At 69.5% G+C, this 54,417-nt stretch carries 65 protein-coding genes and 1 pseudogene (1 of these 66 only partly in view); 12 read left to right on the top strand and 54 right to left on the bottom strand.

Annotated features, from left to right (window positions below; all coding sequences use genetic code 11):
• The 3 genes in view from tsaD to tsaB are tightly spaced (at most 5 nt apart) and all read right to left on the bottom strand, a layout consistent with a single transcriptional unit that may run on beyond the window.
• On the bottom strand, positions 1–641 hold the 5' portion of the coding sequence (gene tsaD, locus E0497_RS14090; RefSeq protein WP_137725429.1) for a tRNA (adenosine(37)-N6)-threonylcarbamoyltransferase complex transferase subunit TsaD. Its footprint begins 400 nt before the window's first position; 641 of the gene's 1,041 nt are visible here — the first part of the coding sequence; the start codon lies at positions 639–641; the stop codon falls past the left edge of the window.
• Between the two features lie 5 nt (positions 642–646).
• Positions 647–1,117, bottom strand: a complete 471-nt coding sequence (rimI, locus tag E0497_RS14085) for a ribosomal protein S18-alanine N-acetyltransferase (protein ID WP_137725428.1) — start codon at positions 1,115–1,117, stop codon at positions 647–649.
• Positions 1,114–1,776 (bottom strand): tRNA (adenosine(37)-N6)-threonylcarbamoyltransferase complex dimerization subunit type 1 TsaB, encoded by a 663-nt coding sequence (tsaB, locus tag E0497_RS14080; RefSeq protein ID WP_137725427.1) that lies wholly within the window; start codon positions 1,774–1,776, stop codon positions 1,114–1,116. The genes rimI and tsaB overlap by 4 nt, the downstream gene beginning before the upstream one ends.
• A gap of 147 nt (positions 1,777–1,923) precedes the next feature.
• Here tsaB and E0497_RS14075 point away from each other — a divergent pair, with 147 nt between their 5' ends.
• Entirely contained in the window at positions 1,924–2,802 is an 879-nt protein-coding gene (locus E0497_RS14075; protein ID WP_137725426.1) for an oxygenase MpaB family protein, read from the top strand.
• Between the two features lie 9 nt (positions 2,803–2,811).
• Here E0497_RS14075 and tsaE read toward each other — a convergent pair whose 3' ends face one another.
• From tsaE to E0497_RS14055, 4 genes are read right to left on the bottom strand one after another with little or no spacing between them, the layout of a single operon-like run.
• Positions 2,812–3,321: a tRNA (adenosine(37)-N6)-threonylcarbamoyltransferase complex ATPase subunit type 1 TsaE gene (gene tsaE, locus E0497_RS14070; protein WP_137725425.1), complete on the bottom strand. Its 510-nt coding sequence runs from the start codon at positions 3,319–3,321 to the stop codon at positions 2,812–2,814.
• Positions 3,311–4,396, bottom strand: a complete 1,086-nt coding sequence (locus tag E0497_RS14065; protein WP_137725424.1) for an alpha/beta fold hydrolase — start codon at positions 4,394–4,396, stop codon at positions 3,311–3,313. The genes tsaE and E0497_RS14065 overlap by 11 nt, the downstream gene beginning before the upstream one ends.
• The gene (alr, locus tag E0497_RS14060) at positions 4,393–5,604 is read right to left on the bottom strand and encodes an alanine racemase (RefSeq protein WP_421958349.1); all 1,212 of its coding nucleotides are present in this window, start codon (positions 5,602–5,604) and stop codon (positions 4,393–4,395) included. Before alr ends, E0497_RS14065 begins: the two co-directional genes overlap by 4 nt.
• 59 nt (positions 5,605–5,663) lie before the next feature.
• Positions 5,664–7,112: an NAD(P)H-hydrate dehydratase gene (locus E0497_RS14055; RefSeq protein ID WP_137725422.1), complete on the bottom strand. Its 1,449-nt coding sequence runs from the start codon at positions 7,110–7,112 to the stop codon at positions 5,664–5,666.
• Positions 7,113–7,136: 24 nt separating this feature from the next.
• Between E0497_RS14055 and E0497_RS14050 the strand changes: the two genes are divergently transcribed.
• The gene (locus E0497_RS14050; RefSeq protein WP_137725421.1) at positions 7,137–7,496 is read left to right on the top strand and encodes a plastocyanin/azurin family copper-binding protein; all 360 of its coding nucleotides are present in this window, start codon (positions 7,137–7,139) and stop codon (positions 7,494–7,496) included.
• 27 nt (positions 7,497–7,523) lie between these two features.
• Here the strand turns inward: E0497_RS14050 and glmS are convergent, their stop codons facing one another.
• Positions 7,524–9,389 (bottom strand): glutamine--fructose-6-phosphate transaminase (isomerizing), encoded by a 1,866-nt coding sequence (gene glmS / locus E0497_RS14045; RefSeq protein WP_137725420.1) that lies wholly within the window; start codon positions 9,387–9,389, stop codon positions 7,524–7,526.
• A gap of 67 nt (positions 9,390–9,456) precedes the next feature.
• Between glmS and E0497_RS14040 the strand changes: the two genes are divergently transcribed.
• A complete protein-coding gene (locus E0497_RS14040; protein WP_137725419.1) occupies positions 9,457–10,329 on the top strand; it encodes a dienelactone hydrolase family protein in 873 nt (290 codons plus the stop codon).
• 80 nt (positions 10,330–10,409) lie between these two features.
• Here E0497_RS14040 and E0497_RS20540 read toward each other — a convergent pair whose 3' ends face one another.
• The 10 genes from E0497_RS20540 to eccCa form a co-directional block, all read right to left on the bottom strand.
• A complete protein-coding gene (locus E0497_RS20540) occupies positions 10,410–11,828 on the bottom strand; it encodes a hypothetical protein (protein WP_137725418.1) in 1,419 nt (472 codons plus the stop codon).
• Positions 11,828–12,139, bottom strand: a complete 312-nt coding sequence (locus E0497_RS14030; RefSeq protein ID WP_137725417.1) for an N-acyl-D-amino-acid deacylase — start codon at positions 12,137–12,139, stop codon at positions 11,828–11,830. Before E0497_RS14030 ends, E0497_RS20540 begins: the two co-directional genes overlap by 1 nt.
• A gap of 68 nt (positions 12,140–12,207) precedes the next feature.
• Positions 12,208–13,566: a phosphoglucosamine mutase gene (gene glmM, locus E0497_RS14025; protein WP_137725416.1), complete on the bottom strand. Its 1,359-nt coding sequence runs from the start codon at positions 13,564–13,566 to the stop codon at positions 12,208–12,210.
• Positions 13,567–13,690: 124 nt separating this feature from the next.
• Positions 13,691–14,197, bottom strand: coding sequence for a 30S ribosomal protein S9 (gene rpsI, locus E0497_RS14020; protein WP_137725415.1), 507 nt, complete (start codon positions 14,195–14,197; stop codon positions 13,691–13,693).
• A complete protein-coding gene (gene rplM, locus E0497_RS14015; protein WP_114718879.1) occupies positions 14,194–14,637 on the bottom strand; it encodes a 50S ribosomal protein L13 in 444 nt (147 codons plus the stop codon). The genes rpsI and rplM overlap by 4 nt, the downstream gene beginning before the upstream one ends.
• 204 nt (positions 14,638–14,841) lie before the next feature.
• Complete coding sequence (gene rocD, locus E0497_RS14010) at positions 14,842–16,110, bottom strand: ornithine--oxo-acid transaminase (RefSeq protein WP_137725414.1); 1,269 nt, start codon at positions 16,108–16,110, stop codon at positions 14,842–14,844.
• A 148-nt stretch (positions 16,111–16,258) separates the two neighbouring features.
• Positions 16,259–16,543 carry a WXG100 family type VII secretion target gene (locus tag E0497_RS14005; protein WP_338325470.1) on the bottom strand — a complete coding sequence of 95 codons (285 nt, stop codon included), beginning with the start codon at positions 16,541–16,543 and terminating at the stop codon, positions 16,259–16,261.
• Between the two features lie 38 nt (positions 16,544–16,581).
• Positions 16,582–16,896, bottom strand: coding sequence for a WXG100 family type VII secretion target (locus tag E0497_RS14000; protein WP_137725413.1), 315 nt, complete (start codon positions 16,894–16,896; stop codon positions 16,582–16,584).
• A 140-nt stretch (positions 16,897–17,036) separates the two neighbouring features.
• Positions 17,037–18,293, bottom strand: coding sequence for a type VII secretion-associated protein (locus E0497_RS13995; protein WP_137725412.1), 1,257 nt, complete (start codon positions 18,291–18,293; stop codon positions 17,037–17,039).
• Positions 18,290–22,291 carry a type VII secretion protein EccCa gene (eccCa, locus tag E0497_RS13990; protein ID WP_137725411.1) on the bottom strand — a complete coding sequence of 1,334 codons (4,002 nt, stop codon included), beginning with the start codon at positions 22,289–22,291 and terminating at the stop codon, positions 18,290–18,292. The genes E0497_RS13995 and eccCa overlap by 4 nt, the downstream gene beginning before the upstream one ends.
• A gap of 187 nt (positions 22,292–22,478) precedes the next feature.
• Here eccCa and eccD point away from each other — a divergent pair, with 187 nt between their 5' ends.
• Both eccD and mycP read left to right on the top strand, forming a co-directional pair.
• Entirely contained in the window at positions 22,479–23,951 is a 1,473-nt protein-coding gene (gene eccD / locus E0497_RS13985) for a type VII secretion integral membrane protein EccD (protein WP_241665877.1), read from the top strand.
• 8 nt (positions 23,952–23,959) lie between these two features.
• Positions 23,960–25,348: a type VII secretion-associated serine protease mycosin gene (gene mycP / locus E0497_RS13980; protein WP_137725409.1), complete on the top strand. Its 1,389-nt coding sequence runs from the start codon at positions 23,960–23,962 to the stop codon at positions 25,346–25,348.
• Between the two features lie 38 nt (positions 25,349–25,386).
• On the opposite strand, the gene eccB is transcribed toward mycP, so the two are convergent.
• A complete protein-coding gene (eccB, locus tag E0497_RS13975; protein ID WP_137725408.1) occupies positions 25,387–26,859 on the bottom strand; it encodes a type VII secretion protein EccB in 1,473 nt (490 codons plus the stop codon).
• Positions 26,860–26,997: 138 nt separating this feature from the next.
• Between eccB and eccE the strand changes: the two genes are divergently transcribed.
• Positions 26,998–28,629, top strand: coding sequence for a type VII secretion protein EccE (eccE, locus tag E0497_RS13970; RefSeq protein ID WP_137725407.1), 1,632 nt, complete (start codon positions 26,998–27,000; stop codon positions 28,627–28,629).
• Between the two features lie 3 nt (positions 28,630–28,632).
• Here the strand turns inward: eccE and E0497_RS13965 are convergent, their stop codons facing one another.
• Together E0497_RS13965 and E0497_RS13960 are read right to left on the bottom strand one after the other, a co-directional pair.
• Complete coding sequence (locus tag E0497_RS13965; RefSeq protein WP_137725406.1) at positions 28,633–29,187, bottom strand: NADPH-dependent FMN reductase; 555 nt, start codon at positions 29,185–29,187, stop codon at positions 28,633–28,635.
• Positions 29,188–29,210: 23 nt separating this feature from the next.
• Positions 29,211–29,780, bottom strand: coding sequence for a TetR/AcrR family transcriptional regulator (locus tag E0497_RS13960; RefSeq protein WP_137725405.1), 570 nt, complete (start codon positions 29,778–29,780; stop codon positions 29,211–29,213).
• Positions 29,781–29,842: 62 nt separating this feature from the next.
• Here E0497_RS13960 and E0497_RS13955 point away from each other — a divergent pair, with 62 nt between their 5' ends.
• Positions 29,843–30,985, top strand: a complete 1,143-nt coding sequence (locus E0497_RS13955; RefSeq protein WP_137725404.1) for an acyl-CoA dehydrogenase family protein — start codon at positions 29,843–29,845, stop codon at positions 30,983–30,985.
• A 27-nt stretch (positions 30,986–31,012) separates the two neighbouring features.
• Here E0497_RS13955 and E0497_RS13950 read toward each other — a convergent pair whose 3' ends face one another.
• The 9 genes from E0497_RS13950 to infA form a co-directional block, all read right to left on the bottom strand.
• Positions 31,013–31,972, bottom strand: coding sequence for a lipase family alpha/beta hydrolase (locus E0497_RS13950; protein WP_137725403.1), 960 nt, complete (start codon positions 31,970–31,972; stop codon positions 31,013–31,015).
• A gap of 63 nt (positions 31,973–32,035) precedes the next feature.
• The gene (truA, locus tag E0497_RS13945; protein WP_137725402.1) at positions 32,036–32,935 is read right to left on the bottom strand and encodes a tRNA pseudouridine(38-40) synthase TruA; all 900 of its coding nucleotides are present in this window, start codon (positions 32,933–32,935) and stop codon (positions 32,036–32,038) included.
• A 12-nt stretch (positions 32,936–32,947) separates the two neighbouring features.
• On the bottom strand, positions 32,948–33,436 hold the full coding sequence (gene rplQ / locus E0497_RS13940; protein WP_137725401.1) for a 50S ribosomal protein L17: 489 nt from the start codon (positions 33,434–33,436) through the stop codon (positions 32,948–32,950).
• 55 nt (positions 33,437–33,491) lie between these two features.
• Entirely contained in the window at positions 33,492–34,556 is a 1,065-nt protein-coding gene (locus E0497_RS13935) for a DNA-directed RNA polymerase subunit alpha (protein ID WP_137725400.1), read from the bottom strand.
• A 117-nt stretch (positions 34,557–34,673) separates the two neighbouring features.
• On the bottom strand, positions 34,674–35,279 hold the full coding sequence (gene rpsD, locus E0497_RS13930) for a 30S ribosomal protein S4 (protein ID WP_137725399.1): 606 nt from the start codon (positions 35,277–35,279) through the stop codon (positions 34,674–34,676).
• Between the two features lie 21 nt (positions 35,280–35,300).
• Positions 35,301–35,714, bottom strand: coding sequence for a 30S ribosomal protein S11 (gene rpsK, locus E0497_RS13925; protein ID WP_137725398.1), 414 nt, complete (start codon positions 35,712–35,714; stop codon positions 35,301–35,303).
• Positions 35,714–36,082, bottom strand: coding sequence for a 30S ribosomal protein S13 (gene rpsM, locus E0497_RS13920; protein WP_137725397.1), 369 nt, complete (start codon positions 36,080–36,082; stop codon positions 35,714–35,716). Before rpsM ends, rpsK begins: the two co-directional genes overlap by 1 nt.
• A gap of 232 nt (positions 36,083–36,314) precedes the next feature.
• The gene (gene rpmJ / locus E0497_RS13915; RefSeq protein WP_003938068.1) at positions 36,315–36,428 is read right to left on the bottom strand and encodes a 50S ribosomal protein L36; all 114 of its coding nucleotides are present in this window, start codon (positions 36,426–36,428) and stop codon (positions 36,315–36,317) included.
• Between the two features lie 78 nt (positions 36,429–36,506).
• Positions 36,507–36,728 carry a translation initiation factor IF-1 gene (infA, locus tag E0497_RS13910; protein WP_003418601.1) on the bottom strand — a complete coding sequence of 74 codons (222 nt, stop codon included), beginning with the start codon at positions 36,726–36,728 and terminating at the stop codon, positions 36,507–36,509.
• A gap of 225 nt (positions 36,729–36,953) precedes the next feature.
• Here infA and dtd point away from each other — a divergent pair, with 225 nt between their 5' ends.
• Positions 36,954–37,391 carry a D-aminoacyl-tRNA deacylase gene (dtd, locus tag E0497_RS13905; RefSeq protein WP_137725395.1) on the top strand — a complete coding sequence of 146 codons (438 nt, stop codon included), beginning with the start codon at positions 36,954–36,956 and terminating at the stop codon, positions 37,389–37,391.
• Between the two features lie 84 nt (positions 37,392–37,475).
• On the opposite strand, the gene map is transcribed toward dtd, so the two are convergent.
• The 24 genes from map to rpsJ all read right to left on the bottom strand — a co-directional run bounded on the left by map (position 37,476) and on the right by rpsJ (position 50,073).
• Positions 37,476–38,279, bottom strand: coding sequence for a type I methionyl aminopeptidase (gene map / locus E0497_RS13900; protein ID WP_137725394.1), 804 nt, complete (start codon positions 38,277–38,279; stop codon positions 37,476–37,478).
• A 5-nt stretch (positions 38,280–38,284) separates the two neighbouring features.
• Positions 38,285–38,830: an adenylate kinase gene (locus E0497_RS13895; RefSeq protein WP_137725393.1), complete on the bottom strand. Its 546-nt coding sequence runs from the start codon at positions 38,828–38,830 to the stop codon at positions 38,285–38,287.
• Positions 38,827–40,140, bottom strand: a complete 1,314-nt coding sequence (gene secY, locus E0497_RS13890; protein WP_137725392.1) for a preprotein translocase subunit SecY — start codon at positions 40,138–40,140, stop codon at positions 38,827–38,829. Before secY ends, E0497_RS13895 begins: the two co-directional genes overlap by 4 nt.
• A gap of 221 nt (positions 40,141–40,361) precedes the next feature.
• Positions 40,362–40,802, bottom strand: coding sequence for a 50S ribosomal protein L15 (rplO, locus tag E0497_RS13885; protein ID WP_137725391.1), 441 nt, complete (start codon positions 40,800–40,802; stop codon positions 40,362–40,364).
• 2 nt (positions 40,803–40,804) lie between these two features.
• Positions 40,805–40,984, bottom strand: a complete 180-nt coding sequence (rpmD, locus tag E0497_RS13880) for a 50S ribosomal protein L30 (protein ID WP_137725390.1) — start codon at positions 40,982–40,984, stop codon at positions 40,805–40,807.
• A complete protein-coding gene (gene rpsE / locus E0497_RS13875) occupies positions 40,984–41,625 on the bottom strand; it encodes a 30S ribosomal protein S5 (protein WP_137725389.1) in 642 nt (213 codons plus the stop codon). Before rpsE ends, rpmD begins: the two co-directional genes overlap by 1 nt.
• A 31-nt stretch (positions 41,626–41,656) precedes the next feature.
• On the bottom strand, positions 41,657–42,064 hold the full coding sequence (gene rplR / locus E0497_RS13870) for a 50S ribosomal protein L18 (RefSeq protein ID WP_137725388.1): 408 nt from the start codon (positions 42,062–42,064) through the stop codon (positions 41,657–41,659).
• A 2-nt stretch (positions 42,065–42,066) separates the two neighbouring features.
• The gene (gene rplF, locus E0497_RS13865; protein WP_137725387.1) at positions 42,067–42,606 is read right to left on the bottom strand and encodes a 50S ribosomal protein L6; all 540 of its coding nucleotides are present in this window, start codon (positions 42,604–42,606) and stop codon (positions 42,067–42,069) included.
• A 14-nt stretch (positions 42,607–42,620) separates the two neighbouring features.
• Positions 42,621–43,019 (bottom strand): 30S ribosomal protein S8, encoded by a 399-nt coding sequence (gene rpsH, locus E0497_RS13860; protein ID WP_031937772.1) that lies wholly within the window; start codon positions 43,017–43,019, stop codon positions 42,621–42,623.
• A gap of 166 nt (positions 43,020–43,185) precedes the next feature.
• Positions 43,186–43,371 (bottom strand): type Z 30S ribosomal protein S14, encoded by a 186-nt coding sequence (locus E0497_RS13855; RefSeq protein WP_107982812.1) that lies wholly within the window; start codon positions 43,369–43,371, stop codon positions 43,186–43,188.
• Positions 43,372–43,375: 4 nt separating this feature from the next.
• Positions 43,376–43,942: a 50S ribosomal protein L5 gene (gene rplE, locus E0497_RS13850; RefSeq protein ID WP_137725386.1), complete on the bottom strand. Its 567-nt coding sequence runs from the start codon at positions 43,940–43,942 to the stop codon at positions 43,376–43,378.
• A 1-nt stretch (position 43,943) separates the two neighbouring features.
• Positions 43,944–44,261 (bottom strand): 50S ribosomal protein L24, encoded by a 318-nt coding sequence (gene rplX / locus E0497_RS13845; RefSeq protein ID WP_137725385.1) that lies wholly within the window; start codon positions 44,259–44,261, stop codon positions 43,944–43,946.
• Positions 44,261–44,629 carry a 50S ribosomal protein L14 gene (gene rplN / locus E0497_RS13840; protein WP_137725384.1) on the bottom strand — a complete coding sequence of 123 codons (369 nt, stop codon included), beginning with the start codon at positions 44,627–44,629 and terminating at the stop codon, positions 44,261–44,263. Before rplN ends, rplX begins: the two co-directional genes overlap by 1 nt.
• A 171-nt stretch (positions 44,630–44,800) precedes the next feature.
• The gene (gene rpsQ / locus E0497_RS13835) at positions 44,801–45,091 is read right to left on the bottom strand and encodes a 30S ribosomal protein S17 (protein WP_137725383.1); all 291 of its coding nucleotides are present in this window, start codon (positions 45,089–45,091) and stop codon (positions 44,801–44,803) included.
• Complete coding sequence (gene rpmC / locus E0497_RS13830; protein ID WP_137725382.1) at positions 45,088–45,324, bottom strand: 50S ribosomal protein L29; 237 nt, start codon at positions 45,322–45,324, stop codon at positions 45,088–45,090. Before rpmC ends, rpsQ begins: the two co-directional genes overlap by 4 nt.
• Entirely contained in the window at positions 45,324–45,740 is a 417-nt protein-coding gene (rplP, locus tag E0497_RS13825; protein ID WP_137725381.1) for a 50S ribosomal protein L16, read from the bottom strand. Before rplP ends, rpmC begins: the two co-directional genes overlap by 1 nt.
• Before the next feature lie 3 nt (positions 45,741–45,743).
• Entirely contained in the window at positions 45,744–46,544 is an 801-nt protein-coding gene (gene rpsC / locus E0497_RS13820; protein WP_137725380.1) for a 30S ribosomal protein S3, read from the bottom strand.
• Positions 46,544–46,948 carry a 50S ribosomal protein L22 gene (gene rplV, locus E0497_RS13815; RefSeq protein ID WP_137725379.1) on the bottom strand — a complete coding sequence of 135 codons (405 nt, stop codon included), beginning with the start codon at positions 46,946–46,948 and terminating at the stop codon, positions 46,544–46,546. The genes rpsC and rplV overlap by 1 nt, the downstream gene beginning before the upstream one ends.
• The gene (rpsS, locus tag E0497_RS13810) at positions 46,945–47,226 is read right to left on the bottom strand and encodes a 30S ribosomal protein S19 (protein ID WP_005518370.1); all 282 of its coding nucleotides are present in this window, start codon (positions 47,224–47,226) and stop codon (positions 46,945–46,947) included. Before rpsS ends, rplV begins: the two co-directional genes overlap by 4 nt.
• 18 nt (positions 47,227–47,244) lie before the next feature.
• On the bottom strand, positions 47,245–48,081 hold the full coding sequence (gene rplB / locus E0497_RS13805) for a 50S ribosomal protein L2 (protein WP_137725378.1): 837 nt from the start codon (positions 48,079–48,081) through the stop codon (positions 47,245–47,247).
• 40 nt (positions 48,082–48,121) lie between these two features.
• Positions 48,122–48,427: a 50S ribosomal protein L23 gene (gene rplW, locus E0497_RS13800; protein WP_003940990.1), complete on the bottom strand. Its 306-nt coding sequence runs from the start codon at positions 48,425–48,427 to the stop codon at positions 48,122–48,124.
• Entirely contained in the window at positions 48,424–49,089 is a 666-nt protein-coding gene (gene rplD / locus E0497_RS13795) for a 50S ribosomal protein L4 (RefSeq protein WP_137725377.1), read from the bottom strand. Before rplD ends, rplW begins: the two co-directional genes overlap by 4 nt.
• Positions 49,086–49,739 carry a 50S ribosomal protein L3 gene (rplC, locus tag E0497_RS13790; RefSeq protein ID WP_137725376.1) on the bottom strand — a complete coding sequence of 218 codons (654 nt, stop codon included), beginning with the start codon at positions 49,737–49,739 and terminating at the stop codon, positions 49,086–49,088. Before rplC ends, rplD begins: the two co-directional genes overlap by 4 nt.
• A 28-nt stretch (positions 49,740–49,767) precedes the next feature.
• The gene (gene rpsJ, locus E0497_RS13785) at positions 49,768–50,073 is read right to left on the bottom strand and encodes a 30S ribosomal protein S10 (RefSeq protein ID WP_003938093.1); all 306 of its coding nucleotides are present in this window, start codon (positions 50,071–50,073) and stop codon (positions 49,768–49,770) included.
• A 495-nt stretch (positions 50,074–50,568) separates the two neighbouring features.
• Here rpsJ and E0497_RS13780 point away from each other — a divergent pair, with 495 nt between their 5' ends.
• The 4 genes and pseudogenes from E0497_RS13780 (at position 50,569) to E0497_RS13765 (ending at position 54,279) form a co-directional block, all read left to right on the top strand.
• The gene (locus E0497_RS13780) at positions 50,569–51,099 is read left to right on the top strand and encodes a hotdog fold domain-containing protein (RefSeq protein WP_137725375.1); all 531 of its coding nucleotides are present in this window, start codon (positions 50,569–50,571) and stop codon (positions 51,097–51,099) included.
• Positions 51,100–51,278: 179 nt separating this feature from the next.
• Positions 51,279–52,244 (top strand): annotated as a pseudogene (locus tag E0497_RS13775) (ATP-binding cassette domain-containing protein); the annotation flags it as partial.
• Between the two features lie 281 nt (positions 52,245–52,525).
• A complete protein-coding gene (locus E0497_RS20840) occupies positions 52,526–53,398 on the top strand; it encodes an ABC transporter permease (RefSeq protein WP_137725374.1) in 873 nt (290 codons plus the stop codon).
• A gap of 8 nt (positions 53,399–53,406) precedes the next feature.
• Complete coding sequence (locus E0497_RS13765; protein WP_421958348.1) at positions 53,407–54,279, top strand: ABC transporter permease; 873 nt, start codon at positions 53,407–53,409, stop codon at positions 54,277–54,279.
• The last annotated feature ends 138 nt before the right edge of the window (positions 54,280–54,417 follow it).

Genomic DNA, 54,417 nt, shown 5'->3' with positions numbered 1-54,417 from the left:
AAGTCGTGGCGGGCGTCGCGCGGACCGGTCATGCCGCGCGGGAACACGATCGCGTCCCGATCACCCTGCTGCGCAAGCTTGTCCAACGCGGGACCGCCGGGGAAGCCGAGACCGAGCAGGCGGGCGACCTTGTCGAACGCTTCTCCGGCCGCGTCGTCGACGGTGGTGCCCAGTTCGACGATCGGCTTGCGGCCCAGTTCCTCGACGTGCAGCAGGTGGGTGTGCCCGCCGGAGACGAGGAGGGCGACGCACGCCGGCATCGGGCCGTGCTCGATGGTGTCGACGGCGACGTGACCACCGAGGTGGTTGATCGCGTAGAACGGGATGCCCCACGCGGCCGCGTACGCCTTCGCGGCGGCCACCCCGACGAGCAGCGCACCCGCCAGTCCGGGGCCGATCGTCACGCAGAGCGCGTCCGGACGCTCGATGCCGGCGGCGGCGAGGGCCCGCCGCATGGTCGGCACGATCGCCTCGAGATGCGCGCGGGACGCCACCTCGGGGACCACCCCGCCGTAGCGGGCGTGCTGGTCGACGCTCGACGCCACCTCGTCGGCGAGCAACTCGCAGCTGCCGTCGTCGCGGAGGCGGACGATGCCGACGCCGGTCTCGTCGCACGAACTCTCGATGCCCATCACGATCATGGCCGTCACTCCTTGCCTGGTGCCGGGCGACGCATCGTGAATGCGTCCGCGCCGCTCGGCTGGTAGTACCGCTTCCTGGTACCGACGATCTCGAAACCCTCGCGCTCGTACAGTGCGATCGCCGGCGCGTTGTCGGTGCGCACCTCGAGGAACACCGGCCCGCCCCAGCTGTCCGCGACCTGCAGCAGCGCGTCGAGGAGGGCGCCGCCGATGCCGCCGCGCTGCGCCACCGGATCGACACCGATCGTGTGGACCTCGGCCTCGGGGGTGATGCTGGTGCCGAGCAGCGACACCCCCGCGTACCCGATCAGCGTGTCGGCGTCGTCCCGCGCGGTGAAGTAGCGGTTGTGGCCCCCGGCGAGTTCCGACCGGAACGCCTGCGCGCTCCACGGGTCGTCACCGGGGAAGAGCACCTGCTCGAGTTCGGCGCACCGGTCGGCGTCGTCGCCGGTCATCGCGACGATCCGTGCACTCATGCGCGACGGTCCGCCAACTCCACCGCATCGGGGCGGCGAAGATACAGCGGCACCAGCGGTTCCGGCCGGGTCCCGGCCCGCAGCGCCGCCGCGGCGACGGTCACCAGACCGGCCGGTGACGGCGTCTCCACCGGACGGACCGGCAGATCGAACATGTCCACGTGGGATGCGGATCCCGCGATCATCTCGGACGGCTCCGCGTCGAGCTCGTTCGGTGCGATCACGCCCGGCCCGTCGACCCGCTCGGCGCCCGCGTACCGCGCCCAGTACACCTCGCGGCGACGGGCATCGGTGACCACCAACAGGTTGTGGTCGCCGGCCACCGCGGTGACATCGGCGGCGATGGCGTCGAGGCTGCACACTCCGTACACGGGCACGTCGAGGGCGTCACCGAACGCGGCACCGGTGGCCATGCCGACCCGCAGACCGGTGAACGGTCCCGGCCCGACTCCGACCACGACGGCGTCGAGGTCGGCGGGGATGTGCCCGGACTCGGTGAGGCATTCGAGGATCTGAGGGGTGAGAACCTCCGCGTGTGCGCGGGCGTCGACGGTGATCCGGGTCGCGAGCGTGCGCGGGGCGCCGTCGCTCTCCGGATCGACGTGCACGACACCCGCGGTGACCGCGGGAGTGGAGGTGTCGATGGCAAGCACAAGCACGATGTACCAGGCTACCCGCCCACCGGCGACATCACCGGACCGGCCGATCACCGCACGGACATGCACGTAATTTGGTACAAATGCCGCAGCGGGGGCCGCCGTGTCAGGTCGGCACCGGACGCATCAGCGAGCGATAAGGACCCGATCATGAGTGGAGCCGTCGAGAACACCGGGCGCGACGTCCCGGCAACCCGGCAGGACGACGGGCTGTTCGGCCCGGACAGCATCAGCTGGCGGCTGTTCGCCGACCCGGCCTCCGCGCTCGGCGCGGTGTGCGGGGTGCTGCTCCAGGCCCTCGAACCGGGCATGATGACACTGTTCAGCAAGGTGTCCGTGAACTATGCCGACTCGGTGGGCCGGGCCGCCCGCACCGCCAAGTACCTCGACACCACCGTGTTCGGCGACACCGTCCACGCCCACGCGGCCGGCGAGTCGGTGCGCCGCATGCACGCACACGCCCAGTGGACGGACGAGCGCACCGGACACACCCTCCGGGCGGACGATCCGGCGTGGCTCGAATGGACACACCACACTCTCGTGTGGGGCATCCTGCGCAGCTCCGAGATGTACGGTCCGCGGCTCACCCCGGCCGAGCGTGACCGGTTCGTCGTCGAACAGCATCGGGCGGCGGAGTTGGTGGGCCTCGACCCGTCCGGGTTGCCGCGCACCCACGCCGAACTCGACACCTACATCCACGCGCAGGTCGACCGGCTGGCGGTGACACTGCCCGCGGCCGAAGCGACCGCCGGCCTGCGGAAGCCGTCGCTGCGCGGCAACCCGATCACGGTGGCGTCGTCGGTGGTGATCCAGGACGGCATCATCGCGCTGCTCCCGGACTGGGCGCGCACCATGTACGGGATCGCGGGCCGCCCGATGAGCCTGGGCGGTGCGGCGCGGGTGACCGGCTGGCTCATGGCCGCGGCCCGCCGCAACAAGCCCTACGAGAAGCTGATCGCCGACATGCTCACCGACGTCGACGCCCACCCCTACCGGAAGGTGCGCGCCGCCGACGGCCGCCGCCGCTGACCGGCAGGTTCAGCGGGTACCGGGGCCGGACACCCACTCCCACGTCGCGGTACGCACATCGGATTCGGGTTCACGGCGCAGCCGCACCCGCAGGTGCCGGTCCGCGAGATGCTCGACGACACCCTCCCCCCACTCGACGACCACGACCGCACTCTCGAGGTCGGTGTCGAGGTCGAGGGCGTCGAGCTGATCGTGCAGGTCCACCGCACCGCCGCCCCCGGCCTCCCCCAGCCGGTACGCGTCGACGTGCACCAGGGCGACGGGGTCGCCGCCGTCCGGGCGGGTGCCGGGCCGGTGCTCGCGGGCGATGATGAACGTCGGTGACGTGACCCGGCCCTCGACACCGAGACCGGCAGCGATACCGCGGGTCAGGGCCGTCTTCCCGGCCCCGAGCGGGCCGTCGAGAACGACGAGGTCACCGGCGTCCAGGGTCTCCGCCAGCGCCCGGCCGAGGGCCTCGGTGTCCGCGGTGGTGGGCAGCGTCGCGCTGCCGCGCCCGGTACGTGTGTCAGCCGGCATCGGTCTGCTCCAGTTCGTCGACCGGCGCTGCACTCTCACGGCTCGACACGGCGCGCCGGACCAACCGGTCGATCGCATCGGAGGTTACCTGCGGGAACTCGAGCTCCACGAGATGGCCCGCGTCGCGCACCCGCACCAGCTCGGAACGGTGCAGCCCCGTCGCGAGCGCCTTCGAGCTGGGAAACGGGATGATCATGTCGGCGTCGCCGCACAACACCAGCGCCGGCGTGTCCGCGAGCACCGGCAGCGCCTCGGATTCGTCGTGCAACTCCAGCGTCTCGAGGAAGTGGACGATCGTCACCACCGAGATGTCGCCGAGCATGCCGTCGGAGAACTCGACGAGCCGCGGGCTCACCTCGGTGCCGTACGACGCGGCCCGCAGGATCGGCGCGATGATCGCGCGGGCCGCACCACGCGCCTGCTGCACCACCCCGGGCGCGGTGCGCACCGCGAGCCGGAACGCGTCGATCACCGGATTGTTCAGGTTGCGGCCGAGTCCCGACTGGTTCAGGCCGGCCGCCGTCGTCGAGAGCAGGCCGACGCCGATCACCCGCTCCTCGACCAGCTCCGGGAACTGGCGGGCCGCCGCGAGAATCGTCATGCCGCCCATCGAATGCCCGACGAGCACCACCGGACCGGACGGGGCGACCGCGTCGATCACCGTGGCCAGGTCGCGTCCGAGCTGGGCGATGGTGCTGCCCTCCACCGTCGACATGCCGGACCCGCCGTGGCCGCGCTGGTCGTAGAACACCAGGCGGGCCTCGTCACCCCACCGCTGCGCGAGCTGCGTGCGCTGGAAATGCCACGACTCCATGCGCAGGCAGTACCCGTGCACGAAGATCACCGTCAGCGGGGCGTCGCCGTCGCCCGCCTCCCGCACCAGCAGCGGCACCCCGTCCTCGGCGACGACGGTGCGGCTGCGGTCGCGGCTCATCAGCGTGAAGTCCTCGGACCCGTAGATCTCCGGGCCGCGCCGCGTCGTCGCGGCCTTGACGACGTTCAGTCCCGCGAGCGCACCGATCGCGGCGACCCCGGCGACCCCACCGAGCAGGCCGAGCCGGTTCAGCAGGTTCACGAGCGCCCGCCCGGGCCTCCGACGTACGTCCGGACCGTCCGGCCCCGCACCGATGTCACCACCTCGTAGTGGATGGTGTCGAGCATGTCCGCCCACTCCTGCACGTGCGGCACGCCGCGGCCGGGCTGCCCGTCACCGAAGAACACGGCGACGTCGCCCTCGCGGACGCCGGCACCGTCCGGGCCGAGGTCGACGACGACCTGGTCCATGCAGACCCGGCCGATCCCCGGACGCCGGTCGTCGCCGAGCCACACGTCGAACCGGCCGCTCAGGGCCCGCGGCAGGCCGTCCGCGTATCCGACGGGCAGCAACGCGACGGTGGTGTCGTGCGGCGCCACCCACGTGTGCCCGTACGAGACGCCGTCACCGGCGGCGACCTTCTTCACCAGCGCGACCCGCGACCGGAACGTCATCACCGGGCGCAGCCCGAACGTGCCCGCCTCCGGCACCGGAGACAGCCCGTACAGCGCGATACCGGGACGGACCATGTCGAACCGCAGGTCCGGGCGGGTGAGGGTGGCCGCCGAGTTCGACAGGTGGACGGCCTGCGGGACGAGGCCGAGACGCCTGGCGTCGGAGACCGCTTCCACCAGCCGGTCCCGCTGCGTGTCGATCACCGGATGATGCGGTTCGTCGGCGTGCGCGAGATGCGAGAACACGCCCTTGAACCGGACCGCACCCTCCGCCTCGGCGCGCGCGATGTCCTTCAGGAAGTCGGGCCACTCGTCACGGGAGACACCGTTGCGGTTCAGGCCCGTGTCGACCTTGATCGTGACGGTCGCCGGGACGCCCACCTGCCGGGCGGCGTCGACGACGGCCCGCAGATGCCGCGGCGACGACAACCCCAGTTCGACGCCCGCCGCGAGCGCCGGGACGTAGTCGGAGTCGGCGGTGTGCAGCCACGACAGGACCGGCGCCGTGATACCCGCCTGCTTCAGTTCCACACCCTCGCCGAGCGTCGTGACACCGAGCTCCCGCGCCCCGGCCGCGAGCGCGGCCCGACCGACCGGGACCGCACCGTGGTTGTAGGCGTCGGCCTTGACGACCGCCATGACCGCCGCGGCACCGGCATGCTCGCGCAGGATCGCGACATTGTGCGCGACGGCGTCGAGGTCGATCACCGCTTCGGCCTGCGGTTCGACGGCCGGCGGCGCGAGATCGCCGGAAGTGTGCGGTTCGGTGTCGGGCTCCTGTGCAGTGGTGGTCACGGTCTTCGATCCTGCCACTCATCGCGGCGAAACGGTCCCGTGGGTGGAATCCCGACCCGTCACGATTCGGGCACGTGCGCCCGGAGAATCCGGATCGCCGCGCGCAGGTGCGTCAGCAGCGGCGACGCCGAAATCGGGGCGAGACCGGCCGAGTCCTCCCGTGCCGCCAGGTTCGCGGCCAGCGCATGGGCGCGCGCGCCCATCGCCGCCGCGAGCGCGGGCTCGAGCCCGGTCGCCAGCAGCGCCCCGACGATCCCCGACAGCACGTCCCCCGACCCGGCGGTCGCCGCCCACGACGAGCCCGCATCGTTGACGAACACCCGCCCGGCCGGGTCGGCGATCACCGTGGCCCGCCCCTTGAGCAGCACCGTCACCCCCCAGTCCGCGGCCAGCGCCCGCGTCGCCGCGACCCGGTCCGGTGCCGGCGACACCCCGGCGAGGCGTTCGAACTCCCCTGCGTGCGGGGTGAGCAGGGTGGGGGCCGTCCGCCCGCACACCAGACCCGGATTCCGGGCGAGCAGCGTGAGACCGTCGGCGTCGACGAGCACCGGCAGCTCCGACGCCAGCACCGTGCGCAGCTCGTCGAGACCGGCGTCGTCGAGACCGATGCCGGGTCCGACGATCCACGCCTGCACCCGACCGGCGTCGGCGGGCGACGACGCCGCGACCACCTCCGGCCAGCGGCTCAGCACCTCCGCGGCCGCCCGGCCCGCGTACCGGACCATGCCCGCGGTCGCGGTCACCGCCGCACCCGCCGTCAGCACCGCGGCCCCCGGATAGCGTCGGCTTCCGGCGACCACACCGACCACACCCTGCGAGTACTTGTCGTCGGCGGCACCCGGCACCGGCCACGCCCGGCCCACCTCCGACGGTTCGAACGCCACCAGATCGGGCTCCGGAAGATCGAGTCCGATGGGCACCGGTTCGATCCGGCCGCAGCGGTCGGCGGCCAGCACGTGGACGGGTTTGAGCGCACCGAACGCGACCGTGACGGCCGCCGACACCGCAGGCCCGTCGACGGCACCGGTGTCCGGGTCGACGCCGGACGGCAGATCCACCGCGACGATCGGGGCGCCGACCCGCGCGACGAGGTCGGCCGCGGCGGGCCGCAGCGCCCCCCGCCCGGAGATGCCGACGATGCCGTCGAGCACCAGGTCCGGGTTCCCGGGATCGGCGGCCGGGTCGGCGTGGACGCGTCCGCCCGCGGCCCGCAGCGCCGCGAGACCGGCCGGGTGCGCCCGCTCCGGATTCAGCAGGATCGCGGTGACCTCCACCCCGCGGCGGCGCAGCAGCGCCCCCGCCCACAGTGCGTCGCCGCCGTTGTTGCCCGACCCCACCAGCAGCGTCACCCGACGGCCGGCGACCCCACCGGTGCGGGCCCGCAGTTCCGCGGCCGTGATCCGGGCTAGCCCGTACGCGGCCCGACGCATCAGCGTGCCGTCGGGCAGGGCCGCGAGCAGCGGCGCCTCGGCGGCCTCGACCTGCGTCGTCGTGTGGTAGTTGCGCATCGCCGTCAGATTACGCTGGATCGCATGAAGACACGGGTTACCGCACTGATCGCCGGAATCGCCTTGGCGGCAAGCCTTTCCGGATGCAGCTCCGACACCGGACGTGACGTACCGGCCGATCCGGGCGACGGACTCACCGTGACGGTGAAGAACATGACGTATTCGCCGGCCTCGCTCACCGTGTCCGTCGGCGACACCGTGACGTGGGTGTTCGACGACCGCGGCACACCGCACGACGTCGTCGGGCTCGGGGACGCGAAATCGGTGCTGCGCAGCCCGCTGCTGCAGACCGGCACGTGGACGTACACGTTCACGCAGCCGGGCACCTACGACTACACGTGCTCACTGCACCCGGACATGCTCGGAGCGGTCGTGGTGGTGTGAGCACCACGACCGCTCCGAGTGGTCGACCTATTCGACGGTGACGGACTTCGCCAGGTTCCGCGGCTTGTCGACATCCAGACCGCGGGCCTGCGCGACCTCGGCCGCGAACACCTGCAGCGGCACCGTGGACAGCAGCGGCTGCAGCAGCGTCGGGGCCGCCGGGATCTCGATGAGATGGTCGGCGTGCGCCCGCACCGCCTCGTCACCCTCCTCGGCGATCACGATCGTCGTCGCCCCACGCGCCTTGATCTCCTGAATGTTCGAGACCAGCTTCGAGTGCAGCACCGCACGGCCCTTCGGCGACGGCATCACCACGATGACCGGCAGACCCTCCTGGATCAGCGCGATCGGACCGTGCTTGAGCTCGCCGGCCGCGAACCCCTCGGCGTGCATGTACGCGAGCTCCTTGAGCTTGAGCGCACCCTCGAGCGCCACCGGGTAGCCCACGTGCCGTCCCAGGAACAGCACCGCCGACGACTGCGCGTACGTGCGCGCCAGCTCCCGCACCGACTCGACCTTCTCGAGCACCCGCGACACCAGCTCGGGCATCGCGGCCAGGTCCGCGTACTCCCGCGCGACCTCGTCGGGGTACTTGGTCCCCCGCGCCTGCGCCAACGCCAGACCCACCAGGTAGTTCGCGGTCACCTGGGCGAGGAAGGCCTTGGTCGAGGCGACGGCGATCTCCGGACCGGCCCGCGTGTAGAGGACGGCGTCGGCCTCACGCGGAATCTGCGCACCGTTGGTGTTGCAGATCGCCAGGACCCGCGCCTTCTGATCCTTGGCATGCTTGACGGCCTCGAGCGTGTCCGCCGTCTCCCCGGACTGCGAGATCGCGACGACGAGCGTCGACCGGTCCAGCACCGGGTCGCGGTACCGGAACTCGCTGGCCAGCTCCACCTCGACAGGCAGCCGCGTCCAGTGCTCGATCGCGTACTTGGCGAGCAGGCCCGAATGGTAGGCGCTGCCGCACGCGACGACGAACACCTTGTCGACGTCCCGCAGCTCCTGATCGGACAGGCGCTGCTCGTCGAGGACGATGCGCTGGTCGACGAAATGGCCGCGCAGGGTGTCCGCGACCGCGTCCGGCTGCTCGTCGATCTCCTTGAGCATGAAGTAGTCGTGACCGCCCTTCTCGGCGGCCTGCAGATCCCAGTCGATGGTGAAGGGCCGGGTCTCGACGTCCGTGTTCCCGAAGAAGTCGGTCACCGTGTAGCTGTCGGCGGTGAGGACGACGACCTGGTCCTGGCCGAGTTCGACCGCGTTCCGGGTGTGCTCGATGAACGCCGCGACATCCGAGCCGACGAACATCTCGCCGTCACCGACACCGACGACCAGCGGCGTCGACCGGCGGGCCGCGATGATCACGTCCGGATTGTCGGCGTGCGTGAACACCAGCGTGAACGCACCCTCGAGGCGGCGCAGTACCGAGCGCACACTCTCGACGAAGTCGCCCTTCGTGGAACCCTCGGCGTAGGCGCGGGCCACCAGATGGACCGTGACCTCGGAGTCGGTGTCGCTCGCCAGTTCCACGTCGGCGGCCTCGAGCTCGGCACGCAACGGCGCGAAGTTCTCGATGATGCCGTTGTGTACGACCGCGAACATCCCGCTCGCATCCCGGTGCGGGTGCGCGTTGCGGTCGGTCGGCTTGCCGTGCGTCGCCCACCGGGTGTGCCCCATGCCGGTGGTGCCGACGAAGCCGTCCCGGCCGACCTCGTCGAGCCGCGCCTGCAGGTTCGACAACCGGCCGGCCTTCTTCTCGGTTTCGAGCTTGCCCGCGCCGTCGACGATCGCGATTCCTGCGGAGTCGTAGCCGCGGTATTCCATTCGCTGCAACGCCTCGACCACGACCCCCAGAGCCTGGCGGTGGCCTACGTAACCCACGATTCCGCACATGGTTCACCAGCGTACTGGGAGCACCGGGCGGAGCGAACTCGGTCACCCATCGGATAACGTCACCGGCGTGGCGCAGACACCCGAATCCCTGGTTTCCAAGCTGTCCAAGCGCGGCCCGCACCGGGTGCTGCGGGGAGACCTGGCGCTCGCCGGCCAGCCCGGCGCCGTCTACACCCCGGCGGAGGGCTTCAACCTGCCGGCGGTCGCGTTCGCGCACGACTGGATGGCCGGTGCCGCCAACTATGCGGGCACCCTCGAACATCTCGCGTCGTGGGGCATCGTCGCCGCCGCCCCCGGCACCGAACGCGGACCGGTCCCGTCGCATCTGGGTCTGGCCGCCGACCTGGGCACCACCCTCGACATCTGCACCGGGGTCCGGCTCGGCACCGGCCGGATCAGCGTCCACCCCGACCGGCTCGCGTTCGCCGGACACGGCATGGGCGGCGGGGTCGCCGTCCTCGCCGCCGCGCAGCAGCGCCGGGTGAAAGCCGTCGCCGCACTGTTCCCCGCACCGACCGCACCGTCCGCCGTCGACGCCGCCGCCCGCGTCGGCGTGCCCGGACTGATCCTCACCGGCGCCCAGGACGTCGACTCCCTGAACAGTGACGCGGTCGCCCTCGACGACGCCTGGCCGGACCGCAGTGTGCTCCGCGTCGTCGACAAGGCGTCGAGCGCCGGTCTCGTCGAGGGCCGGCGGGTCCTGTCGTTCCTCGGGGCCGGTGGTTCCGAACGCCGCACGCAGCGCGTCACCCGCGCACTGCTCACCGGATTCCTGCTGCACCAGCTCACCGGGGACAAGACCTACGCGGACTTCTCCGACGCCGACACCCACTTCCCCGGCAGTGGCCCCGCGGTCCGCGAGGACGACCCGGACGGCCTCGGCACCCCGGACGCCGCCGACCGCGCCGGACTGCGGGCGGGTCGGCTGCTGAGCCGGTGACCACGTCGCCGCGGGCGGTTGCTGCGCGCACCTCCCGGGCGATGGTGCAGTAACCGCCCGCGACCGGCAGTATCCGACGGTCACAGCGGCCCCGCCTCCGGCAGCACCACCGGCCCCTGCGGGCCGCTCTCCGCAAGCACCGGCCCGGCCCCCGCACCGTCGCCCCGACGCCGAACCCCACCACCCGACGACGGCGCGAACGCCGACGGGACAGCCGGAGCCGGCACACACGTCTCCGGGGCCGGAGTGGCAGCGGGCACGGGTTCGGGAACAGGCGTCGGCTCCGGCATCGGTTCGGACTCGGGGTCTGGTACGGGTTCGGGGTCCGGCACCGGGTCGGAAACAGGCGTCGGCTCGGGCTCCGGTTCCGGTTGAGGTTCAGGCACCGGTTCGGGCTGAGGTTCGGGTTCGGGTTCGGGGCAGTCGCCGACCGGTTCGGCCGTCGGGGGTGGCTGCGGCTCGTCGGGCACGTGGTCGTCGCAGTCGCAGCATGTGCCGGTGTCCAGGTTCAGGCTGCTTCCGGATGCGGCCGCCTCCTGCACGATCTCGCCGACGGCAGTGGCGATGCCGAGTGCGACGGTCCCGACCGCTTCCACGATCACCCCGACGGCCCGCGCGGCAGCCACGACCGCCGTACCGTCGACCGCTGCACCGCCGGTGAACGGGCCGGGCGTGAACGGGTCGGGTGCGGCCGCCGTCGACCGGGTGTCGGCCGGGAGCAGACCGCGCAGGCGCACCTCCCCGGCAGCAGACACCGGCAGCACTGGGGACGGTGCCTGCACCGAAACAGTCTGCGCGGGAACATCTCCCGCGCACTCGGACACCGGCGGTGCGATCTCGGGCCCGCAGTCCGGTACGGGGAAGGCGCTGTCGTCGATCTGTGCGAGGACGCAGGCGAGGTTCCGGTACGCGTCGTCGATCGCGGTCGCGGTCGCGTCGCACAGCGCGTCGAATTGGGCGACGGTGTCGCGGACGTGCGGCAGGAACATCCTGCCCAGCCGATCGTCACACCCGACGCCGACGAACGCGCGGTCGATGTCGTCCGGGGTGAGGCCACCGGCGGTGGCGGCGTCGAGAGCGCCCACCCAGTCCGTCTTCCGGGTCACCGCGTCGCGCACCACCCGCGACGTCTCGGTCAGCGCCCGATGCGCGGCGTGCATGCTGCGGCGCACCCCGTCCGCGTGGTCGAGGTGCGCGGTCAGTTGCTCGCGGGCCCGGTCTGCGGCGGCGCCGCTCCACTCGAACCTCAGGTGTCCGGCGGCACTCGATTCGTCGCCGTACCGGCGGTCGAGGTCGAGCGCGATACGGGCGAAACACTCGATGTCCGCGTCGAGCACGTCCAGGTCGATGCCGCGCTGCTCGACGTACCGCGCCTCGAGGTCGGCGGGCACCGGAAACCGGTCGCCCGTGCCGAGACGTTCGGCGACGGCCGCGGCGCGGGGCAGGTACACCACGAAATAGCGCAGTCCGGCCGCCCCGGCCGCGAGGATCGTCTCCACTACCGCCCGCCCAGTGCCACGACGGTGCCGGCGGCCGCGACGTCCTGCTGCCGGTAGGTGTCGGCGGTGGCCGCCAGGGCCCGGCCGGTGGTGTCCGACGCCGCCGCCCATCCGCCGATCGCGCGCGCCAACCGCAGGTAGCCGTCCCGGATCGCGTGTTCGCGGGCGGGATCGACCGCCCCGGACGGGGTGACCGCGAATCCGCACGACGCGACCGCGCGGGCCGACGCGTCGAGCAGTTCGACACTCCCCCGCAGTGCATGTCCCGCGGCCCGCACCCGCGGGACGTCGATCGTGACCTGGTCCGTCATCGCTGCCGCCTGTCGTCGAATCGGCTCCTACGTCCTCTTCGACGCAGCCGGCGGCGTCACGGTTCCCGTCAGGCGGACGCGACCTTCTCCGCGAGGGTCTCGGCGATGCGCTGCGCGGTCGCGGTGTCGGCGGCCTCGACCATCACCCGCACCAACTGTTCGGTGCCCGACGGGCGCAGCAGCACCCGCCCGGTGTCGCCGAGTTCGGTCTCCGCGGCGGCGATCGCCGCGACGACCTTCGGGGCGGTGGCAACAGCAGTCTTGTCGGTGACCTTCACGTTGATCAGTACCTGCGGCAGTGCCGTCATCGCCGCCGCCAGGTCGGCGAGCGAGCGCCCGGTCCCGGCCATGCGTGCCATGAGGCGCAGGCCGGTGAGGACACCGTCGCCGGTGGTGCCGTGGGCCGGGAGGACGACGTGCCCGGACTGCTCGCCGCCGAGAGCGAAACCGCCGGCCCGCAGTTCCTCGAGCACGTACCGGTCGCCGACCGCGGTGGTCCGCATCGTGATTCCGGCGTCCCGCATCGCCAGGTGCAGTCCGAGGTTGCTCATGACGGTCGCGACGAGGGTGTTCCGGGCGAGTTCCCCGGCGTCGCGCATGGCGATCGCGAGGACGGCCATGATCGCGTCACCGTCGACGACGGACCCGGTCGCGTCCACCGCGAGGCAGCGGTCGGCGTCGCCGTCGTGGCCGAGACCGAGGTCGGCGCCGTGTTCGACGACCGCGCGCTGCAGCCCCTCGAGGTGCGTCGACCCGCAGCCGTCGTTGATGTTGTAGCCGTCCGGGTCGGCGTGGATGGCGATCACGGTCGCGCCGGCCGCCCGGTACGCGTCGGGGGCGACGGTCGACGACGCACCGTGCGCGCAGTCGACGACGACGGTGAGCCCGTCGAGTCGGGTGCCCTGGGCCCCGGCGAGGTGGGCGAGGTAGCGGGAGGTGGCATCGAAGGCGACGTCGACGCGGCCGATCCCGGCACCGGTGGGGCGCCGCGTCGGACCGGCAGCGATCGCGGCCTCGATACGGTTCTCGACGTCGTCGTCGAGTTTGTGCCCGCCCGCCGCGAAGATCTTGATGCCGTTGTCGGGCATCGGGTTGTGCGACGCGGAGATCATCACACCGAGAGCGGCGTCGTAGGCGCCGGTCAGGTACGCGACCGCGGGGGTCGGGAGGATGCCGACGAGGATCACGTCGACGCCGGCGGCGGTCAGTCCGGCGGTGACGGCGGCCTCGAGCATCTCGCCGCTGGCGCGCGGATCCCGGCCGACGACCGCGGCGGGCCGCGCAGACTCCTCAGCGGCGGGCCGCTGCGGCCCGGACTCCGGGGCGAGTACCTCGGCCGCGGCCGCGGCCACCTGCAACGCGAGTTCCGCGGTCAGTTCGGCGTTCGCCAAACCACGCACGCCGTCCGTGCCGAACATACGACCCATGTGAATCCGATTCCTCCCGGTAAAGCACGAGAGCAGGCGTCCCGTAGTGAAGAACTCTACGAACGCCTGCTCTCGTGGTCGAACAGGTGCCGGGGTCGGTGCACGCACCGACCCCGGCGACACATCAGCGCTTGGAGTACTGAGATGCCTTGCGGGCCTTCTTCAGGCCGTACTTCTTGCGCTCGACGGCGCGGGCGTCACGCGTGAGGAAGCCGGCACGCTTGAGCGCGGGGCGATCCTCGGCGGTGACCTCGATCAGCGCGCGGGAGATGGCGAGACGCAGTGCGCCGGCCTGGCCCGACGGGCCGCCACCGGTGAGGATGGCGGTGATGTCGAACGACTCGGTGCGCTCGACCATGACCAGCGGAGCCTTGATCAGCTGCTGGTGCACCTTGTTCGGGAAGTAGTTCTCGAGGGTGCGGCCGTTGAGCTTGAACTCACCGGTGCCGGGGGTCAGGCGGACGCGGACGACCGCCTCCTTGCGACGGCCGACGGTCTGGACCGGGCGATCGATGACGATCGGAGCCTGCGGGGCAGCCTCGTACGCCTCGACGGCATCCGACTCGGACGTGTACTCGGTCAGCTCGTCCGCTGCGACCTCGACGGCCTCGTTGAAGTCTTCGTTGCTCACTGGGCGACCTGCTTGATCTCGAACGGAACCGGCTGCTGCGCGGTGTGGGGGTGGGTCGGGCCTGCGTAGACCTTCAGCTTGCCCGCGATGGCGCGGCCCAGCTTGTTCTTCGGGAGCATGCCGGTGACGGCCTTCTCCACCAGACGATCCGGGTTCTTCTCGAGAACCTCGCCGACCGAACGGGACTTCAGGCCACCCGGATGTCCGGAGTGGTGGTACAGGAACTTGTCCGTACGCTTGTTGCCGCTGATGGCAACCTTGTCGGCGTTGATGATGACGACGAAGTCGCCGCCGTCAACGTGCGGTGCAAAGGTGGGCTTGTGCTTGCCGCGGAGCAGGTTCGCTGCCTGGACGGCAAGGCGACCGAGCACCACGTCAGTGGCGTCGATGACGTGCCAGGTGCGGGTCACGTCTCCGGCCTTCGGGGAATACGTAGGCACAGAACTTCCTCGTCTGTTCGTTTCTGCTGCTGACCGAGCATGTCGTGCGAACGATCCTCGGCGGCCAGTTGAGACCCGAGAACCATCATTCGCGACACCGCTACACCACAGTGAAACCACATTGCGCTGCAGGGCACCCGCGAAAGACGACACGCCGACTGTGAACGATACCGGCCCGACCGGAGCCGGGTCAAAACCGCCCGGCTACCCGGTGAGGGCGTCCGCGAACCGTTCGACCGCCCACGTCAGATCGTCACGGTCGATCACCAGCGGCGGCGCGATCCGGATCGTGCCCTCGTGCGCGTCCTTCGCGAGGACCCGGCGGGCCAGCAGGCGTTCGCAGATCACCCGCGCCGACGGCTGCCCGGGCGCCAGGTCGATCCCGGCCCACAGTCCCCGGCCACGCACCTCCCCGACCCGGTCCGCGGGCAGCTGCGCCAGCAACTCGTGCAGGTGCCGTCCGAGGTCGCGGCTGCGCTGCTGGTAGACGCCCGTCTCGAGTAGTCGGACGACGGCGCTGCCGACCGCACACGCCAGCGGGTTGCCGCCGAACGTGCTGCCGTGCTGCCCGGGACCGATTACGTCCATCACGTCCCGGTTCGCGGCCACCGCCGACACCGGTAGGAGGCCGCCGCCGAGCGCCTTGCCGAGGATGTAGACGTCCGGGACCACGTTCTCGTGGTCGCACGCGAACGTCTCCCCCGTGCGGCCCAGGCCGCTCTGGATCTCGTCGGCGAGCATCAGGATGCCGTACTCGTCGCACAGCCGGCGGACCCCGGCGAGATAGCCGTCCGGCGGCACCCGCACCCCCGCCTCCCCCTGGATCGGTTCGACGAGGACCGCGACGGTGTGCTCGGTGATCGCGTCGGCCAGCGCGTCGAGGCTGCCGTAGGCGACGGTCGGGAACCCGGGTGGGAACGGCCCGAAACCACCGCGGGCGTCCGGGTCGGTGGAGAACCCGACGATGCCGATGGTGCGGCCGTGGAAATTGTCGGCGCACGTGACGATCTCGGCACGACCGTCCGGGACACTCTTGACGTCGTACCCCCACTTGCGGGCGAGTTTGAGGGCGGTTTCGACGGCTTCGGCGCCGGTGTTCATCGGCAGCACCGCGTCCTTGCCGCACAGTCGGGCGACGTCCGTGCAGAACTCGGCGAACCGGTCGTGCTGGAAGGCCCGGCCGGTCAGGGTGAGCGTGCCGAGCTGATCGCGGGCGACGGCGACCAGCTCCGGGTGGGCGTGCCCGAAGTTCAACGCCGAGTAGCCGGCCAGCACATCGAGGTAGTCGACGCCGTCGATACCGCGCACCCACGCCCCCGCACCGGAGGCGATCACCACCTGCAGCGGACTGTAGTTGTGGGCGCTGTGCCGGTCGGCCCGGTCGAGTTCGGCCGCGGTCCCGGCCGTCACCGGCACGAGCGCGGTACCGGATCGGATATCGGAGCCGGTGTCGTGTCGGGGTCCGGTCGTCATGCGGTCACCTCCCGGTTCGGCGCTGCACGCCATGCCATTCGGTCCCGTCAGTATCCGCCCGCCGCGACCGGTCGGCAATCGGTTCCCGGACAGACGTGTGCCCCGACGGCTCTCCCCCGTCGGGGCACACGGTCTCGGGTCGCGGCGGTTACGCCCAGCTGTTGGCGGCGGCGGTGTTCACCTGCTGCATGTCGGCGTTGCCCTGGCCGACGACCCGGCCGACCGCGTCGAGGATCTGGTTGAGTTCGAGCGCGGCGGCATCCCACTTGGCCTGCTGTGCCTGGTAGGCCTCCGACGCCGACCCCTCCCACTCGCCGACCATCGGCGCGATGTGCGTCTTCAGGTCGTCGAGCTTGCCGTTCATCTGGGCCTGGATGGAATCGATCCGAAGCTTGAGCGCTTCGATCTGCCCGAACGAGTAACGCATGGTCATGACTGCTCCTGTGTGTGCGGTGGTGCGGTTCGGGTGACTCAGACGTTCAGGCTGCTCGCCACGTTGTTCAGCGAACTCGTGTGATCCTGCTGCGCCCCGTCGAACGAGACGCTGTTCGACCTGATGTTCTCGCCGATCGCCTCGAGGGCCTGGTTCAACTTGACGGCATTGGCATCCCACCGCTCCATGAGGCTCTGGAACGCGAGCGCGGCGGAACCCTCCCAGCCGCCGCGGATCCCGTCCACCTCACCCTTGAGGGTGCTCAGCAGACCCTGGATCTCGGTTCGCACGTCACCGACACGACGCGCGGTGGCGTCCATCGTTTCGACGGTGGTCCTCATCTGATCGCTCACTTCGACTCCTTCGGTGTCCTCTGCGTCCGTCCCATCGATCCCCCCCGGGGAGTCGTCTCGGTCGGTTCGCGCCTACATGTGGTTGGACGCGGCCACCGGCCGATTCGGTTCCGTCCGTTCCGAAATTTCTTTTCCGCCGCTCATGTCGGGGTGACGGCGATGCTGCGCACCGCCTGCGCGCAGTCACCGGCGAGCAGCTCCCACCCGTCCCCGGTGTACTGGCAGCCGACGCTCACCTGCACCCCGTCCTCGACGAGCACGTGCCAGCGCACCCGCGAATCGTCCTGTGGCGATTCGACGTACGTGACGCCCGGTCGGCCGCCGACGTCCGCCGCCGGATCGAAGTCGCCGAACGGCCCGTCCGGACCGCGTTCGGCGATCTTCCGCTCCAGGGCCGCGGCCACCGTGTCCCGGTCGGTGCCGTCGTCCACGTCGGTGGCGACCACGGTGATGCGGCGGCCCGCCGCACCCCGCGGAACGAGGTCGAGACGGTTCCCGGTGGACTGTTGCACCTCCCACGGCGGCGGCAGCGTGACGCTCGCGCCGCCGACCGTGAAGTTCCGCAGCGGGTCCGCGGCCTGCCCGGCCGTGACCGGCGCGCTCGAAGGCCCGGCCGGCTCCCGGAACGAGACGACGGCGGCCACACCCGCACCGCCCGCCACGACGGCCCCGGCCGTGACCGCGGCGAGCAGGACACGGCGGGTCGTCCGGGGTGCCGGACGGGGCACCGGGTCGGTCCACGGCGCCGGGCGCTCCACCGGCAGCGTCCGCGGCCGGGTCGGCGCCAGGAGCGCCGGCGGGGGCACGGTGACGATCGTGGAACCGAGTGCACCGGTGAGGATCCCGAGTGTGCCGTCGTCGACCTCACCGGCGACGACGACGTCGAACCGCCGATCTCCCGCGACCGCCCGGACCAGCTCCGCGAGGGTGGGCACCGTGGCCGGGTCGTCGCGCAGGTCGAGAGCGCCGACGTCCGAGGCGAGTTCGCACGCGAGCAGGCGCGGGCCGTGCTCGCCGCCGTCCTCGACGAGGGTCGCGGTGGTCGACAGTTCGCGGCATTCGAGGATCACCCGGCAGGCGCCCGGTGCCGGCGGCGGCGCCGCGAGCGCGACCGGGGTCGAGGTCACGTGCTGGGTGCAGTGCCGGGCGGCCGCCTCGAGCACTCCGCGGCGCGGCGCACCCCAGTGCGACGGGTGCAGCACCGTCAACTCGGGCACGAATCCGGTTCCGCCGAGCGCCTGCCCGAGTGTGCGGTGCAGGACCGCGGCGAGCAGATCCCCGGTGGACGCGTCGTCGATGCCGTCCAGGCAGTCCCGGACCGCCGGATCCGGGACCCGCACCACTCCCGTCGGCCCGGCCACCCAGACCGCGCCGGCACCGAGGTACACACGGGTCACAGCGGCGGCAGCCAGGCCGTCTGCACCAGCGACGTGCCGTTCCTCGTCACGAATGTTCCCCGCCCGGGCGGCATCTCGGACGGGCGGACCGTGCCGACGAGGTTGCCCTCGTCGCGGCTGCCGCTCATGACGAGGCCGGCCGGCACCAGATCGCGCAGGCGCGCGATCACCGGTTCGTACAGTGCCCGTGACGCACCGCCTGAGCGGCGGGCGATGATCAGGTGCAGTCCGAGGTCCTTGGCGTGCGCGAGGTAGTCGAGCAGCGGGGTGAGCGGGTTACCGTTCGACGTCGCGACCAGGTCGTAGTCGTCGACGACGACGTAGATCTCCGGTCCGGACCACCACGACCGCTCCCGCAACTGCTGCTGGGTGGTGTCGGGTCCGGGCATGCGGCTCGCGAGGATCCCCGCCAGATCGGTCATCATCGTCGACAGGGTCGTCGCCGACGCCGCATATCCGGCGAGGTGGTCGCCTTCGACGGCACCGAGCATGGTGCGCCGGTAGTCGCCGACGATGATCTTCGCCTGCTTCGACGTGTTCGTCTCCATGATGCCGAGGCAGATGCCGCGCAGCAGGGTGGTCTTGCCGCACGCGCCGTCACCGAACACCAGGAAATGCGGCTGGTCCGCGAAATCGAGGGACACCGGGGCCAGTTCCGCCTCGTCGAGTCCGATCGGGACGGTCAGGCACGGGCCGGTCGTCGTCTCGCGTGGTGGTGCGGCGGCGAGCAGGTCCTCGCGCGGCACCCGGTCGGGCAGCATCCGTACCCGCGGCGCCGCCGGGCCCGCGGACCGTCCGCCGATCCGGGTGACCGCGTCCAGCACCCCGGCCCCGAGGTCCGTGGTGCGGGCCTGCCCGTCCAGTCGCGGCAGCGCGATCTGCAGGTGCAGGCCGTCGCGGGTGATGCCGCGTCCCGGTCGCCCGGCCGGGACCAGCATCGCCTTCGCCCGCCCCACGTCCGAGTCGGTCGGATCACCCAGGCGCAGTTCGATTCTGGTGCCGAGCTGATCCTTGAGTGCGGGCCGGATGTCGGCCCAGCGCGGCGCCGTGACCACGACGTGCACCCCGAACGACAGACCCTGTCCGGCGAGCGCGCCGATCTGGGCTTCGAGGGCCTCGAAGTCCGACCGGATGCTCGGCCAGCCGTCGACGACGAGGAACACGTCCCCGAACGGGTCCTCGGCGACCTCCGAGGCACCCGGTTCGGCGGCACTGCTCGCCCGCAGGCTCCGGAACTGCGCCATCGATTCGACGCCGAGTTCCCGGAAGCGGCGTTCACGCCGCCGGACCAGGGCCGTCATCTCGGCGACGGTGCGCCGCACCAGGTCGACGTCGAGTCGGTTCGCGACCGAGCCCACGTGTGGCAGCCCGGACAGTCCGGCGAGGGTGCCGCCACCGAAGTCGAGGCAGTAGAACTGGGCCTGCCGCGGCGTGTGGGTCGCGGCGGTCGCCAGGATCAGGGTGCGCAGCAGCGTCGATTTGCCGGACTGCGGTCCACCGACGATCGCGACGTTGCCGGTGGCCCCGGCCAGGTCGACGACGAGCAGGTCCCGGCGCTGGTCGTAGGGCCGGTCGATCACGCCGATCGGCGCTCGCAGAGTGGCTCCCGCCGCAGGTTCCGGTACCGGCGGCAGGATCTCTTCCAGTGTCGGGGCGATGTCGAGCGGCGGCAGCCACACCTCGTGGGCGGCCGGACCGCGCCCGCGGATCCGGCCGACGAGCACCTCGAGCAGCGACCGCGGATCAGGGTCGACGTCCGCTGCCGGTTCCGGGTCGGGTTCCGGGTCGACCGGCAGCACCGCCGGCGGGGCCGCGGGCAGCGCGACGGGGGCCGCGGTGAACGGCAACAGACGGAGGTCGGTGTCACCGGCGGTCTCGGCGACGGTACGTCGGGTGCGTTCGGGTTCGTAGGGGCCGGACACGTACGACGCCTGGAACCGGACGATCTCCGCGGAGTCGCACTTGAGGTAGCCGGCCCCCGGCGACGCCGGCAGATGGTAGGCGTCGGGGACGCCGAGGACGGTGCGGGATTCGTTGGCCGAGAACGTCTTCAACCCGATCCGGTACGACAGGTGGGAGTCCAGGCCGCGGAGCTTGCCCTCCTCGAGGCGCTGACTCGCGAGCAGCAGGTGCATGTGCAGTGACCGTCCGAGGCGGCCGATCGCGACGAACAGTTCCGCGAATTCCGGCTGCTGGCTGAGGAGTTCGGAGAATTCGTCGACGACGACGAACAGTGCGGGCAGCGGCGCCAGGTCGGCCCCGGCGCTGCGCGCCTTCTCGTAGTCGGTGACGTTCGCGAAGTTACCGGCGGCGCGCAGGAGTTCCTGCCGGCGGTTCATCTCGCCGGCGAGTGCGTCCTTCATCCGGTCGACCATCGCGAGTTCGTCGGCCAGGTTGGTGATGACGGCCGCGACGTGCGGCGCCGATTCGAGGCCGAGGAACGTCGCCCCGCCCTTGAAGTCGACCAGCACGAGGTTGAGTGCGTCCGGGGAATGCGTCGCGATCAGCCCGAGGACGAGGGTGCGCAGGAATTCGGACTTGCCGGAGCCGGTGGCGCCGATGCACAGCCCGTGCGGGCCCATGCCGTTCTGGGCCGCCTCCTTCAGGTCGAGTTCGACGGGGTTGCCGTCGACGCCGATGCCGATCGGCACCCGCAGTCGGTCCCGTCCGGAGCGGGGTACCCACGCGACGGCCGGGTCGAACCGGTCGACGTCCCCGACACCCAGCAGGCGGGTCCAGCCGGCCGCGACCGGGACCCCGTCGTCTGCGGCGACGTCGGCGGGGCCGGACGAGACCCGGTACGGCGCGAGCCGTCTCGACGCGGCCAGCGCCTGCGCGACGGTGAGCGTGTCCGCGGTCGCGAACGTCTCCACCCCGACCCCGCTGCGGGCGCCGAGCGATCCGTTCTCGGTCACCAGTTGCAGCCCGCGGGTGGCGGCCAGTCGCGGACAGTACCCGCTCAGGTCGACGACGGTCACCGAATCCAGGCCGCCGTCGGTGACGACGCCGCTGTCCCCGTCGAGGATGCCGCCGTCCACGACGACGACGATCTGCGGCACCCCCGCCGTGGGCGGTGCACTGCGGGAGAACCGTCCCCGCATCGCGAACTGCTGCCCCAGCGCGGTTTCCAGTTCGAGAACCGACCCGTACACCATGCGTGCCGGGCCCACCCCGTCGACGACGTCCGGATGCTGCGTGTGCGGCAGCCACTTCACCCAGTCCCACTCGGCCGCGGTGTCGGGGCCGCACACGACCGCGACCTGAACCTGGTCGGGGCCGTGGAACGTGCACAGTTGGATCAGCACGGACCGGAGCAGCGCGCGGGCCGCGTCGCGGTCGCCGTCGACGGAGAGCGCCGCGAATCCGCGCAGCGACACCGCCGTCGGCAGGTCCGGGACCACCGAGTGGGCGCGCACGAACCGGCGCAGCGACACCGCGGACACCGGTTCGAGGTCCTCGACCGGCCCGGTCTCGGGCGGCACCAGCCGGGTCGCCAGCCGCTGGCTGCCCAGCCCCACCCGCACGTGGCAGTAGTCCGCGTCGGTGCTGCGGCGCTCCCACATCCGGACGGTGCCGGCGAGTGTCCACACCGTGTCGGGGTCGGGGTGGCTCCAGTCGAGGGCGCGGCGCTGCTGCCGTCCGGTGTCGATCGCGTCGCGGCGCAACTGGTCGAGATACCGCAGATAGTCCTTGCGGTCCGCGTTCGTCTCCGCGGCCTTCGCCCCACCGCCGCGCCCCGATCCGGCCATCATGCCGACCATCGAGACCAGCATCATCACCGGGAACATCAGCGCCATCGGGTTGCGCGCCATCCCGGACGTGAACATCAACGCGACCATGCCGATCATCGCCGCGACCATCACGACGGGCAGCAGCTTGGTCACCAGGCTGCCCGGCGTGATCCGCGGGATCTCGGGTGGAGTCTGCAGACTCACCTCACCGCCCGGCGTCCGCGGCGCCTCACGACGTGCGCGGCGCACGAAATGCACCGTCCCCATGCTTCCACCCCCAGAAGACTGCGAGCCGCCCCCCACGGGCTTGCATGACTCGCGACACGAGAAGCTACCGCACGCCGCCGACAATGCACACGGTGGAGGGGGACCTCGGGTAACAGGTACAGTGCCGGGAGTTCGAGACGAGCGACACGGATGGGGGATCCGGTCGCCGGAATCCGGGGGGATCATCGTGACAATTGTCGACACCACGCACAGCGGTACCGGTAGCGGCGGGACGCGGGAGCGATCCGATCTCGTCCGGTTGACGGTGCTTGCGCCGCACACCCAGATCGATCTGGCCCTGCCGGGGTCGGTGCCCGTCGAGCTCCTCGTGCCCGGGATCGCGGATCTGGTGCGGAAACACAGCGACGCCAACGACTTCGACGCCGGGCAGGAATGCACCGAACCGGCCCGGTGGGTGCTGTCCCGGCTCGGGACGCCGCCGTTGTCCCCGGCGCTGAGCCTGCACGAGCACGGGGTCCTCGACGGTGAGGTGCTCGTGTTCGGCGGCCTCGCGACGGCACCGCCGCCGCCACTGTTCGACGACGTCATGTACAACGTCGCGGTCGCCGACACCGATCACACGCACCCGTGGACGCCGCGGACGGCACGGTTGACCGGGTGTGCGCTGGCGGTCGTGGCCGCCGCCGCGGGGGCACTCGCGCTGCTGCAGGTCGACGGGGCCGCCGCGACGATCGTCGGTGCGGTCGCGGCGCTGCTCGTCGCGGTGCTGCTCGTGGTCGCGGGGGTCGTCGTCGGACGCGTCTACCGCGATTCCGGGGCGGCGGTCACCCTCGGTGCCGCCGCACTGCCGGTCGCGTTCGCGGCCGGGGTGCTGGCGGTGCCGGGCGATCGGGGTGCACCGCACCTCCTGCTGGGGTGTGTCGCGGCCGGGACCGCCGCGGTCCTGGCGCTGCGGGCGTCCGGGGTCGGGCACACGGTGTTCACCGCGGCGGCGACGGTATCCCTGTTCGGGGCGGTGGCCGCCCTCGGCGGCACCCTCACCGGGCAGACGCCCCGCACGATCGGTGCGCTCCTCGCGTGCGCCGCACTGCTCGGGTTGGCCGCGTCGCCGCGGGTCGCGATGCTGGTCGCGAAGCTGCCGTTGCCGCCGGTTCCGGCGCCGGGCACCGCGATCGACCCGGGCGAGGACGTCACCGACGGCCCCGACAGCGCGCTGCCGTCGTTCGCGTCCGTCGAGGCGCGGGCCGAGCGGGCCCGACGGGTCCTCACCGGCCTGGTGTGCGCGACGGCGCTGCTGACCGGTATCGGCGCGCTCACCGCCGCCGCCCCGTCCAACGATCGCGGGATCTCTTGGCCCGCAGTCGCTCTCGCGGTCGCGTCGGCCGCGGTGCTGATGTTCCGCGGCCGCACGTATACGGCCGCCCAGCAGGCGGTGCCACTGGTCGCCGGGGGTGCGACGATCCTCGTGCTGCTGGGTGTCGGGGCCGCGGTCACCGTCCCCGGGGCGGCGCTCGGCGTGTTCGCGGTGGCGGCGGTGGCCGTCGTCGCGGGACTGGTGCTCGGCATCGTCACCCCGAATCGATCGTTCTCCCCCGTGCAGCGCCGGGCCGCCGAACTGGTGGACTACGCCGCGATCGCGGCGATCGTCCCCCTGGCGTGCTGGGCGTCGGGACTGTTCGCCGCCGTCCGCGGTCTGTGAGGTCCGCCGTGACCGCACGCCTCGTCCGGCCCGCTCTGGCCGCCGTCGCCGCCGTGCTCGTCGCCGCCGCCACCCCGTTCGGGGTTTCCGGCGCAGTGACCCCGCCCCCGATCGATCCGTCCCGGCTGCCGCCGCCGTCAGCACCCGCACCGCTCGCCCCGACCGAACAGCGGGCGGCGTGCACACTCGTCGTGCCGATGGCCGACGAGTCGGACGTGCCGCTGCCGCAACGGTCCCTCGACTTCACGTCGGTGTGGCCGCTGACGCGGGGGCAGGGCCAGGTGGTGGCTGTCATCGACACCGGTGTCGCCGCGCATCCGCGGCTGCCGGGGCTCACCGGCGGTGGCGACTACGTCGGGACCGGCGACGGGGTCGGCGACTGCGACGCGCACGGCACGATCGTCGCCGGGTTGATCGCGGCGGCGCCGGTGGCCTCGTCCGGGTTCACCGGCGGCGCCCCGGACGCACGGATCGTCTCGATCCGGCAGTCGAGTGCCGCATTCACCGAGGTCTCGCGCCGGGTCGACCCGGCGGATTCCGCCAACTCGAGCGGCTACGGCAACACGCAGACCATGGCGATGGCGATCCGACGAGCCGCCGACCTGGGCGCGACGGTCGTCAACATCTCGGAGGTGGCGTGCCGGCCCGCCTCGGACGGGGTCTCCGACCAGGCACTCGGCGCCGCCGTCCAGTACGCGGCCACGGTGAAGAACGTGGTGATCGTGGCGGCCGCCGGCAACTACCGGTCCGGCGGGTGCGCGGCCCAGAATCCGCCGCCCGATCCGCTGCACCCGTCCGCCGACCCGTGGGATGCGGTCACGACGATCGCGACCCCCGCCTGGTACGACGACTACGTGCTCACCGTCGGCTCGGTGGACCCGGACGGGTCGCCGTCGGAGTTCAGTCTCGGTGGGCCGTGGGTGGATGTCGCGGCCCCCGGTACCGGCATGGTCTCACTCAGCCCGGGTGGGCGCGGCCAGACCCGGCAGTGGCTCACCGGCCAGGGTGAGGCACGGTCGTTCGACGGGACCAGTTTCGCGGCGCCGCTGGTCGCCGCGACGGCGGCGCTGGTGCGGGCCCGGTATCCGCAGCTGTCCGCGCAGCAGGTGATCGCACGGATCGAGGCGACCGCGCACGCGCCGGCCGAGGGCTGGAATCCGTACGTCGGGCACGGTGTGATCGATCCGCTCGCGGCGGTGACCGCCGACCTTCCCGCCGAGGCTGCCGCGGCGGGCACGTACCCGGCCCGGTCGACGACGATCGCGGCCCCGCCGGAGCCGCCCCGGCCGGACACCCGGCCCCGGACCGTGGCGCTGGCCGCGACGGGGGCTGTGGCGGTGGTGGCGGTGCTGGGTGTGCTCGCCTCGTTTCCGCTGCGGCGGCGCCGCAACATGTAACTGTCGGCGGCGCCGCAACATGTAGCAACATGTAACTGTCAGTTCCCGGCGGCGATCGGGGCGGGTGCCGTGTCGGGCGCGATCCCGTCGTGTGCGACGAGTGCCTGCGCGCGGCCGAGGGACGGTCCGGGGGCGAGGAGGTCGACGATCCGCCACGGTGCGGGCGCCCCGGGGGTCTCGAAGCCGAGGGCTGTCGCGGCGTCGGTGTCGGTGATGCCGTAGCGGACGCCGGTGTCGGCGACGAAGAACAGTCCGCCTTGACGTGCGCTGCCGGATTCGAGTCCGGTCGTCTGCACGAATCCGCCGCTGCCGGGCCGCACGTAGGCGGCGTCGGCGTTGTCGCCGGATCCGTCGGCCTGTGCGAGCCGGACCGGGCGGGCATCGTCGGGCACGGGCAGGGTCCGTCCCGCCGACAGGGTCAGGTCGGCGTCGACGCGGCCGGAGCCGTCCCCGGCGGCGGCCGCGCGGGGTGTCCACGTCAGGCAGCCGACGGATCGGTCGGCGGTGACGAGGCGGGGTGGGACGTCCGGGAACGAGTCGACGTCGAGGTCGTGCACGGTGGGCGCGCCGGACAGTGCGTCGGGGGCGACGGTGGGCACCTCCGAATGTCCCTGCGAGTCGGTGAAGTGAAGCAGCAGCGCCGTCGCCTCTCCCACTTCCTGGATGCCGTCGCGGAGGACCACGTAGTGGTGGGGTTCGTTGCCGCGCATGACCTTCACGACGGAACCGATTGTCCGGCCTGCTGTTTCGTAGGTGGGTCGGCCTCCGATGCCGGGGACAGTGGGGGCGGTGATCGCCGATGCCTCCGGGATCGCGTTGAGCAGGCCCCGGCTGATCGGACGCGGCCGCGCCCCCTCGAGTCCGAGCGCCCGGGTGACGCCGCGGTCGGTGAGGTCGACGGCGGCGCGGCGGCCGTCGTACACGAGATACGTGCGGTCGTCGTGTTCGACGAGCAGCGCGGCCCCGGCCGGGAGCGGCCCGACACGGTCGTTCCATTCGGGTTCACCGACGACGACGGTCGTTGCGGCGGTGGATGTCCCGCTGTCGGAGACGGTGTCGCACACGGTCCACGGCTCGCCGTCGGGGCCGGCGCCGGCCGGCAGCGCCGACGGCGCCCCGGGGATCCCGACGAGCGCACCCCGTGGACGGTCCCCGATCTCGGTTTCGGCGACGACGGCCGGTGTCGCGGCCTCCCCCACGATCAGCCGCGCCGACGCCAGGTTGAGCACCGGGTGCAGTGCGCCGTCCATCGCGACGAACATTGCGCCCGAATCCTTTCCGACGACGATCGCCGCGTCACCGATCTTGTCCTGCGGGCGGATCAGGGCCAGTGCCGCGCACCCGGCCAGCCCGAGGCACGCGATCACGGCCCCCACCGCGAGCGCCCGCGACTGGGACCGCATCGGGTCGTGCAGCATGCGCACGTCGCGGCGGACGAGCGCATGTTCCATGCGGCGCACGAGGAATCGGTATCCGCTGATCTGCCATCGCGTCGTCGGCTGCGCAGCCATGTTCCCTCCCCAGGAATCCCCCGAAGCGCGCTCCGACCCCCACGGTGGCACGCGCTTCGATCCCACACAGTACAGTTCGCGGATACTCACTCTTCGGCGGACGAGTTGTCCGTCTGGTTCAGGTACTGGGGAGGAACCGTGGACCATTTCCGTACCGGACGCCGTCCGTACACGTTTCCGGCCACCGTGGTGGTGGCGCAGTTGCTCGCGGTCGCGGCCGGTCTGCTCGGTGTGTGGGCCGGGTTGCCGTGGTGGGCGGCGCTCACCGTCGCCGCGGTGCTCGGTGCGGGCCTGTTCGTCCGGGTCGGGGGCCGATGGCCGCTGACCTGGGCGGTGTCGGCGTGGCGTCACCTGTGCGGGCGCCGGGCCGGGATCGGTGTCGGCGACGACTTCACCGCCGCCGGGGAGACGGTGGGCCTGCATCGGGTGGGCGGCCAGGTGCTGGCGGTCCTCGAGGTACTGCCGCCGGGCCCCGGGCCGAGCCGTCTCACCCGCGATGCCTGCATCACCGTCCCGTATCTGCCGCTGTCGTCGCTCGCGGACTGTCTCGAGCAGAACGATGTCACGCTCGCCGGGATCGATGTCGTCTCCCACGGTTCCCGGACGGCGGAGGGGACGGCGGTCGCCGACGTGTACGACGCGCTGATCGGCCCGCTGCCGGCGTCGGGGCGGCGGTCGGTGTGGGTCACGCTCCGGTTCGACGTCGCCGCGAGTGCCGCGGCGGCGGCCCGTCGTGGGGGCGGCGCCGACGGCCTGTCCCGGACGGTGGCGGTCGCGGCCCGGCGGGTGATCCGCACGCTCGCCGACGCGGGTTGTCCGGCGCGGATCCTGTCGGCGTCCGAGATCGAGTCGGTGTGCGCCCGGATCTGCCGGGGCGTCCACCCGGATGCGATGGCGCGGCGCTGGGATCATGTTCCGCTCACCGGGGCCCGCCACGTCGGTGCCGTGGTCGATCCGCGCCGGTTGTCGGCGCAGTTCCTGGCGCGGGCGGTGGCGGTGCCGAGCCTCGGCACCACGCTGGCGGTGCGGATCCGGCCGGGACGGTCCGGGGCGGTGCGGGTGGGTGCGTCGGTCGGGTGGACGGTGCGGGACGGTGTCGCCCGCCCGCGCCTGCCGGGTCTGATCGTCGTGCACGGACGGCATCGGGACGCGCTGTCGGCGCTTCTGCCGGTGTCGGCACCGGAGCTCGACGGTCTCGTCCCGCTGCGCGACGTCGACCGCGGCCGGCTCGATGCCCTGCAGCTGCCCGCGACCGGATGCGGGCAGCTCGTCGGCGCGGACGTCCACGGCGATGCGGTGGCCGCGCGGCTCACCGGCCCCGGTGTCACCGACGTGTACGTGGCCGGCGAGTTGCACGTCGCGCAGCAGGTGGTGTTCCGGGCCGTCGCGACGGGTGCGCGGGTGCTGGTGCGCACCGATCGCCCGCACACGTGGGCCACGCTGGTCGGTGCGGTCGCGAACCCGATCCTGTTGCGGCTGTCCGACGACGTGCCCGGGACCGACGGGGCCGGTAGTGCCGTCGATACCGTCGTCGTCGACGGGGTGCCCGCGCCGCCGGCCCGTCCGGGGGTGACGCTCGTCCACGTCCACCCGGATCCGCGGTTGTGCCCGCCGGCTCGTCCGGACGTGGCGATCGTGCAGCCCGGCGGGTGCGGGGACCGGGTCGTGCTGACCGTCGGGGCCGTGCACCTCGAGCTGGCGGTGGTGACGATTCCGTCGGAGGTCGCGTTCGTCGGCCGGCCGACCACGGCGCTGCCGGCGCCCGTCTGACCCTCAGCCCGGGTACGGCTCCCGGTTCCGTCGTTCGCGGAGCGTGTCGGCCCACCAGGCGAGCTGGCCGAGCATCCGGTCGGCCGCATCGGCGGCGGCGCCGTCGGCGGGGTCGAAGTGCCGGCGCGCCTGGTGGAAACTGACGGCGTCCCGCACGGAGACCATGTGCAGTTCGGCGACCACCTGCCGGAGTTGTTCGACGGCGCGCAGCCCGCCGGACATGCCGCCGTATGCGACGAACCCGATCGGCTTGGCCCGCCACTGGTGTTTGACGGTGTCGAACGCGGTCTTGAGTGCCGCCGGGTAGCCGTGGTTGTACTCGCTGGTGACGACGACGAATGCGTCGGCGGCCCCGATCCGCTCGGTGAATGCGTCCACCACGGGGGACTGTGAAAGGTCCTGCGGCAGTGCATACTCCGCCAGGTCGAGGACCGCGGCCTCGAACTCGTCGTGGGCTGTCAGCCGGTCGACGAACCAGTCGGCGACCACCGGCGCGAACCGTCCGGCCCGCACGCTGCCGACGATCACCTCGAGTCGCAGGGGCACAGTCGTCGGCATGCCCCCGATCCTAGGGTCCGCGTTCAGAGCCCGCTGGTCAGCAGGACCGCGAGTTCCTGGTACGCCTCGGCGTCGTCGAGGCCGGTGGCGGCGGCGACCTGACGCTGCTGGATCCGCACCATCGCGGCGGCGGCGACGTCCCCGACGAACGCGGCGTGCGCGTCCCGCAACTCCCCGGCGGCGACACCCTCGGTGATGAGTTCCTGGACGCGGCGGGCCGCGAACCGGGTGTTGCGTTCGTAGACCTCCCGGACCGCGGAGTCGGCGGCCAGGTCCTCCATGAACCGTGCCGATGCGGGACGCAGTTGCTCCCCGACGGCCTCGAGGTAGGTGCGGATGCGTTCCCGGGCACCGGCGGCGTCGGCCAGCCGGGCCTCGACCCGGTCGGTGGCGCCGCGGAAGAAGTACACCGTCGCGGCCCGCACCAGTTGTTCCTTGCTGTCGGCGAGCCGGTAGAGCGTGGACTTCGAGCAGTGCAGGCGGGCGGCGAGTTCGTCGAGGGTGAGGTGCGCGAATCCCTCGTCGAGGATCAGTGTGACCAGGGCGTCGAACAGGGCGATGCGTCGCGCGGTCATCTTCACCGGGGTTGCCATACCCGAAACAGTACTGGAGTATCGTTGTCAGTACTACTTTCCCGATCCGCGAGGAGCGCCCCGTGCCCGTCGAACGCCTGCTGCCCACCCAGGAAGCCCACGACCTCATCGACCTCACCCGCGACGTCGCGGACAAGGTGCTCGCCCCGATCGTCGACGACTGCGAGAAGCACGAGACGTTCCCCGACGGCGTCTTCCCCGCTCTGGGCCGCGCCGGGCTGCTGAGCCTGCCGTACCCGGAGGAGTTCGGTGGCGGCGACCAGCCGTACGAGGTCTACCTGCAGGTACTCGAGGAGATCGCGGCCCGCTGGGCGGCCGTCGCCGTCGCCACCAGCGTCCACAGCCTGTCCTGCTACTCGCTGGCCACCCACGGCACCGACGAGCAGAAGGCGAAGTGGCTGCCCGACATGCTCGGCGGCGAGACCATCGGCGCCTACAGCCTGTCCGAGCCGCAGGCCGGTTCCGACGCGGCCGCGCTGGCCTGCAAGGCCACCGAGGTCGAGGGCGGCTACCGCATCAACGGCGCCAAGGCGTGGATCACCAACGGCGGTCGCGCCGACTTCTACACGCTGTTCGCCCGTACCAGCGACGAGGGCTCCCGCGGCGTCTCGTGCTTCCTCGTCCCCAAGGGCACCGAGGGTCTGAGCTTCGGCAAGCCCGAGGAGAAGATGGGCCTGCGCGCGGTCCCGACCACGTCCGCGCACTACGACGACGCCTTCGTCCCGGCCGAGCGGATGATCGGCAAGCCCGGTCAGGGTCTGCCGATCGCGTTCAGTGCACTCGACTCCGGACGTCTGGGCATCGCGGCCTGCGCGGTCGGTATCGCGCAGGGTGCGCTCGACGACGCCGTCGCCTACGCCAAGGAGCGCAAGGCGTTCGGCAAGCGGATCATCGACCACCAGGGTCTCGGCTTCGTGCTCGCCGACATGGCGGCCGCCGTCGACTCGGCCCGCGCCACCTACCTGGACGCGGCCCGCCGCCGCGACGCCGGCATGCCGTACTCGCGTCAGGCCTCGGTCGCCAAGCTCATCGCCACCGACGCGGCCATGAAGGTCACCACCGACGCCGTGCAGGTGTTCGGCGGCTACGGCTACACGCAGGACTTCCCGGTGGAGCGCTACATGCGTGAAGCGAAGATCACCCAGATCTTCGAGGGCACCAACCAGATTCAGCGTCTGGTCATCGCCCGCCAGCTCGCGAACTGAACCGGCCGCCGCGCGCCGCTCACCGGTTCACCCGAGAGGGGTGCCGGTCAGCGGCGCGATCGGCAGGCACGGCACCGGACGCGGATGCTCCGGATCGAGCGCGTTGAGCACATACCCCGCCGCGACCGGTGACGCGGCGATCGCGAGATGCTCGGACAGGTCCTGCGGGCACCCGTCCTGGACGACGACGTTGACGGTGTCCGGTCCGGGCACCAGCCCGTTGGTGTAGGGCACGACCAGTTCGTCGTAGCGGGTCGCGATGTTCGTGTAGTGCACGCCCGGCGCGTACGGTCCGCCGGCGGCGTTCATGGCGTCGACGAAGTCGGTGCCGGGCGCCATGTCCAGGCAGGCGGCGCACAGCTGCCCGAACGTCTGCTCCTGCAGCGGACGCAACCCGAACTGTCGTGCGAATTCGGTGATCTCGCCGGACCGGAATGCGCCCGCCCCCAGCCACAGCGGGGCCAGCGACACATAGTTCTCGACCTTGTCGGCGCCGCCGAGGAACCGCACGTAGTAGCCCGGCATCAGGGTGCCCTGCGAATGTCCGACGATGTCGACCTTCTCCGCGCCCGTCGCGGCGAGCACCTGGTCGACGAACGCCGACAGTTCGTGCGCGCTGTCGGCCGGCGGCGTCAGCCCGCCGAACGCGCTACGCGGCCACTGACTTCCGGGAACCACCCCGTACGTGGGCGCGAAGACGCAGTAGCCCTCGTTCTTCAGCAGCGGGACGTACGTGGCCCAGTTGGTCTGCCGGTTGGCGCCGGTGCCGTGCACCAGGATCACCGGACGCGGATGCTCCGCGGTGGGCGTGCACGACCAGTCGTTCGAACCCGGCAGCGACCCACCGGGATCCGCGGTCTCGGCCGCGGCCCCGGCGAAGAAGTTGTGCGGCACCGGCAGCGGGTCGGCGGCCGCACCGCCGGGTGCGGCCAGTGCGACCGCCGTCAGGACCGCCGACACCATCACCACGACCACCGACCGACGCATCCGCGTCCCCCTCCCCTGATGTGGGAGCGACGGTAGCAGCACCGCGTCGGCCGGAGAGCGGTTTCAGCCGCCGCAGCAGCCGCCGGCCGGGTCGATCGGGGACCGGGTCTCCCGGGTCGCGATGTTGCGGGCCGCGAGATCCGCGTCCGCCGGGTAGTCGACGCGCACCAGCGACAGCCCGTGCGCCGGGGCGACCGCGACCGCGCTGGCCCGTTCCCGCTCCGACAACAGGGCGCCCATCCACTCGACGGTGCGCCGGCCCTCACCGACCGCGAGTGCCGCCCCGACGAGGCTGCGCACCATCGACCAGCAGAACGCGTCGGCGGTGACGAAGGCCGTCAATTCGTCGCCGTTGCGGTCCCAGTCGAAGCGCTGCAACTCACGGACCGTCGTCGCACCCTCGCGACGTTTGCAGAATGCCGCGAAGTCGTGCAGACCGATCAGCCGGGACGACGCCTCCCGCATCGCGTCCACGTCGACGGTCTTGGGCCATGCGACGGTGTCGCGGGCCCGCAGCGGATCCGCACCGTGTGGGGCGGTCGTCAACCGGTACTCGTAGTGCCGGCGGACCGCGGAGAAGCGGGCGTCGAAATGCTCGGGTGCGAACGAGACGCCGGTGACCCGCACATCCTTCGGGAGGAAACGGGCGAGTCGCCGCACCAGCCGGGACGGATCCTCCGGAATCGTGTCGGCCGGGACGTCGACGTGCGCGACCTGACCACTCGCGTGGACACCGGCGTCGGTGCGTCCGGCGACCGTCAACAGGACCGGGGTACGGACGATCGCGCTCAGCTTCTCCTCGATCTCACCGCACACGGTGCGGCGGCCGGGCTGCCGCGCCCACCCGGAGAAGTCGGTGCCGTCGTAGGAAATATCGAGCCGCAAGCGAACGAGCCCGCCGTCCCCGAGGGGGGCGGCGGGCTCGTTCGATTCGGCATTGCTCGCGCTGTGTGCCGAAACCAAGTGGACTAGTCCTTACTTGGCCTCGTCGGCGGACTCGGCCTCGGCAGCGGGTGCCTCGGCAGCGTCCTCAGCCTTGGTCTCCTCGACCACGGCTTCCTGCGAAGCAGCGACGCGACGTGCGCGGTCCGCCTCGGAGGTGACCGTCTTCTCCCGGACGAGCTCGATGATCGCCATCGGAGCGTTGTCGCCCTTGCGGGGAATGGTCTTGATGATGCGGGTGTAGCCGCCGTCGCGATCCTCGTAGAACGGGCCGATCTCCGCGAACAGGGCGTGCACGACGTCCTTGTTGCGGATGACCTTGAGAACCTCACGACGGTCGGCCAGGGTTCCACCCTTGGCCTTGGTCACGAGCTTCTCGGCGTACGGACGCAGGGCCTTGGCCTTGGCCTCCGTGGTGGTGATACGGCCGTGTTCGAAGAGGGCGGTCGCCAGGTTGGCGAAGATCGCCTTCTGGTGCGACGCCGACCCGCCGAAGCGGGCACCCTTCTTGGGCTTGGGCATTGGAGCTCCTCTTGGGCTCGCCCAGCACATTTGCCCATGTGCCGGGGGCTACGGGTTAAAGCTGTTCGGTCTCGGCGTAGTCCTGGTCGGTGCCGTCAGCATCGCTGAAGGTACCGGCGTCGGTGTCGCTCCACGTTCCGGTGGCGGCGTCGTAGCCGGCAACGGTCGTCGGATCGAAGGACGCAGGGCTGTCCTTGAGGGCGAGGCCGAGCGAATGCAGCTTGACCTTGACCTCGTCGATGGACTTCTGTCCGAAGTTGCGGATGTCGAGCAGATCGGACTCCGTGCGTGCCACGAGCTCACCGACGGTGTGAACACCCTCGCGCTTGAGGCAGTTGTAGGAGCGGACCGTCAGGTCCAGATCCTCGATGGGGAGCCCGAAGGACGCGATGTGGTCGGCCTCGGCGGGCGAGGGTCCGATCTCGATGCCTTCTGCTTCGACGTTCAGCTCACGGGCCAGGCCGAAGAGCTCAACCAGGGTCTTGCCCGCCGAAGCGAGCGCGTCCCGAGCGGTGATGGAGTTCTTGGTCTCCACGTCGAGAATCAACCGATCGAAGTCGGTGCGCTGCTCGACGCGGGTCGCTTCCACCTTGTAGGTGACCTTGAGCACCGGCGAGTAGATCGAGTCGACCGGGATCCGGCCGATCTCTGCGCCGGCCGCCTTGTTCTGAACGGCGGGGACGTAGCCGCGACCGCGCTCGACGATGAGCTCGATCTCCAGCTTGCCCTTGTCGTTCAGGGTGGCGATGTGCAGATCCGGGTTGTTCACCGTGACGCCGGCCGGCGGAACGATGTCACCCGCAGTCACGGCCCCGGGGCCCTGCTTGCGGACGTACATCGTGACCGGCTCGTCCTCTTCGGAGCTCACGACCAGGCCCTTGAGGTTCAGGATGATGTCGGTGACATCTTCCTTCACACCGGGGACGGTGGTGAACTCGTGCAGGACGCCGTCGATACGGATGCTGGTGACAGCAGCGCCGGGGATCGACGACAGCAGGGTGCGGCGCAGCGAATTGCCGAGGGTGTACCCGAAGCCAGGCTCGAGGGGCTCGATGACGAACTTCGAGCGGTTGTCAGCGATGACCTCTTCGGACAGCGTGGGTCGCTGAGAAATGAGCATTGGATTTCCTCCTGTACGGGCGTCCACTATTTGACGCCCACGATGGGAACAGGCCTGCGGCCTGTGAGCGGTTGGCGAACCCGAAGACTCGCCGACCACTCACAGGCACGAAGTGCCTTACTTCGAGTAGAACTCGACGATCAGCTGTTCCTGCAGCGGAACCTCGATCTGTGCACGCTCGGGGAGCTGGTGCACCAGGATGCGCAGACGGCCGCCGACGACCTGGAGCCAACCCGGGATCGGGCGATCGCCCTGGGTCTCACGGGCAACCTGGAACGGCAGGGTCGCCAGCGACTTCTCCTTGACATCGATGATGTCGTACTGCGAGACGCGGTAGCTGGGGATGTCGACCTTCTTGTTGTTCACGAGAAGGTGACCGTGCGTGACCAGCTGACGCGCCTGACGGCGGGTGCGAGCCAGGCCGGCGCGGTACACGACGTTGTCGAGACGCGACTCCAGGATGCGGAGCAGGTTCTCGCCGGTCTTGCCCGGGCGAGCGTTCGCCTCTTCGTAGTAGCGGCGGAACTGCTTCTCCATGACGCCGTAGGTGAAGCGAGCCTTCTGCTTCTCCTGCAGCTGGAGCAGGTACTCGCTCTCCTTGATCCGCGCGCGGCCGTGCTGGCCCGGCGGGTAGGGGCGACGCTCGAACGCCTGGTCGCCTCCGACGAGGTCGACGCGCAGACGACGCGACTTGCGGGTGATGGGGCCGGTATAACGTGCCATTTTCTAAACCTTTCCTTCCCGCTAGACCCGACGCCGCTTGGGCGGACGGCAGCCGTTGTGCGGCTGGGGAGTGACATCGGAGATGGTGCCGACCTCGAGGCCTGCAGCCTGCAGCGAACGGATCGCCGTCTCGCGGCCCGAGCCCGGACCCTTGACGAAGACGTCGACCTTCTTGACGCCGTGCTCCTGCGCCTTGCGGGCAGCGCTCTCGGCGGCCAGCTGGGCAGCGAACGGAGTCGACTTACGCGAGCCCTTGAAGCCCACGTGGCCCGACGACGCCCAGGAGATGACGTTGCCGGCCGGGTCGGTGATCGACACGATCGTGTTGTTGAAGGTGCTCTTGATGTGAGCGGCACCGAGCGGGATGTTCTTCTTTTCCCTACGACGCGCCTTCTGGGTCTTCTTCGGACCGGTGCTACGTGACTTCGGAGGCATTACTTCTTCTTTCCTGCGACGGTGCGCTTCGGACCCTTGCGGGTACGGGCGTTGGTCTTGGTGCGCTGGCCACGCACGGGCAGACCACGACGGTGGCGCAGGCCCTGGTAGCAGCCGATCTCGATCTTGCGACGGATATCCGCCTGCACCTCGCGACGCAGGTCACCCTCGACCTTGACCGACTCCTCGATGTACTCGCGGAGCTTGCCCAGGTCCTCGTCGGTCAGGTCCTTGCTGCGCAGGTCCGGGTTGACACCCGTGGCAGCCAGGATTTCCTTGGAAGTCGTGCGACCGATTCCGAAGATGTAAGTCAGTGCGATCTCCATGCGCTTTTCGCGAGGAAGATCGACACCTGCGAGACGTGCCATGTGGCATTCCTTTTCGGTGTGCGGAGGTCTGCTCCCAGTCCGTCCCCTGCGTCGAAAAACTCTGCGGTCGAACTTCGCAGTGGGGCCCCGGCCTCCGTGCCGAGGGTGAACCGCTACCTGCCTTCGGGAGGTCCCTGCGGGATCCCTGAGCCGATGGTGGCGGCTGGTGCTGAGAGGTCTTCTTTGTGCTCGTTGCCAAGCAGATCTCGAAGAAGGTGTGAACTACTGGGGACTAGCCCTGACGCTGCTTGTGACGCAGGTTCTCGCAGATCACCATGACGCGCCCGTTACGGCGGATCACCTTGCACTTCTCGCAGATCTTCTTGACGCTAGGCTGAACCTTCACGTAAGTCTGATCTCCTGTTGTCTGTCCACCCGGCGGGCGGACATAGTTTTCCCCGGCCGGGAGCGACCGGGGAAGCTCTTACTTGTAGCGGTAAACGATGCGCCCACGCGACAGGTCGTAGGGCGACAGCTCCACGACGACGCGGTCCTCGGGCAGAATGCGAATGTAGTGCTGACGCATCTTGCCGCTGATGTGTGCGAGGACCTTGTGGCCGTTCTCCAACTCGATGCGGAACATCGCATTGGGCAGCGGCTCGACAACTCGTCCCTCGACCTCGATGGCCCCGTCCTTCTTAGCCATGTCCTCCGCGATCCGTTGATTGGCGTATGAGTGCATCGGCTACCGTCACCGGTATCCGCTACAACGATGGTCCCGTACACGTCCGGCCGAGAACGACTCCGACACCAGGGCCGGACACGCAAACAACCGATACGCAGGACGCACCGTTGTTCCATCCTACCGACAATTGCCGACCAGGCCAAATGCGGGCCGGAGTGCCGGCGGCTCACCGAAAGGAATCGATACATGCGTGCGCTCGTCCAGCGGGTCACGTCGGCGGCCGTCACCGTCGACGGCGAGGAGGTCGGCCGGATCGACCCGGCCGACGGCGGCCAGGGCCTGCTCGTACTCCTCGGCGTCGGCCACGACGACGACCCGGTCGCGGCGTCGAACCTGGCCCGCCGGGTGTGGCGGCTGCGGATCCTCGACGACGAGTTGTCCGCGTCCGACGTCGGCGCCCCGATCCTCGTCGTCAGCCAGTTCACGCTCCTGGCCGACACCCGGAAGAGCCGGCGGCCGTCGTGGTCGGCGGCGGCGCCGCGCGCGGTGGCCGAACCGGTGGTCGACGCGTTCGCCGACGCCCTGCGTGAACTCGGGGCCACCGTCGCCGCGGGCCGGTTCGGCGCCGACATGCAGGTCGCGCTCGTCAACGACGGACCGGTGACCGTCCTGCTCGAGGGCTGAATCTCACATCCCACGAAAAACGCCGCGCCGGTCGGTGCTTCGTGCACTGTGACCGGCGCGGCGTCGTCGTGACGCGGGGCGTCCTCAGTTGTCGCCGGGACGCAGCGTGAGGATGCGCGGACCGTCCTCGGTGACGGCGACCGTGTGCTCCCAGTGGGCGGCACGGGTGCCGTCGGTGGTCACCACCGTCCAGTCGTCGCCGAGTACCTCGGTCTCGTAGGTGCCGAGGGTGAGCATCGGCTCGATCGCCAGCACCGACCCGACCACCAGGTGCGGACCCTTGCCGGGCGCGCCCTCGTTGGGCAGGAACGGATCCATGTGCATCTCGCGGCCGATCGCGTGCCCGCCGTAGCCGTCGACGATCCCGTAGGAGCGGCCGTGCAACTTCTCGGCGGCCTTCGTCCCCAACTCGATCGCATGGGAGACGTCGGTGAGCCGGTTGCCGTCGATCATCGCGGCGATGCCGGCTTCCATCGACAGCCGGGTGGCCTCGCTCAGCTGGGCGTCGGCCTCGCTGAGCTCGCCGACACCGAACGTCCACGCCGAGTCGCCGTGCCAGCCGTCGAGGATGGCGCCGCAGTCGATCGACACCAGGTCGCCTTCGGCGAGGATGTCGTCGGCCGACGGGATGCCGTGCACGACACGGTCGTTGACCGACGAGCAGATCGACCCGGTGAACCCGTGGTAGCCGAGGAACGACGGCACCGCACCGGCGTCCCGGATCACCGCGTCGGCGACCCGGTCCAGCTCGAGCGTGCTCACACCCGGCTTGGCCGCGTCCCGCACCGCCACGAGGGCGGCACCGACGATCGCACCCGCAGCCGCCATGGCGTCGAGCTCACCTGCCGTGCGGAACGGAACGACCTTGCGCTTGCGGCCGAATGCCATTGCTACTACTTCCCCAGCGCCGCGAGTGCGCGAGCGTTGACCTCTTCGACGGCACCGACGGCGCCGACGGTGACGAGCTGGTCCGCGTAGTGGTCGAGCAGCGGGGCGGTCTCCTCGCGGTAGACGCGCATCCGGTTGCGGATGACGTCCTCGGTGTCGTCGGCGCGGCCGCGGGCCAGCATCCGCTCGACGACGACCTCGTCGTCGACCTCGAATGCGAGGACACCGTCGAGCTTCGCGCCCAGGCCGGCGAGGATCTCCTCGAGCGCCTTCGCCTGATCGACCGTGCGGGGGAAACCGTCGAGCAGGAAACCGTTCGCGGCGTCCGGCTCGGCGACACGTGCCTTCACCATGTTGTTGGTGATCTCGGTGGGCACGAGCTCACCGGCATCCATGTACTTCTTCGCCTCGAGACCGAGTGCCGTCTGCTGACCGATGTTGGCGCGGAACAGGTCGCCCGTCGAGATGTGCGGAACGCCGAGCTTCTCCGACAGGATGGCGGCCTGGGTGCCCTTCCCGGCACCGGGGGGACCAACGAGGACGAGTCTCACTTGAGGAACCCTTCATAGTTGCGCTGCATGAGTTGACTCTCGATCTGCTTGACGGTGTCGAGACCGACACTGACCAGAATCAGGATGGCTGCGCCACCGAAGATGCTGCTGCCGGCGCTCCCCTGGGAGAGGAAGAAGTTGGGCAGAACAGCGATCAGACCGAGATAGATGGCGCCCGGCAGCGTGATGCGGCTGAGCACGTACTGGAGGTAATCCGCCGTCGGGCGGCCCGGACGGATACCCGGAACGAAGCCACCGAACTTCTTCATCTCGTCGGCGCGTTCCTCCGTGTCGAAGGTGATCGCGACGTAGAAGTACGTGAAGAAGACGATGAGCAGGAAGTAGATGAGGATGTAGACCGGGTTCGACGGGTTCACCAGGTACTGGTTGACCATACGCTGCCACCAACTCGGGTCCGGGTTCGTGGTGGCCCCGGTGAGCTGTGCGATCAGGTTGGGCAGGTACAGCAGCGACGACGCGAAGATCACGGGGATGACGCCGGCCTGGTTGACCTTGAGCGGCAGGTACGTCGACGAACCGCCGTACATCCGGCGTCCGACCATCCGCTTGGCGTACTGCACCGGAATGCGGCGCTGGCCCTGCTCGACGAACACGACACCGGCGATCAGCACGAGTGCCGCGACACACACGGCCGCGAAGATGAGGCCGCCCCGCGAGTCCAGGATCGCCTTGCCCTCGGACGGGATGCGCGACGCGATGCCGGCGAAGATCAGCAGCGACATGCCGTTGCCGACGCCACGTTCGGTGATCAGCTCACCGAACCACATGACGAGGGCCGCACCGGCGGTCATGACGAGGACGATGACGATCAGGCCGAAGACACTCTCGTCGGCGAGGATCGATTGGGTACATCCCTGCAGCAACTGTCCCCGGGCCGCGAGCGCGACGATGCCGGTGGACTGCAGCACGGCCAGCGCGATCGACAGATAGCGCGTGTACTGCGTCATCTTCGTCTGCCCGGCCTGGCCCTCCTTGCGGAGTTCCTCGAACTTCGGGATGACGACGGTGAGCAGCTGCACGATGATACTGGCGGTGATGTACGGCATGATGCCGATCGCGAACACCGACAGCTGCAGTAGCGCACCACCGGAGAACAGGTTGATCAGCGAGTAGATGCCGGCCGAATCGCCACCGGACACCTGGTCGATACACGCACGCACGTTGACGTAGTCGACACCGGGCGAGGGCAGCGTGGCACCCAGCCGATACAGGGCAACCAGACCGAGGGTGAAGAGGATCTTCCGCCTCAGGTCAGGAGTCCTGAGGGCCGAGACAAAGGCGGAAAGCAAAGATCCTCCTGGCGCACGACATACGGGGAGCCGACCTGATTGACCCGCCCTGTGGATTGCAGAACTCTAGAACTCTAACAGTGACACATGAAAACACAGCCCTGTTACGGGGCTGTCGGCCTCCCCAGTATGCCTGCCCGGGAAGCCCGTGAAGCGACGAACGGCCGCAACTCCCCCTACTGGGATGAGTTGCGGCCGTTCGTCAGCTGACGCGAGCTAGATCACAGCTCGGTGGTGGTACCACCGGCAGCGACGATCTTCTCCTTGGCAGCGCCCGAGAACTTGTCCGCGGTGACCTGAACGGCAACCGTGATCTCGCCCTCGGCGAGCACCTTCACGAGCTGGTTCTTGCGAACCGCCCCGGCGGCGACGAGCTCGGCAACGCCGATCTGTCCACCCTCGGGGAACAGGCGAGCGATGTCGCCGACGTTCACGACCTGGTACTCGGTCCGGAACCGGTTCTTGAAGCCCTTGAGCTTGGGCAGACGCATGTGCAGCGGCATCTGTCCACCCTCGAAGGCGGCCGACACGTTCTTACGTGCCTTGGTGCCCTTGGTGCCGCGACCGGCGGTCTTACCCTTCGAGCCCTCACCGCGACCGACGCGAGTCTTGTCGGTCTTGGCGCCGGGCGCGGGGCGCAGGTGGTGCAACTTGATGGTCATGGTTAGACCTCCTCAACCGTGACGAGGTGGCGAACCACGTTGATCAGCCCGCGGTTCTGCGCGTTGTCCTCACGGACGACGCTCTTGCGGATGCCCTTGAGCCCCAGCGTCCGCAGGCTGTCCTTCTGGTTCTGCTTGGTCCCGATGGTGCTCTTGACCTGGGTGACCTTCAGATCTGCCATTACTTCACGCTCCCAGCCTGTGCGCGTGCGCGCAGCATGCCGGCGGGGGCCACGTCCTCGATCGGCAGACCGCGACGAGCGGCAACCTCTTCGGGACGCTGCAGGCCCTTGAGCGCGGCAACCGTCGCGTGCACGACGTTGATCGCGTTGTCACTGCCCAGCGACTTGGCGAGGATGTCGGAGACACCCGCGCACTCGAGCACGGCACGCACCGCGCCACCGGCGATCACACCGGTACCCGGGCTGGCCGGACGCAGCATGACGACACCGGCCGCCGCTTCGCCCTGGACCGGGTGGGTGACGGTGCTGCCGATGAGCGGCACACGGAAGAAGCTCTTGCGAGCCTCCTCGACGCCCTTCTGGATGGCCGCGGGAACTTCCTTGGCCTTTCCGTAGCCGACGCCGACGAGTCCGTTGCCGTCGCCCACGATCACGAGAGCGGTGAAGCTGAAGCGACGACCGCCCTTGACGACCTTCGACACGCGGTTGATGGAGACGACGCGCTCGATGTAGTTCGACTTCTCGGCAGCGTTGTCGCGACGGTTGTCACGACGATCGCGTCCGCCGCGGTTGTCGCCCTGGTTCGGCCCATTCTGTCCGGCGGGTCCGCTTCCGCCGTCACGCCTTTGACGTCCCGGCATCAGGCATTCCTTCCGTTGATAATGTTGGTCATCAGAACTTCAACCCGCCTTCGCGAGCAGCATCGGCCAGAGCGGCGATGCGGCCGCTGTAGGTGTGGCCACCGCGGTCGAAGACCACGGCCTCGATGCCGGCAGCCTTGGCGCGCTCGGCGATCAGCTGACCGACCTTGGCGCCACGGGCCTTCTTGTCTCCGTCCAGCACACGCACGTCCGCCTCGATGGTCGACGCGGCGGCAAGGGTCTTGCCGGCCAGGTCGTCCACCAGCTGCACGTGGATGTGACGCGAGGAGCGGTTCACGACGAGGCGCGGACGCTCGGGGGTGCCGGAGATCTTCTTGCGCAGACGGAAGTGACGACGCGCCTTCGACAGACGACGCGCGGTGGACACGTCCTTGCCCAGCGGAATCCGCTTGGCTTTCTGGTTTGCAGTCTGGCTCATAATCACTTACCCGTCTTTCCGACCTTGCGACGGACCTGCTCACCCTCGTAGCGGATGCCCTTGCCCTTGTAGGGGTCGGACTTGCGCAGGCGGCGGATGTTGGCCGCGATCTGGCCGACCTTCTGCTTGTCGATGCCGGCGACCGAGAAACGGGTCGGCGTCTCGACTGCGAAGGCGATGCCCTCGGGAGCCTCGATCAGGACCGGGTGGCTGAAGCCGAGGGCGAACTCGAGGTCCTTGCCCTTGAGCGCCACACGGTAACCGACACCGTGGATCTCCATCTTGGTGGTGTAGCCGGCGGTGACGCCGACGATCATGTTCTGCACGAGGGTGCGCGACAGACCGTGCAGCGCACGGCTGCGACGCTCGTCGTCGGGACGGGCGACCTGAAGGGCACCGTCCTCACCCTTGGCGATCGAGATCGGCTCGGCGATCGTCAGCGACAGGGTGCCCTTGGGACCCTTGACCGCGACGTCCTGGCCGTCGATGGACACGTCGACGCCAGCGGGGACGGCGACCGGAATCTTTCCAATACGCGACATTCTGGTGGCCTCCCTTACCAGACGTAGGCGAGGACTTCCCCGCCCACTCCCTGATTGGCCGCCTGGCGGTCGGTGAGCAGGCCGGAAGACGTGGAGATGATAGCCACGCCGAGGCCGCCCAGGACCTTGGGCAGGTTGGTGGACTTCGCGTACACGCGCAGTCCCGGCTTCGAGACACGGCGGACACCGGCGAGGCTACGCTCGCGGCTCGGGCCGTACTTGAGGTCGACGATCAGCGTCTTGCCGACCTCGGCGTCCTCGGTGCGGTAGTCCGCGATGTAGCCCTCACGCTTGAGGATCTCGGCGATGTTCGCCTTGATCTTCGAGTGCGGGAGCTTCACCTCGTCGTGGTACGCCGAGTTGGCATTACGCAGACGCGTCAAGAAGTCTGCGATCGGATCAGTCATGGTCATGAGTTGACCTGTGCACCTTTCTCGCTGCGGTTCCCATGCAACGCCGGGTCCGGGCCCACTCCCCCGCCGGAGCGAGGGAGTGGGCCGGCCCGACCGTGGGCCTACAACGAAGTGGTTCTTATCTTCACCGTTCCGAGGTTACGGAACGGAAGTCTGTTGCGGCTGGTTACCAGGAGCTCTTGTGAACGCCCGGCAGCTCGCCCGCGTGAGCCATCTCGCGCACGCAGATTCGGCACAGGCCGAACTTGCGGAACACTGCGTGCGGGCGACCGCACTTCTGGCAACGGGTGTACGCGCGCACCGCGAACTTCGGCTTCTTGTTGGCCTTGTTGACCAGTGCCTTCTTAGCCATGGGCTCAGTTCTCCTTGAACGGGAAGCCGAGGTGCTTGAGCAGCGCACGGCCTTCTTCGTTGTTGGTGGCGGTGGTCACGACGGTGATGTCCATACCGCGCGGGCGATCGATCTTGTCCACATCGATCTCGTGGAACATCGACTGCTCGTTGAGGCCGAACGTGTAGTTGCCGTTGCCGTCGAACTGGTTGCCCGACAGGCCGCGGAAGTCGCGGATACGGGGCAGCGCGATGGACACGAGGCGGTCCAGGAACTCCCACATGCGGTCGCCGCGCAGCGTGACGCGCGCACCGATCGGCATGCCTTCACGCAGCTTGAACTGTGCGATGGACTTGCGGGCCTTGCGGATCTCGGGCTTCTGGCCGGTGATCAGGGTGAGGTCGGCGACCGCACCGTTGATCAGCTTCGCGTCGCGGGCGGCGTCGCCGACACCCATGTTGACGACGACCTTGACCAGGCCGGGGATCTGCATGACGTTCGCGTAGGCGAACTCCGCGTTCAGCGCGTCACGGATCTCCGCACGGTAGCGGGTCTTCAGACGCGGCTGGATCTTGTTCTCGGTGGAGGTCATGTCAGATGTCCTTCCCGTTCTTCCGGGAAATGCGAACGCGCTTGCCGGTCTCCTCGTCGGTGCGGTAGCCGACGCGAGTCGGGTTACCGTCCGAGTCGACGACCATGACGTTCGAGACCTGGATCGGAGCTTCCTGCGTCACGATGCCGCCGGAGGAGGCGCCACGCTCGTTCGCAGAGACCGCGGTGTGCTTCTTCATGCGGTTCACGCCCTCGACGAGGACCTTGCCGGTCGCGGGGAAGGCCTGGATGACCTTGCCCTTCGCGCCCTTGTCCTTGCCGGCGATGACCAGCACGGTGTCACCCTTGTGCACCTTCATCACAGCACCTCCGGGGCGAGCGAGACGATCTTCATGAACTTCTTGTCACGCAGCTCACGGCCGACGGGTCCGAAGATTCGGGTTCCACGCGGATCGTTGTCAGCCTTGATGATGACGGCGGCGTTCTCGTCGAACTTGATGTACGAGCCGTCCGGCCGGCGGCGCTCCTTGGCGGTGCGCACGACGACAGCCTTGACGACGTCGCCCTTCTTGACATTTCCACCCGGGGTTGCGTCCTTGACGGTGGCGACGATGACGTCACCGATCCCGGCGTAGCGACGGGACGAGCCACCGAGAACGCGGATGCAGAGAATCTCCTTGGCACCCGTGTTGTCGGCGACGCGCAGTCGCGACTCCTGCTGAATCACTTACTTCTCCTTGACCTGGCTGTTATCGACCTGTCGACTCGCACGCGAGTCGGTAGATCGTGCGCGGCAGATTTCCGACCCGACGCGCGCGGTCCGTACCCGCCGATGGTGGGGTTGCCGCTGTTGAACACAGGGCAACCCCACCATCGTACTGGATACGTCAGAAGGCTCTTACTTGGCCTTCTCGAGAACCTCGACCAGACGCCAGCGCTTGGTCGCCGACAGCGGTCGGGTCTCCATGAGCTGGACGCGGTCGCCGATGCCGGCGAGGCCGTTCTCGTCGTGCGCCTTGACCTTCGAGGTGCGTCGGATGATCTTGCCGTAGAGCGGGTGCTTCACCCGGTCCTCCAGCTCGACCACGATGGTCTTCTCCATCTTGTCCGAGACCACGTAGCCGATGCGGACCTTGCGGCTGCCGCGCTCTTCGGTGCTGTTGGTGCTCACTGCCTTTTCCTCACTCATGCCGCGTCACCTGCGTCCGGACCGGAGGCCAGGCCGAGCTCACGCTCGCGCAGGACGGTGTAGATGCGCGCAATCTCGTGACGGACCGTGCGCAGCCGGCGGTTGTTGTCCAGCTGGCCGGTGGCCATCTGGAAACGAAGGTTGAACAGTTCTTCCTTCGCCTCGCGGAGCTTGGTGACCAACTCTTCGTCGGTCAGCTCGCGGAGCTCTGCAGCAGGGCTGGTGGTTGCCATCAGAACTGCTCCTCCCTCGTCACGATCCGGCACTTGCACGGGAGCTTGTGCATCGCGCGGCGCAGGGCCTCGCGAGCGGTCTCCTCGTTCGGGTAGCTCATCTCGAACATCACCCGTCCGGGCTTGACGTTCGCGACCCACCACTCCGGCGAACCCTTACCGGAACCCATGCGGGTTTCGGCAGGCTTCTTCGTCAGCGGGCGATCCGGGAAGATGTTGATCCAGATCTTGCCGCCACGCTTGATGTGACGAGTCATGGCGATACGAGCGGACTCGATCTGCCGGTTGGTGATGTAGGCCGGCTCGAGAGCCTGGATGCCGTACTCACCGAAGGCCACCTGGGTCCCGCCCTTGGCGGCACCCGAACGGCTCGGGTGGTGCTGTTTGCGGTGCTTGACCCGGCGCGGGATCAACATGCGTCAGCCCTCCTTCTGCTCGGTCGAAGCGGGTGCATCGGCGGTGGCGGTCGCAGCGCGGCCGGCCTCGGTGCTGGTCGCGGTGGTGCCGGTGGCACCGGAACGACGCGGACGGCTCGGACGCTCGCGGCGCGGGCGGTCGGCCGGCGCAGCGGCGGCGGACAGCTCACGCTTGCCACCGACGACGTCGCCCTTGTAGATCCAGACCTTCACGCCGATGCGACCGAAGGTGGTCTTGGCCTCGTAGAGGCCGTAGTCGATGTCCGCACGCAGGGTGTGCAGCGGAACGCGACCCTCACGGTAGAACTCCGAGCGGCTCATCTCGGCGCCGCCGAGGCGGCCCGAGCACTGCACGCGGATGCCCTTGACGTTCGGCTGACGCATGGCCGACTGGATGGCCTTGCGCATGGCGCGACGGAACGCGACACGGTTGCTCAGCTGCTCGGCGACACCCTGTGCCACCAGCTGGGCCTCGGCCTCGGCGTTCTTGACCTCGAGGATGTTCAGCTGGACCTGCTTGCCGGTCAGCTTCTCGAGGGCGGCGCGGATGCGATCGGCTTCGGCGCCACGGCGACCGATGACGATGCCCGGACGTGCGGTGTGGATGTCCACACGCACACGGTCACGGGTGCGCTCGATCTCGACCTTCGCGATGCCGGCCCGCTCCATGCCCGTGGACAGGAGCTTCCGGATCTCGACGTCTTCCTTGACGTACTCCGCGTACTGCTTGTCTGCGTACCAGCGCGACTTCCAGTCGGTCGTGATGCCGAGGCGGAAGCCGTGCGGGTTGATCTTCTGGCCCACTACTGACCACTTCCCTTCCGACGGTTACGACCCGAGGCGCCGCCGCGACCGGCGACACTCTCGACGATGACGGTGATGTGGCTCGAACGCTTACGGATCCGGAAAGCCCGGCCCTGGGCGCGCGGCTGGAACCGCTTCAGGGTCGCACCCTCGTCCACGAACGCCGTCGAGATGACGAGCGTGGTGGGATCGAGGTTCAGGTTGTTCTGCGCGTTGGCAGCGGCGCTGGCGATCACCTTGGCGACCGGCTCAGCCGCGGCCTGCGGCGCGAACTTCAGAATCGCGAGGGCCTCGTCGACCGACTTGCCGCGGACGATGTCCACGACGCGACGCGCCTTCATGGGGGTCACGCGCACATGGCGCGCGACCGCCTTCGCAGTGGGGTTCTGGGTTTCAGTACTCATCGACGCTTGCTCTTCCGGTCGTCCTTGATGTGTCCCTTGAACGTCCTGGTCGGTGCAAACTCTCCGAGCTTGTGGCCAACCATCGAATCCGAGACGAACACCGGAACGTGCTTGCGTCCGTCGTGGACGGCAAACGTGTGACCGATGAAGTCCGGAATGATCGTGGAACGACGGCTCCAGGTCTTGATGACCTGCTTGGTGCCCTTCTCGTTCTGCACGTCCACCTTCGCAAGGAGGTGGTCATCGACGAACGGGCCCTTCTTAAGGCTGCGTGGCATCCTTCACTCCCTCCTTGACTAGCGCTTGTTCTTGCCGGTACGGCGACGACGGACGATGAGCTTGTCGCTCGCCTTGTTCTTGCGGGTACGACCCTCGGGCTTGCCCCAGGGGCTGACCGGGTGGCGACCACCGGAGGTCTTACCCTCACCACCACCGTGCGGGTGGTCGACGGGGTTCATGACCACACCGCGGACGGTCGGGCGGACGCCCTTCCAGCGCATACGGCCGGCCTTGCCCCAGTTGATGTTCGACTGCTCGGCGTTGCCGACCTCGCCGACGGTGGCGCGGCAGCGCACGTCGACGCGACGGATCTCGCCGGACGGCATACGCAGCGTGGCGTAGGTGCCTTCCTTGCCGAGGAGCTGGATGCTGGCGCCGGCGGAGCGGGCCATCTTGGCGCCGCCACCCGGACGCAGCTCGACTGCGTGGATGGTGGTACCGGTGGGGATGTTGCGCAGCGGCAGGTTGTTACCCGGCTTGATGTCGGCCGTGGGGCCGGACTCGATCGGGGTGCCCTGCACCAGGCCCTTGGGGGCGATGATGTAGCGCTTCTCGCCGTCTGCGTAGTGCAGCAGCGCGATGCGGGCGGTGCGGTTGGGGTCGTACTCGATGTGAGCGACCTTGGCCGGCACGCCGTCCTTGTCGTTGCGACGGAAATCGATCAGCCGGTAGGCGCGCTTGTGTCCGCCACCCTTGTGACGGGTGGTGATGCGACCGTGGGCGTTACGACCACCGCGACCGTGCAGCGGGCGAACCAGCGACTTCTCGGGCGTCGACCGAGTGATCTCGGCGAAGTCCGAGACACTCGCGCCGCGCCGACCCGGGGTAGTCGGCTTGTACTTACGGATTGCCATGAGTCTTCTCGTCCTCTATATCTCGTCAAGTCCCAGACGCTTACGCGACCGGGCCTCCGAAGATCTCGATGGGCTTGCTGTCGGCCGAGAGGGTCACGAGCGCGCGCTTGGTGTCCTTGCGCTTGCCGTAACCGAAGCGGGTCCGCTTGCGCTTGCCCTGACGGTTGGCGGTGTTGACGCTGGTCACCTTCACGCCGAAGACCTTCTCCACGGCGATCTTGATCTGCGTCTTGTTCGAGTCCGGGTGCACCAGGAAGGTGTAGGTGCCTTCCTCGATCAGCCCGTAGGACTTCTCGGAGATGACCGGAGCCAGCAAGATGTCGCGCGGGTCGGCGATGGTGCTCACTTGCTCTCCTCCTCGTTCTTGGCCGGGCCCGCGATGAAGGTGTTCAGAGCCTCGAGGCTGAACACGACGTCATCGCTGTTGAGCACGTCGTAGGTGTTGAGCTGGTCGGGTGCGATGGGGTGCACGCCTTCCAGGTTCTGCACGCTCTTCCACGCTGCGATGTCCTCGCGGCCGACGACCAGCAGGAACTTCTTGCGGTCGGAGATCTCGCCCAGGAACGACTTCGCCGTCTTGGTGGACGGGACCTGCCCGGCGACCAGTTCGGTGATGACGTGGATGCGCTCGCTGCGTGCCCGGTCGGAGAGGGCGCCACGGAGAGCGGCAGCCTTCATCTTCTTGGGGGTGCGCTGCGAGTAGTCACGCGGCTGCGGGCCGTGGACGACGCCACCGCCGGCGAACTGCGGCGCACGGGTCGAGCCCTGACGTGCGCGGCCGGTGCCCTTCTGGCGGTACGGCTTCCTGCCACCGCCGCGAACCTCGCCGCGGGTCTTGGTGGAGTGCGTGCCCTGACGTGCCGCTGCGAGCTGCGCGACGACGACCTGGTGCATCAGAGCGATGTTGGAGGTCGCGTCGAAGATCTCGGCGGGGAGGTCGATGGTGCCGTTGGTCTGGCCACCGGCAGCCTTGACGTCGAGGGTCAGCTTGGTTGCGGTCTCGGTCATGCCGAAGCACCACCCTTCACTGCGGTCTTGACGATCACGACGCCGCCCTTGCGGCCCGGGATCGCACCCTTGATCAGCAGCAGGCCGTTCTCGGCGTCCACCTTGTGGACCGAGAGGTTCTGCGTGGTGATGCGGTCGTTGCCCATACGGCCCGACATGCGCATGCCCTTGAACACGCGGCCGGGGGTGGCGCAGCCACCGATGGAACCCGGGCGACGGTGCACAGCCTGCGCACCGTGCGAGGCGCCCTGGCCGGCGAAGCCGTGACGCTTCATGGTGCCGGCGAAGCCCTTGCCCTTGGAGGTGCCGGTGACGTCGACGTATGCGCCGTCCTCGAAGACCTCGGCGGTGAGCTCCTGGCCGACCTCGTATGCCGAGGTGTCGGCGACACGAAGCTCGACGACGTGGCGACGCGGGGTGACGCCGGCCTTGGCGAACTGGCCCGAGGTGGGCTTGTTCACCTTGCGCGGGTCGATGGCGCCGAACGCCAGCTGCACGGCGCTGTAGCCGTCACGCTCTTCGGTACGGATCTGGGTGACGACGTTCGGCCCAGCCTTGACGACGGTGACCGGGACGACCCGGTTGTTCTCGTCGAAGACCTGGGTCATGCCGAGCTTGGTGCCCAGGATTCCCTTGATCTGATTAGTCATGTGTTATCTCCGCTGCGTCTTCCCAAGCTCACTGAATGTTGACGTCGACGCTGGCCGGAAGGTCGATGCGCATGAGGGCATCGACGGTCTTCGGCGTCGGGTCGAGGATGTCGATCAGCCGCTTGTGAGTACGCATCTCGAAGTGCTCGCGCGAGTCCTTGTACTTGTGCGGCGAGCGGATGACGCAGTACACGTTCTTCTCGGTGGGCAACGGCACAGGGCCGACCACACGGGCCCCGGTACGGGTCACCGTCTCGACGATCTTGCGCGCTGACGCGTCGATCGCCTCATGGTCATAGGCCTTGAGCCTGATGCGGATCTTCTGTCCCGCCACGCTTAGTGTCCTTTTCTTGCCGCGTTTCGTAGAACCCGAACGTGCCGGGGACTACCTCGTCTGCACAGTCCCCGACTGGAAACCCGACACGAACAACAATTGCGCTCGAAACATCACTCGATCCGCTGCCGCTGTTCATGTGTCATGGTCCTCCGGTACACGCGGTCGGGCGTGTCGCCCTGCCTCTCGTTCCCGACCTCCGGAAAACCTCTCCAGGAGTCACGGAACTGCGCACCGGATGCACCCCGAGGGGTGCAAACGTTGGGTACTGCTTCCGTCTTGCATCGCCGTGACCAGGTCTTTCGACCTTACGCTCGACGTCCATCCAGCCCGACTCGGGTCGTGACGGATCGCGATCCCGGTCAAGGCAACCCGATCAGTATGCCGTAGGTGGCGGCAGAGTTCAAATCCCTATTTTCGGGACATGCGAGGTCAGCGGCCGTGCGCACCCGAATCGGGCGCACGCGAACTTACTTCCGAGTAAGATTTGTGGCCATGGACTCCGCGACCACTCCCCCGCAGCCGCCGGCCACCGCGACCCACCCGGAGTCCCACCGGGCGACGTACCGGAGTTGGCAACGCTTGCCGCGCAACCGTTTCGGGCGCGCCCTGTTCTCGGTGGGGATGTGCGCGCGGGTGCCGTTCTTCGCGACGGTGCTGCCGACGGTGCAGGAGTTGGAGCCGGGCCGGTGTGTGGTGTCGGCCCCCAAGTGGTGGGGTGTGCACAACCATCTGGGCACGTTCCACGCGATCGCGGCGTGCAATCTGGCGGAGATCGCGATGGGCATGCTCGCAGAGGCGACAGTCCCGTCGACGCACCGATGGATCCCGAAGTCGATGTCGGTGGACTATCTCGCCAAGGCGGGCACCGGCCTGACCGCGACCGCGCAGCTCCCGGAGGTTCCCGACCTCGCCGGACACCCGGACGGCATCGAGGTGCCGGTGCCGGTGTCGATCACGGACCGGTCCGGCACGGAGGTGGTGCGTGCGGCGATCACGATCTGGGTGACGTCCGCCACTCGGTAGGGTGACCTGTCCCTCTCCTGCTCGTCGAATCACGGGGAACGTCGTATCGATCGGTAACATTCGGGGGGACCGACGTCGATGGACGAATGCGATGCGTGCAGTGCTTCGCGGCCGTCCCGCCTGGTGGCTGACGTGAATTTCAGCCGCCGGCACCTATCAGCGACCCACAGCGGAGTGTGATGCCAACCATGCAGGACCACGCTGTCCTCGTCGAGGACGTGCACAAGTCCTACGGGGACGTGCAAGCACTTCGAGGAATCAGTTTCTCGGCTCCTCGGGGGAGCGTGCTCGGCATCCTCGGACCCAACGGCGCAGGTAAGACGACGACGGTGAAGATCCTGTCGACGCTCGTGCCGCCGACGTCGGGGCGGGCGTTCATCGCCGGCTACGACGTGGTCAAGGAGGCCGCGCAGGTGCGGCGCTCGATCATGATGACGGGCCAGTACGCGGCGCTCGACGAGGCGCTCACCGGCCGCGAGAACCTGGTGTTGTTCGGCCGGCTGATGGGCCTCGACGGTTCGTCGGCCCGGGCCCGCGCGGACGAACTGCTCCAGGAGTTCGATCTGGTGGAGGCCGGGAAGCGTCCGGTCCGCGGCTATTCGGGTGGCATGCGCCGACGCGTCGACATCGCGTGCGGGCTCGTGGTGCGTCCCGAGGTGGTGTTCCTGGACGAGCCGACGACGGGTCTGGATCCGCGGAGCCGTCAGGGTGTGTGGAATCTGGTGGAGACGCTCAAGAGCAAGGGCATCACGGTGCTGCTCACCACGCAGTATCTCGAGGAAGCCGATCTGCTCAGCGACAACATCATCGTGATCGACAAGGGCACGGTGGTGGCCGAGGGCACCGCCGATCAGCTCAAGGCCCGCACGGGCGGCACGTTCTGCGATGTGGTGCCGACGGATCCGACGCATCTTCCGGCGGTGGTCCAGGTGCTCGGCGAGATGGTGCCGGTGGAGGTGCGCACCGAGGTGCTCGCCGATCCGGAGGCCGATCGGATCTCGTTCCCGGCGCCGTACGGTGCCGCGACGCTCAGCGAGGCGCTGCGCCGGCTCGACGGTGCGGGTATCGCACTCGACGACATCGGGTTGCGGCGGCCGTCGCTCGACGACGTGTTCCTCGCCCTGACCGGGCATGCGCCGCTGCATCTCCCCCAGGGTGACGACGCCGCCGGCAACAACACCGGTCCGACGCCGCCGCAGGCTCCGCGGCCGCCGATGCCGCCGCAGCAGGGTGGACCGCGTCCGCCGATGCCGCCGAACGGTATGCGGCCCCCGGTGCCCCCGAACGGTGCGCGCCCGCCGATGCCGCCGCCGAACGGCGTGCGACCGCCGGTGCCCCCGATGACCCAACAGATGCCGGCGCAGCAGCCGCCACAGGGCGGTCCCCGCCCGCCGATGCCGCCGGCACCTCGTGCGGAGGCGCAGCAATGAGTGCAGACGCCCAGCCGTATCTTCTTCCGAACTCCCCCGCCACTGCCGCGGCGGACGCGGAGGTGGCCGAGTCGCGCGCGAAGGTTCCCGGTATCGGCGCGCATCGGCGCCCGAATCCGACGGGTTTGAGCCAGTGGTGGGCACTCACCGCGCGCGCGGTGGCGCAGCAGTTCCGTAACGGCACGATTCTGATCTCGGTGCTGGCGCCGTTCATCACGGGTCTCGGTTTCTATCTGCCACTGAAATACATCATGAAGTTCCAGGGCATCGACTACGCACAGTTCATCCTGCCCATCGTGGTCCTGCAGTCGATGTCGTACACGGTGATGAACATTGCGAACACCGCGGCCCGGGAGTCTGTGACGGGTCTGACGGCTCGCATGCAGACGATGCCGGTGGCCAGTTTGGCGCCGTTGATGTCCCGAATATCCGTGGGCGTCGTGCAGTCGCTGGTGTCACTGGCAGCTGCGACCGCGTTCGGTTATCTGATCGGGTTCCGCTTCACCGGTAACTGGTTGACGATCGTCCTGTTCTGCCTGGTCGCGCTTGTATTCGCAACTGTGTTGTCGTTCGGCGCCGACATGATCGGGTGTCTCACCAGAAGTCCAGAGGCGACGGCGCAGGCGTTGACGCTGCCGCAGCTGATCCTGGGCATGATGTCGTGTGGGTTCGTGCCCGAGTCCGGGTTCCCGGAATGGGTTCGCCCGTTTGTGCGGAACCAGCCGGTGTCGCAGTATTCGTTCGCGCTGCGGGATCTCGCCGAGGGACACATCAACTGGAACATCCTGTTCCCCTCCTTCATGTGGACCGTCGGCCTGGCGGTCGTACTCATCCCAATGGCCCTGTGGGCCAGCACGCGACGGAAGTGACGGCGGCTGTGAGTCAGGCATCGACGCAGGTTTCGTCGGGGCGTTCGGTCGACGTCATCGACATTGATTTCCCGGATCCCAACGATCGGGCCTCGGAGTCGGAACACTCCGCGCAGGCGCTGGTGGTGCACAGCCGGATGCAGTCGTGGCGACTGCTCAAGCGGTGGTCGCGGGATCCCACGACGGTGGTGCAGGCGCTGCTGTATCCGGCGCTGATGCTGTTCATGTTCAGCATCGTGCTGGGCGATTCGATCGAGAAGGCCACCGGGGCGCCGGCCGTGTACGGGTACGTGCCGATGATGATCCTGACCGGTTCGATGTTCGGTTCGGTGGTCAGCGCGGTGGGTCTGCGGATGGAGAAGGAGAGCGGCCTGCTGGGCCGGTTCTGGACGCTGCCGATCCATAGGGCATCAGGTCTGGTGGGCCGAATGATCGCGGAGTCGGTGCGCGTGCTGGCGACGACGATCGTGATTCTGATCGCCGGCTTCGCACTCGGCTTCCGGTTCGATCAGGGCCCGCTGGCGGCTCTCGCGCTATTACTGGTCCCGCTGCTGTTCAGTGTCGCGTTCGCGATGATGGTGACGGCGTTCGCGACGTATGCGGGCAAGGCTCCGCTGGTGGAGTTCGTATCGCTGGCATGCACGTTGCTGATGTTCTTCAATACTGGTTTCGTGCCGTTGATGGCGTATCCGAAGTGGTTGCAGCCGGTGGTGGAGCATCAGCCGATGTCGTATGCGATCGATGTGATGCGCGGATTGTCGTTGGGCGGGCCGGTCCTGACGCCGTTGATCGGCACACTAGTATGGTCGGTCGGCATCTTCGCTGTGTTCCTCTACCCCGCTATCCGGGGCTACAAGCACGCGGCGCAGACTGGCGCGTAATGGGGGGACCCTTCCCAGGGGCCCGGCAAAGTCGCATAACCCCATGTCAGGCGGCATGAAGTAGATCGATCGGTCGGTGTGGATCACGGCCGTGGTGGCGTAGCGCGCCGGCGATGTTGGTGTGGCCGGCGAGCCGCA

This window comes from Prescottella subtropica (assembly GCF_005434945.1).
GTDB classification, from domain to species: domain Bacteria; phylum Actinomycetota; class Actinomycetes; order Mycobacteriales; family Mycobacteriaceae; genus Prescottella; species Prescottella subtropica.
Note: the sequence above shows the minus strand (reverse complement) of the source record. Positions and strands in the feature narration are given on the sequence as shown.

What these genes read in the sequence shown, in the direction of transcription:
- rimI (WP_137725428.1), bottom strand. Translation starts at nt 1,117, where the DNA reads ATGAGTGCACGGATCGTCGCGATGACCGGCGACGACGCCGACCGGTGC.
- E0497_RS14075 (WP_137725426.1), top strand. Translation starts at nt 1,924, where the DNA reads ATGAGTGGAGCCGTCGAGAACACCGGGCGCGACGTCCCGGCAACCCGG.
- tsaE (WP_137725425.1), bottom strand. Translation starts at nt 3,321, where the DNA reads ATGCCGGCTGACACACGTACCGGGCGCGGCAGCGCGACGCTGCCCACC.
- E0497_RS14055 (WP_137725422.1), bottom strand. Translation starts at nt 7,112, where the DNA reads ATGCGCAACTACCACACGACGACGCAGGTCGAGGCCGCCGAGGCGCCG.
- E0497_RS14050 (WP_137725421.1), top strand. Translation starts at nt 7,137, where the DNA reads ATGAAGACACGGGTTACCGCACTGATCGCCGGAATCGCCTTGGCGGCA.
- glmS (WP_137725420.1), bottom strand. Translation starts at nt 9,389, where the DNA reads ATGTGCGGAATCGTGGGTTACGTAGGCCACCGCCAGGCTCTGGGGGTC.
- E0497_RS14030 (WP_137725417.1), bottom strand. Translation starts at nt 12,139, where the DNA reads ATGACGGACCAGGTCACGATCGACGTCCCGCGGGTGCGGGCCGCGGGA.
- glmM (WP_137725416.1), bottom strand. Translation starts at nt 13,566, where the DNA reads ATGGGTCGTATGTTCGGCACGGACGGCGTGCGTGGTTTGGCGAACGCC.
- rocD (WP_137725414.1), bottom strand. Translation starts at nt 16,110, where the DNA reads ATGACGACCGGACCCCGACACGACACCGGCTCCGATATCCGATCCGGT.
- E0497_RS14005 (WP_338325470.1), bottom strand. Translation starts at nt 16,543, where the DNA reads ATGACCATGCGTTACTCGTTCGGGCAGATCGAAGCGCTCAAGCTTCGG.
- eccCa (WP_137725411.1), bottom strand. Translation starts at nt 22,291, where the DNA reads ATGGGGACGGTGCATTTCGTGCGCCGCGCACGTCGTGAGGCGCCGCGG.
- eccB (WP_137725408.1), bottom strand. Translation starts at nt 26,859, where the DNA reads ATGGCTGCGCAGCCGACGACGCGATGGCAGATCAGCGGATACCGATTC.
- E0497_RS13965 (WP_137725406.1), bottom strand. Translation starts at nt 29,187, where the DNA reads ATGCCGACGACTGTGCCCCTGCGACTCGAGGTGATCGTCGGCAGCGTG.
- E0497_RS13960 (WP_137725405.1), bottom strand. Translation starts at nt 29,780, where the DNA reads ATGGCAACCCCGGTGAAGATGACCGCGCGACGCATCGCCCTGTTCGAC.
- E0497_RS13950 (WP_137725403.1), bottom strand. Translation starts at nt 31,972, where the DNA reads ATGCGTCGGTCGGTGGTCGTGGTGATGGTGTCGGCGGTCCTGACGGCG.
- rplQ (WP_137725401.1), bottom strand. Translation starts at nt 33,436, where the DNA reads ATGCCCAAGCCCAAGAAGGGTGCCCGCTTCGGCGGGTCGGCGTCGCAC.
- E0497_RS13935 (WP_137725400.1), bottom strand. Translation starts at nt 34,556, where the DNA reads ATGCTCATTTCTCAGCGACCCACGCTGTCCGAAGAGGTCATCGCTGAC.
- rpsD (WP_137725399.1), bottom strand. Translation starts at nt 35,279, where the DNA reads ATGGCACGTTATACCGGCCCCATCACCCGCAAGTCGCGTCGTCTGCGC.
- rpsK (WP_137725398.1), bottom strand. Translation starts at nt 35,714, where the DNA reads ATGCCTCCGAAGTCACGTAGCACCGGTCCGAAGAAGACCCAGAAGGCG.
- rpsM (WP_137725397.1), bottom strand. Translation starts at nt 36,082, where the DNA reads ATGGCACGTCTCGCAGGTGTCGATCTTCCTCGCGAAAAGCGCATGGAG.
- infA (WP_003418601.1), bottom strand. Translation starts at nt 36,728, where the DNA reads ATGGCTAAGAAGGACGGGGCCATCGAGGTCGAGGGACGAGTTGTCGAG.
- dtd (WP_137725395.1), top strand. Translation starts at nt 36,954, where the DNA reads ATGCGTGCGCTCGTCCAGCGGGTCACGTCGGCGGCCGTCACCGTCGAC.
- map (WP_137725394.1), bottom strand. Translation starts at nt 38,279, where the DNA reads ATGGCATTCGGCCGCAAGCGCAAGGTCGTTCCGTTCCGCACGGCAGGT.
- rplO (WP_137725391.1), bottom strand. Translation starts at nt 40,802, where the DNA reads ATGACCATCAAGTTGCACCACCTGCGCCCCGCGCCCGGCGCCAAGACC.
- rpmD (WP_137725390.1), bottom strand. Translation starts at nt 40,984, where the DNA reads ATGGCAGATCTGAAGGTCACCCAGGTCAAGAGCACCATCGGGACCAAG.
- rpsE (WP_137725389.1), bottom strand. Translation starts at nt 41,625, where the DNA reads ATGCCGGGACGTCAAAGGCGTGACGGCGGAAGCGGACCCGCCGGACAG.
- rplR (WP_137725388.1), bottom strand. Translation starts at nt 42,064, where the DNA reads ATGAGCCAGACTGCAAACCAGAAAGCCAAGCGGATTCCGCTGGGCAAG.
- rplF (WP_137725387.1), bottom strand. Translation starts at nt 42,606, where the DNA reads ATGTCGCGTATTGGAAAGATTCCGGTCGCCGTCCCCGCTGGCGTCGAC.
- rpsH (WP_031937772.1), bottom strand. Translation starts at nt 43,019, where the DNA reads ATGACCATGACTGATCCGATCGCAGACTTCTTGACGCGTCTGCGTAAT.
- E0497_RS13855 (WP_107982812.1), bottom strand. Translation starts at nt 43,371, where the DNA reads ATGGCTAAGAAGGCACTGGTCAACAAGGCCAACAAGAAGCCGAAGTTC.
- rplE (WP_137725386.1), bottom strand. Translation starts at nt 43,942, where the DNA reads ATGACCTCCACCGAGAACAAGATCCAGCCGCGTCTGAAGACCCGCTAC.
- rplX (WP_137725385.1), bottom strand. Translation starts at nt 44,261, where the DNA reads ATGAAGGTGCACAAGGGTGACACCGTGCTGGTCATCGCCGGCAAGGAC.
- rpsQ (WP_137725383.1), bottom strand. Translation starts at nt 45,091, where the DNA reads ATGAGTGAGGAAAAGGCAGTGAGCACCAACAGCACCGAAGAGCGCGGC.
- rpmC (WP_137725382.1), bottom strand. Translation starts at nt 45,324, where the DNA reads ATGGCAACCACCAGCCCTGCTGCAGAGCTCCGCGAGCTGACCGACGAA.
- rplP (WP_137725381.1), bottom strand. Translation starts at nt 45,740, where the DNA reads ATGTTGATCCCGCGCCGGGTCAAGCACCGCAAACAGCACCACCCGAGC.
- rplV (WP_137725379.1), bottom strand. Translation starts at nt 46,948, where the DNA reads ATGAGTACTGAAACCCAGAACCCCACTGCGAAGGCGGTCGCGCGCCAT.
- rpsS (WP_005518370.1), bottom strand. Translation starts at nt 47,226, where the DNA reads ATGCCACGCAGCCTTAAGAAGGGCCCGTTCGTCGATGACCACCTCCTT.
- rplB (WP_137725378.1), bottom strand. Translation starts at nt 48,081, where the DNA reads ATGGCAATCCGTAAGTACAAGCCGACTACCCCGGGTCGGCGCGGCGCG.
- rplD (WP_137725377.1), bottom strand. Translation starts at nt 49,089, where the DNA reads ATGACCGAGACCGCAACCAAGCTGACCCTCGACGTCAAGGCTGCCGGT.
- rplC (WP_137725376.1), bottom strand. Translation starts at nt 49,739, where the DNA reads ATGACTAATCAGATCAAGGGAATCCTGGGCACCAAGCTCGGCATGACC.
- E0497_RS13780 (WP_137725375.1), top strand. Translation starts at nt 50,569, where the DNA reads ATGGACTCCGCGACCACTCCCCCGCAGCCGCCGGCCACCGCGACCCAC.
- E0497_RS20840 (WP_137725374.1), top strand. Translation starts at nt 52,526, where the DNA reads ATGAGTGCAGACGCCCAGCCGTATCTTCTTCCGAACTCCCCCGCCACT.